Here is a 55,501-nt window from a genome sequence, read left to right as displayed (position 1 = left end):
TTGGTCTCGGCCTCTGGATGGTGACATTAAGCTATTATGACGGTTGGTATCATCAGGCCCCCGAATTGCACAAAAGCATTGGGGTTCTGCTGATGATGGGTCTGGTTTTTCGCGTGATCTGGCGACATATCTCTCCGCCCCCTCCAGCGCCCAAAAGCCATGGCCGCCTTACCCGCATAAGCGCTGTTGGCGCACATATCGCACTCTATGCCCTGCTGTTCGCCATTCTGATCAGCGGCTATCTCATTTCGACCGCAGACGGTAAACCGATCAGCGTGTTTGGGCTTTTTGACGTCCCAGCCACGCTGGCTGACGCCGGTTCACAGGCTGACACCGCAGGTGTGGTTCATCTGTGGCTGGCATGGAGCGTGGTGATCCTGTCTGTCCTGCATGGCCTTGCGGCCCTGAAACATCACTTTATTGATAAAGACGATACGCTGAAGCGCATGCTTGGCCGTTCGTCAGTTGACTCTGGAGCATAAAATGAAAAAACGCCTGTTGGGTATCGCATTAGGTTCGCTGCTATTTACCACCGGTTCGGCCATTGCCGCTGACTATAAAATTGATAAGGAGGGCCAGCATGCCTTTGTCAATTTCCGTATTCAGCATCTGGGTTACAGCTGGTTATATGGCACATTCAATGATTTCGATGGCACATTTACTTTCGACGAGAAAAACCCTGCTGCCGATAAAGTGAACGTCACCATTAATACCAACAGCGTCGACACTAATCACGCCGAGCGTGATAAACATCTGCGCAGCGCTGAATTTCTGAACGTGGGCAAATTCCCGCAAGCTACTTTCGCGTCGACAGAGGTGAAGAAAGACGGTGATAAGCTCGCTATTACCGGTAATCTGACGCTGAACGGCGTAACAAAACCGGTCACACTGGATGCCAAATTAATTGGACAGGGCGACGATCCGTGGGGTGGCAAACGTGCTGGCTTTGAAGCCGCAGGCAAAATTCATCTGAAAGATTTTAATATCACCACGGATTTAGGCCCGGCATCGCAGGATGTTGAGTTGATTATTTCGGTGGAAGGCGTTCAGCAGAAGTCATAAAACAGGCCCGGCAGGCTTTCGCGCCGCCGGGCAGTGTTTTACTCCGGGTCCGGAATACCCAGTTTGGTATTCAGTCGGCCCCGGGATTTATTAAAGATCTTATTCCCGTTCTCGCGTCCGGCACGGCGACGACGTTGCTCTTCTTCAGGCAAGATACTCTCTTCACTGCACAGCTCGCTACAGCAGCCATTAAACTTCTCGGCACATGCAGGGCACTGAATAAACAGCAGATGACATCCGTCGTTTTTGCAGTTGGTATGCGTATCGCACGGCGTACCGCACTGGTGGCAGTGCGCGATCACGTCCTCTGAAATTCGCTCGCCCATACGCTCGTCAAACACAAAGTTCTTACCGATAAAACGCACCGGTAAACCCTGCTCACGGGCGCGACGGGCATACTCAATGATCCCACCCTCAATGTGCCAGACTTTATTAAACCCGTTGTGCTTCATCCAGGCGCTGGCTTTTTCACAGCGGATCCCCCCGGTGCAGTACATAACGATCTTTTTGTCTTTATGCTCCTGCATCATCTCAACGGCTTTTGGCAGTTGCTCGCGGAAGGTGTCGGCAGGAATTTCCATCGCATTCTCGAAGTGCCCCACTTCATATTCGTAGTGGTTACGCATATCAATGAACACCGCATCCGGATCGTCGAGCATCGCGTTCACTTCAGCGGCCTTCAGGTACTCTCCCACATTAGCGGCATTGAAGCTCGGATCGTCAATGCCATCCGCCACAATACGCTCGCGCACCTTCATGCGCAGCACCCAGAATGATTTACCGTCATCATCCAGCGCAATGTTCAGGCGTAAGCCGTTAAGCGCCGGATCAAACCCGTAAAGGAGGTCGCGGAAGGCGCTGACCTTGCTTTCCGGCACGCTGATCTGCGCGTTAATCCCCTCACGCGCCAGATAGACGCGACCAAACACGTTCAGGGCGGTAAAAGCCTGGTAAAGCGCATCGCGGGTCGCCTGGGGATCATCAATGGTGAAATACTTATAGAAAGAGATCGTTGTGCGCGGTTCGGTTTCGGCCAACATACGCGCTTTCAACATCTCATTCGAAACGCGGTTGTGTAACACTGGCATGGTGTACAAGTCCTGCAATCGTTGAGAATTAAAAATCGGTCGGCATGATATAGCAAACAAAGACAATTTACATCCTCACAATTTACGCTACATTTCAGTCAACCTGATTAATCAGACTTAACATTTGCATATTCTTTCATGTTTCGATGACAGACATTTTGGCTATGCCTTAAAAAATGAGACAATATCCTTTCAGGACGTTAGAACACAGGACAGACATGACCCAGTTACCGAAATTTACTGCCGCGCTTTTGCATCCCCGCTATTGGTTAACATGGTCAGGCATTGGCTTGTTGTGGCTAATTGTACAGCTGCCTTATCCCGTCATTTTCCGCATGGGTAAAGGACTGGGCCGCATTGCTCAGCAGTTTATGAAGCGTCGCGCCAGGATCGCGTATCGTAACCTTGAGCTTTGTTTTCCTCAGATGAGTGAATCTGAGCGCCACGACATGGTGGTTAAAAACTTCGAATCTGTCGGCATGGGGCTGATGGAGACCGGTATGGCCTGGTTCTGGTCGGATAAACGCATGGCGCGCTGGACGGAAGTGGCCGGGACCGGCATGGAGCCGGTGCATACTCTTCAGGCCAACCAGACTGGCGTCCTGCTGATTGGCGTTCATTTCCTGACGCTCGAAATTGGCGCGCGCATGTTCGGCATGCAGGCGCCGGGTATAGGCGTTTATCGTCCTAACGATAATCCGGTGATCGATTTGATCCAGACCAACGGACGCATGCGCTCCAATAAAAGCATGATCGATCGCAAAGACCTGAAAGGGATGATCCGCGCCCTGAAATCAGGTGAAGTGGTCTGGTATGCCCCGGATCATGACTATGGCCCGCAATCCAGCGTGTTTGTCCCGTTCTTTGCGGTGGAAGATGCAGCGACGACCACCGGGACCTGGATGCTGGCGCGGATGTCCAAAGCGGCTATCGTGCCGTTTGTGCCGCGCCGTAAACCAGACGGTTCAGGCTATCAGCTCATCATGCTGGAGCCGGAACTCGCGCCACCGCTGATTGATGCAGAAACCACCGCGCGCTGGATGAACGGCGTTGTCGAGAAATGCATTATGCTCGCGCCGGAGCAGTACATGTGGCTGCATCGCCGCTTTAAAACTCGGCCTCAGGGCGTCCCTTCCCGGTATTAACCTGCGTGCGGCCTTCCGGGCCGCATGTTGTTTTAGCTTTAAAAGCTCCCCGTCATTGCGGCAATCATACCCCGGGCGCATAATTAGCAGGCTTATTACCTCACTGTTCACGGTGCCCTGCACCTCATTATGCGGATAGTTATGTCCCCCACAGATGCTCCCATAAACTGGAAACGTAACCTGACGGTTGCGTGGCTGGGTTGTTTTCTTACTGGCGCCGCCTTTAGCCTGGTGATGCCCTTCCTGCCCCTCTACGTTGAACAGCTCGGCGTCACCGGACATAGCGCCCTGAATATGTGGTCCGGCCTGGTGTTCAGCATTACGTTCCTGTTCTCCGCCATTGCGTCGCCTTTCTGGGGTGGGCTGGCGGATCGCAAAGGCCGCAAAATTATGCTGCTGCGCTCCGCGCTCGGCATGGCGATCATTATGCTGCTGATGGGGGTGGCACAGAATGTCTGGCAGTTCCTGATACTACGCGCGCTTCTGGGCCTGCTCGGGGGATTTATCCCTAACGCCAACGCCCTGATCGCCACCCAAATCCCGCGCCAGAAAAGCGGCTGGGCGTTGGGCACGCTATCCACTGGCGGCGTAAGCGGCGCACTGCTGGGCCCACTGGCGGGCGGGCTGCTGGCCGACCACTACGGACTGCGGCCGGTATTCTTCATTACCGCCAGCGTGCTGTTCCTCTGCTTCCTGGTGACGCTTATCTGTATCCGCGAGAATTTCACGCCCGTGGCCAAAAAAGAGATGCTGCACGCCCGGGATGTGCTGGCCTCGCTGAAAAACCCAAAGCTGGTGCTGAGCCTGTTTGTAACCACCATGATTATCCAGGTGGCCACCGGTTCAATCGCGCCTATACTGACGCTCTACGTACGCGACCTGGCGGGAAACGTCAGCAATATCGCCTTTATCAGCGGCCTAATCGCCTCTGTTCCCGGCATGGCGGCGCTACTGAGCGCGCCGAGGCTCGGCAAGCTGGGAGACCGTATCGGCCCGGAAAAGATCCTGATCTGCGCCCTGATCGTCTCCGTCCTGCTGCTGATCCCCATGGCGTTGGTGCAGTCTCCGTGGCAGCTCGGCGTCCTGCGCTTCCTGCTGGGGGCTGCGGATGGTGCGCTACTCCCGGCTGTACAGACGCTGCTGGTCTATAACTCCACCAACCAGATAGCCGGTCGTATTTTCAGTTATAACCAGTCGTTTCGCGATCTGGGTAACGTCACCGGACCGCTGGTCGGCGCGGGGATTTCGGCCAGCTTCGGTTTCCGGGCGGTCTTTATCGTGACGGCAGGCGTCGTGCTGTTCAACGCCGTTTATTCGTGGCTCAGCTTATCCCGGGCGCTACGCCCGGCGCGAATAAGACAACATCGTGACGGCTAATTTTCGCATTCATACTTGCAAAATCACATAATCAGCTATTCTTTCCCTGAATACCTTCACGAAAAACAGGGAGACACCAATGACCATGTACGCCACGCTGGAAGAAGCAATTGATGCCGCTCGCGAAGAGTTCCTCGCCGATAATCCCGGCATTGAGGAAGAAGATGCTGACGTGCAACAACTCAATATCCAAAAATACGTCCTACAGGACGGCGATATTATGTGGCAGGCCGAATTCTTTGCTGATGAAGGTGAAGACGGTGAATGTCTGCCGATACTCAGTGGTGAAGGTGCACAGGCGGTATTCGACGGCGACTATGACGAAATTGAGTTACGTCAGGAGTGGCTGGAAGAAAATACGCTGCACGAATGGGACGAAGGTGAGTTTCAGCTCGAACCGCCGCTGGATACCGAAGAGGGTCAGGCCGCAGCGGACGAATGGGACGAGCGATAAGTCACCGCTACTCGTAGGGGCCGTGGCTGGCATCGATGGGCAGCAGTAGCGTGTCGAAAATCAGCGAAAACGGCAGATCGAGTACGGTGAGATAGCGCCATGCGGAATCACGGACATCCCACTGTACGCCGGGGTAGTACTGATTCCCGTGGCCCTGCCCGGGGATGGTGCGGCTGATGATGCTGCCGCAGCCGCTGAGCAGGCATGCCATCATGACGACAATGATTACTTTCATTTCTGACCTCTAAAAAAATACCGGCGATTAAGCCGGTATTTTATTTGGCGGGTGGCGCTTCGCTTACCCGCCCTACTTAACAACTTACTTCGCCTTCAGGGCCAGCGGATTGAGCTTCACGTCCTTGTAGTAGTTCACCCACGAAGAGTATCTCTCCGGAGAGGACCACACGCGGTAGTGAAGCCGTGCCATCGTCACCGGATCGCTCAACAACACCAGACGACGGTCGCGGTTAAGCTTTTCTGGCGTCTCGTTCAGCGCCTGCTCAACGTGGCGATCGCGGGCGATCTCCAGCACCTGGCTGGCGCGGTGACGCGCCGTCGCCATCGCGGTTGCCAGCGCGTTGAATGACGGGTTAAACACGGCATGCATAAAGCCATCATCCAGCGTGCGTTTGCGGTTCTGCTCCAGATAGGTATCGGTATCCACCAGCACCTGCGGCGGAGAATACTCTTCCGGGATCAGGAACAGCTTCCAGCGTTTGGTACGCAGGCCCACCGTGGAACGGCTGGAGATCACCGACACAAACGGCGACAGGATCAGCGAGAAGACGATTGGCGCCAGCCAGAACAGGAAACGCAGATCCAGCCAGGCCATACCAACGGCCCACACCAGGCCCAGCAGCAGCTGAGAGCCGTGGCGCATAAAGGCTTCACTCCACGGCGTAGAGTCATCGTCACGCTGCGGTGAATTCCACACCACTTCCCATCCCAGAAACGCGCTCACCACAAACACCGTATGGAACAGCATACGCACCGGCGCCAGCAGGACCGAGAACAGCACTTCCAGCAGCAGTGAAAGGGTCACGCGGCAGAAACCACCGTACTCCTTCGAACCTTTGCACCAGATCAGAATGATACTGAGCAGCTTAGGCAGGAACAGCAGCACCATGGTCGACGCGAACAGCGCGATCGCAAGCTCCGGACGCCACTGCGGCCACACCGGGAACAGCTGGCGCGGTTGCAGGAAGTACTGCGGCTCCGTCAGGGCATGCACAACCTGCAACGCGGTTGAGAGCGCCAGGAACATAAACCACAGCGGCGCAGACAGATAGGACATAACGCCCGTCAGGAACACCGCACGGTGAACAGGGTGCATCCCTTTCACCAGGAACAGGCGGAAGTTCATCAGGTTACCGTGACACCAGCGGCGGTCGCGTTTGAGCTCATCCAGCAGGTTCGGCGGCAGCTCTTCATACGAGCCAGGCAGATCGTAGGCAATCCAGACTCCCCACCCTGCACGACGCATCAGCGCGGCTTCCACAAAGTCATGCGACAGAATGGACCCGGCAAACGACCCTTCACCCGGCAGCGGCGCCAGGGCGCAGTGCTCGATGAATGGCTTCACGCGGATAATGGCGTTGTGGCCCCAGTAGTGGGATTCACCCAGCTGCCAGAAGTGCAGACCGGCAGTAAACAGCGGCCCGTAGACGCGGGTCGCAAACTGCTGGCAGCGCGCATACAGCGTGTCCATACCGGACGCTTTTGGCGAGGACTGAATAATTCCCGCGTTCGGGTTGGCTTCCATCAGACGGACCAGCCCGCTCAGGCAGTCGCCGCTCATCACGGAGTCTGCATCCAGTACCACCATGTAGCTGTACTGGTTACCCCAGCGACGACAGAAGTCATCAATGTTTCCGCTCTTACGCTTAACACGACGACGACGACGACGGTAGAAGATCTGCCCTTCGCCCTGCACCTCGGCAATCAGTTCCATCCAGGCTTTTTGCTCCGCCACGCAGATATCCGGATTGTAGCTGTCGCTCAGGATATAGACGTCGAAATGCGCCGCGTTACCGGTCGCCTTCACGGACTCCCAGGTAGCACGCAGCCCGGCGAATACGCGGTCAACGTCTTCGTTACAGATAGGCATGATCAGCGCGGTACGATGCTCAGGATTGAGGGGCTCATCCCCGACCGTCGACGCGGAAATGCTGTATTTGTCACGCCCCATCAGCAGTTGCAGGAAGCCCATCAGCGCCGTCCAGAACCCGGCGGAGACCCAACAGAACAGCACCGCGAACAGCAGAAGAATGCCGCTCTGTAAAATATACGGCAGCAGCTGCATGAAGGAGACCCAGATATCCTGGCCAATCATGTCAGCAGGGTTAATCAACGCCCAGCCCTGGTACGGCAGAATGGTTTTCATGTACCAGGTGGCGACAACCGTCTGCGCCAGCGTCAGCAGCAGCAGAATGTAACGACGAATCGTTCCCACGGTACGCCATTTCTGCTCGGATGCCTGCTGTTCTTTGGTCAGACGTGACAGATAGCGCGGCGTCACGTCACGCCCACGCAGGCGATCCCAGAAGCGGCCCACCGGGTTGGTGCGCCACGGATCGGGGAACATGGAGGAACGCGTGGCCTTCGGCATCGCCTGTAGCTGGTCACGCCCTTCGTCATCCTTGATTAGCTGCCCTTCTGCCAGCGAGTCCGGCCATGCCTGCTCCAGACGTGCCTTCACTGACCCCAGCGGCGTATCATCATCACGGGAAAAGTGACGATGTTCACCATCCAGCGCGGTGTGAACCGCGCGGATGTCGCTCGCAGGGAGTGCCGCTTTTTCAATGTCCGTCAGCGGCATGGCATCAATATATTCAGATGTATTATTCATTGGCAGGTAGCTGATAGCTCCAGGTTTCACTCAGCGGCTTATCGTTACTGACCAGCGCGGCGCGCATTTCAGTGGTCTGTTTCGGATCTTTCACCTTCACGCGCAGGGTCAAACGCCACCCTTTGGTGACCGGGTTGTAACGCACGGCGTTCTCAACGATTTCACCGTTATCGCCAATGCTGGCCTGTGCCGTCACGGCAGTATCCGGGGCCAGTTTTTTCATATCCTGCCCGGTGAAGTCCACGATAAATGCCAGCGTGCCATCCGGCTGACGAATCAGGTTGGACTGCTTCACGTCACCCGTCGAACGACGCGTCTGCATTACATACGCGTTATCCGGTGCGTGCAGTTTGTCTTCGTCACGGCTGAAGGTGATCGCATACTTGAAGTTCATCTCTTTACCGGCTTCCGGCAGCTGATCCGGTGTCCAGTACGCCACAATGTTATCGTTGGTTTCATCGTTAGTTGGAATTTCAACCAGCTCAACCTTGCCTTTACCCCAGTCGCCTTTCGGCGTAACCCAGGCGCTTGGACGCAGATCGTAGCGGTCATCCAGATCTTCAAAGCGGGAGAACTGACGGCCACGTTGCAGCAGACCAAAGCCCTGCGGGTTTTCCATCGCAAAGCTGCTGACGGCGAGGTGTTTCGGGTTGTTCAGCGGACGCCAGATCCACTCGCCGTTACCCGCATGAATGGAGAAGCCATTGGAATCATGCAGTTCAGGACGGAAGTTGGTCGCCGGAGACGGCTGGTTCGGCCCGAACAGGAACATGCTGGTCAGCGGCGCGACGCCCAGTTTGCCCACTTTATCGCGCAGGTAAACTTTAGACTGTACGTCAACCACCGTGTCACGCCCTGGCATGATCACGAAGCGATAAGCGCCTGTCGCACGAGGGGAGTCCAGCAGCGCATAAATTGTCAGACGTTTGTCGGTTGGTTTTGGACGTTCGATCCAGAACTCGCGAAAACGTGGAAATTCTTCACCTGATGGCAGCGCGGTATCAATTGCCAGACCGCGCGCAGAAAGCCCGTACACCTGCCCCGCGCCAATCACGCGGAAGTAGCTGGCGCCAAGCATGCTGACGATTTCGTCGTTTTTATCTTTGCTGTTAATCGGATAAAGCACCTTGAAGCCTGCGAAGCCGAGGTCTTTTACCGTGTCTTTATCGTGTTGCACATCGCCAAAATTGAAATAATCCGGGCTGTACTTGATTTTGCGTACCGCGGTCGCCGTCACTTCGTTGATGGCAACCGGCGTGTCGAAGTACATACCCTGGTGGTAAAATTCAAGCTTGAACGGGGTTTTAATATTGTTCCAGTACGCTTTATCGTGATTGAACTGGATCTGCTGATAGTCCGCGTATTTCATGTCGCGGAAAACGGAGGGCAGGTTACTTTTTGGCGCTTCGTAGCTCTTGCCCGCCATCGATTTAGCCTGTTTTGCGACATCATCGATGTTAAAGGCCAGTGCAGATGAGGTATACAGTGACAACAGCACTGCTACACCCAACCAACGCATTTTCATCATTTGTGGTTTATGTTTCATAATAAGTAAGCACTTCCCCCTTTGTGTGCTTATATCGATCCGATCCATTTTAATGGAAACTCAGGCAATCCGACAACATTATCACTGCTTTGTTCAGCTCGCTGGCTCATGGATTAAGCAAATGAAAGAACCCGCTTTTCACTTTGCGTGCTTATCCTGGAGACAGGGTGTCGGTCTTGGTGTAGGGTTGGCTCCGAATGTAACCATTATGAGCCTTAGGGATAAGGCGAAAAGTCTGAGAATGCGCAAAGTTATATGAGCACAACCCCTGTACAACGTGAATATTTCCTCGACTCGATCCGCGCATGGCTCATGCTATTGGGGATCCCTTTTCATATTTCACTGATCTATTCCAGCCACACCTGGCACGTGAACAGCCAGATGCCCTCCTGGTGGCTGACGCTGTTTAATGATTTTATCCATGCCTTCCGCATGCAGGTGTTTTTTGTCATTTCCGGTTATTTCTCTTACATGCTCTTCTTGCGCTATCCCCTCAAACGATGGTGGAAAGTGCGCGTGGAGCGCGTGGGCATACCGATGTTGACGGCCATTCCGCTGCTGACGCTGCCGCAGTTCATCATGTTGCAGCATGTTAAAGGCAAGGCGGAAAACTGGCCGAATCTCTCCTTCTATGAGAAATACAATACCCTGGTCTGGGAGCTGATTTCCCACCTCTGGTTCCTGCTGGTACTGGTGGTGCTAACCACGGTGAGTTTGTTGATCTTCAGCCAGCTGCGCCAGCGCGCGAGCACCGCATCCTCGACCTTCTTCACCAACATCACCCTGGGCAAGCTGTCTCTGCTGTTTCTTGCGCTGGGGGTCGCGTATGCCGCCGTCAGGCGTACCCTGCTCATTGTCTACCCTCCCATTCTGAGCGATGGGCTGTTTAATTTCGTGGTGATGCAGACCCTGTTCTACATTCCCTTCTTCCTGATTGGGGCGCTGGCATTTATTCATCCCCGGCTTAAAGCGCTGTTTACCACCCCCTCCCCCTGGTATGCGGTGGGTGCTGCGCTGGCCTTTGCCGCCTATCTTCTCAATCAGCGCTATGGCAGCGGGGACGCGTGGATGTATGAGACAGAGAGCGTGATAACGATGCTGATGGGCCTGTGGATGGTTAACGTGGTGTTCGCCCTTGGCCATCGTCTGCTGAATTTTAAATCCAGTCGCGTCACCTATTTCGTTAATGCTTCGCTGTTTATCTACCTGGTTCACCATCCGCTGACGCTGTTTTTCGGGGCGTACATAACGCCGCATATCGCCTCGAATGCGCTGGGCTTCTTCACCGGCCTGGTCTTTGTGGTTGGCATTGCCATCGTGTTGTATGAAATCCATCTGCGGATCCCGCTTTTGCGTTTCCTGTTCTCAGGCAAACCTCAGGTTAAAGCGGGATAACAAAACGGCGCCTCCAGGGCGCCGTTTTTGCACTTCAGACATCAAAATGCCTGGCTGCGCGCGGTCAAAATCCGCTGATACAGGTCGGCGGTGTGCTCATCGAAACAGACAAAAATGACTTTTTCCGGCATGGGTTTGAGGGAAAGGTAGTGATAAACGGTATTCACGGCGATTGTAGCTGCCGCTTCCTTTGGATAACCGTATACCCCGGTGCTAATGGCGGGGAACGCCATGGTCTTGTACCCGTTATCCGCCGCAAGCCGCAGGCAGTTACGATACGCCTGCTCCAGAATCTCAGCCTCATGGCGGTCGCCACCGTGCCAGACGGGTCCAACGGTATGGATCACCGCTTTGGCCGGGAGATCGCCTGCAAGCGTAATAACAGCATGCCCCGGCGGGCACTCTCCCTGCTGCTGACGCACGGTTTTGCATGCTTCAAGGAGTTGAGGGCCTGCGGCCCGGTGAATGGCACCGTCCACCCCGCCCCCACCCATCAGGGAGGAATTGGCTGCGTTGACGATCACGTCAACGTGTACCGTCGTGATATCGCCATGAATAACATCGATTTGCGGTCTCATAAACGCCCTCTGCAACCCGCCTTTTTCATCAGTGTATCGCAGAGGGAGAAGGAGAAAAACTGCCGTGAAAAAATCGTCGGTTAGCGGTAATCCACCTGAACGACCGCAAGCGTTTTCTGTTCATTCAGGTATTTCATGCTGACAGCGGCCAGAGCTGAATGAGGATGATGGCCCCGGAGCGCCTCGTCATAACTGATGGTATGCGTTTTCATACGGTTATTTTCCGGACAGGAGATCGCAAACTGCTGATGCCGGGGCGTGACTTCGCACGGGTCAGCGACCACCGCGCCACGAAAATGAATCACCCCACCATTTTCTATAGTTGCTGAATAAGCCGGAGATAAAAAAGAGGACAGGATCAGTCCCAGACCAGAAATAATACACGCTGCGGATTTGAACATTATTTGTACTCCTCAATGAAATTCGTCCTTGAGGGGTAAAAACGCTCCGTTATGACGTATCAATTTAAGCAACCCGATGACTGGGTTCTTGATATCAGCATAGCTTACCTGTGCAGCGCCGCCACTTTATTAAATCATTGATTTCATGAATTATTAAAGCGTACTTACCGGTGCGTTCCACTGCTGTGATAAATGAAGCGATTTTCCATCGGAAACGGTGACGATTATTTTTACCGCATCCCCTGAACGAATATTTAAACTGATTCGCGTTAAATCAATCGGCTGATTAGCGGGTATAAAAAGAGTATTTTTCTGCCGCGATGTACTTTGTCCCGCTTGCCCCTGTCGGACAGATAACACCTCAACCTGACATTCGCAGGCGTCTGCCAGCGTGACCTGAGGAATAATGGTTGTCATATTTGCCTGCTGTGAGGTGCTGAACGTTATCTGGCTGGCAAGCGCGGCAAGGAGAATGAAGGTGCTCATGAGATCCTCCCGAAAAAAAACAGGGCACATGCCCTGTTTTTTGGTACAGAATTGAATCAGTACTGATGTGCGGTCGCGTTGTTGCCAAAGCCAACCTGGTGCACAGTCACCGTTGAGCCGGACGCTGTCTGGTCTACCGCCGCGCCGTTGCCGCCGCCGAACTGTTTCACGTTGATAACAGAGTCTTTGCTATTCCACTGGTCGATGGTGGCGCTGTTACCAAAGCCTTTTTGCAGCAGATCGATAGAACTGTCATCAGAGCCCTGACCAACATCTGCGCCGTTACCGCCACCGTGCTGGGTAATGGTCAATTCAGAATCTCGGGCGTCCGTCTGCAAAGCAAGCGCGGAGTTACCGCCGCCGTACTGGTAAATGCTCAGGGTTGAGTCAGGGCCGTTATTGCCGCCACCCCAGCCACCTCCGTGGCCGCCGCCAAATTGTGGTACCGCACCTGCGAAAGCACTGCCAGAAACTACGATTGCTGCAATAACTGCCACTTTGAAAAGTTTCATGGTAAACCCCCATCGGATTGATTAAGGCGTCACACATCGCTAGCGTTGAATAACGCGAATAGCCATTTGCGACTGTCTCTGTACTACAACTGCTGTTTTCTGCGTACCATACTGCGTTATATTCGCCCTGTTACCCGAGCCTTTCTGGATAATCATGGCGGTGTTGCCAAAAGCGCCCTGCTTAATACTCGCATCGTTGCCGTTACCGGTCTGATCGATATAAGCAAGGTTATACGTCCCTGACTGATCAACATGCGCGCGGTTATTCCCGCCCTCCTGGGAAATAATGGACAGCAATTTAGAACCGCCCTGGCGTACATCAGCATTATTACCTGAGCCCTGTTGACCAATAATGGCTGCCTGATTGTATGAAGCTTTACTTAATTCATTTATCGCAAAATTATATTCAGAACTGGCTAAATCTGAATCACCTGCGATTACAAACCCAGGCGCACCCAGTAATGTAAACATCATAAACAACATTTTGTTTTTCATGCTGTCACCCTGGACCTGGCTATAAAATAGGTATGTCTTTACCCGTTAACGCGATTCGTTTTGTTAACGCCGCGTTACGGAAAAGAGTATGTCTGCCGAAACATATTTAATATCTCACCCGTGTGCCTTATTTTTATATGCTCATTCACCTCAAAGTCGTAAATCTCGCCTGAAACGACGCGACACACCACTAATGCAGAAATAAATTCTTGTCTGAGCGCCTGGACAACAGCGAGACAGGCTGTCCAACCTGTACCGGCTTCTACAGACAAACACGGCAATGTCTTTTGCCAGGTGCGTGACACGAAGCAAGTTTTCTTAAGAAAAATTTCCAGCTTAGAGAAGTCTTAACTTTTTAGCTGAGTTCATACTTTTTACCGGCTGGCTTACAATAATTAAAAGCTCAATAATTCAATTCTTTATAATATATTGTATGACTTTCAAAATCTATGCACGTTTATACACCTGTACAACTTTCCCCTTATCTTAAAATCTATTCACCCTGCAAAATACACAACTTAATATCGCATTTTACATTCTGTTACATGATTAACACTTGCTTTAAAGTTTGCAATAGCTAGATTGAAAACAGCAGTACGTTATTTGTTTTTAATTTTACCGCCTCCTTTGGAGGAAGGTTTTTTAACTACACACAGCAGTGCCACACCTGTCAGTACTTCTGGTGCCTTTTTCAATAATACGAGGGCAGCTGCCGGGTGTCATAAATAACGTGGGGTTTCATCATGTTTAATGAAGTCCATAGCTTACCCGGTCATACATTATTGTTGATCACAAAACCTTCCCTACAAGCGACAGCGTTATTGCAGCATTTAAAACAATGCCTCTCGCTTAACGGGAAACTGCATAATATTCAACGTTCTTTTGATGATATCGCTCCTGGCAGCATCATTCTTCTCGATATGATGGAAGCGGATAAAAAACTGGTCCATTACTGGCAGGATAATTTAAGCAGGAAAAACAATAATATCCGCGTATTGTTATTAAATACGCCTGATGAGTATCCTTTCCGCGATATTGAGAGCTGGCCGCATATTAACGGCGTGTTTTACGTCACTGAAGAAGAAAACCGTGTCGTGGAGGGTTTGCAGGGCATATTGCGGGGGGAGTGTTATTTCTCGCAAAAACTGGCCAGCTACCTCATTACCCACTCCGGAAATTATCGCTATAACAGTTCAGAATCTGCACTTCTGACGCACCGTGAGAAAGAGATCCTGAACAAACTGCGTATTGGTGCTTCAAATATTGAAATCGCCCGTTCGTTATTTATCAGCGAAAATACGGTTAAGACGCATCTTTATAATCTTTTCAAAAAGATAGCTGTTAAAAATCGCACGCAGGCGGTGTCGTGGGCAAACGATAACCTCAGGCGTTAATAGCATGAAACGCACCCTAAGTTGGATTGCCGCAGCAGGCATTATGCTTGCTGCCGGAAACCTTCAGGCTGTTGAGGTGGAAGTTCCCGGACTGTTGACCGACCACACCGTCACCTCTGTCGGACACGATTTTTATCGTGCCTTCAGCGATAAGTGGGAAAGCGATTATCCGGGTAACTTAACCATCAACGAACGGCCCAGTGCGCGGTGGGGAAGCTGGATCACAATAACCGCTAATCAGGACGTTATTTACCAGACTTTTTTATTCCCAACGAAAAGAGACTTCGATCAGAACGTCGCTTTCGCGCTGGCACAAACAGAAGAAGCTATTAACCGCCTACAGTTAGACAAAGCCCTTTTGAGCACAGGCGATTTAGCAAAAGATGAGTTCTAGCAACGACACCTATTTCGGAGGCTGTAATGCGTCTCGCACACACAGTGATTTCGTTAATGCTCATTGCGCCGTTGAGCTGGGCCGGAAATATGACATTCCAGTTCCGCAACCCTAATTTTGGCGGCAACCCGAATAACGGAGCCTTTATGCTTAACCAGGCTCAGGCTCAAAACTCCTATAAAGACCCCAGCTATGACGATGATTTCGGTATCGAGACCCCGTCGGCCCTGGATAATTTCACTCAGGCCATCCAGTCGCAAATATTAGGTGGCTTATTAACCAACATTAATACCGGAAAACCCGGACGGATGGTCACTAACGACTTTATCGTCGATATTGCCAATAAAGACGGGCAGCTTCAGTTAAATGTGACAGACCGAAAAACCGGTAAAACGTCGACAATCCAGGTTTCCGGTTTGCAGACCAGTTCAACTGATTTCTAAACAACCCCGAAATAAGGACAATTATTATGCAGCGCTTTTTTATTTTAGTTGCAGTGTGCTTATTAAGCGGTTGTTTAACTGCCCCGCCAAAAGAAGCCGCTAAACCCACCCTGATGCCTCGTGCCCAGAGCTACCGGGATCTGACACATCTGCCGGTCCCTACCGGGAAGATATTCGTCTCGGTCTATAACATTCAGGATGAGACGGGCCAGTTCAAACCGTATCCGGCCAGTAACTTCTCGACGGCCGTACCGCAGAGCGCCACCGCGATGCTGGTCACCGCCCTGAAAGATTCTCGCTGGTTTATCCCGCTGGAACGTCAGGGGCTGCAAAACCTGCTTAACGAACGAAAAATCATTCGTGCCGCGCAGGAGAATGGTACCGTTGGCGTCAATAACCGCATGCCGCTACAGTCTCTCACCGCAGCCAATATCATGGTGGAAGGCTCGATTATCGGCTACGAAAGTAACGTGAAATCGGGCGGCGCGGGTGCGCGTTACTTTGGCATCGGGGCCGACACGCAGTATCAGCTGGATCAGATTGCCGTCAACCTGCGCGTGGTTAACGTGAGCACGGGTGAGATATTATCCTCCGTGACCACCAGCAAAACGATTCTCTCTTATGAAGTGCAGGCCGGGGTGTTCCGCTTTATCGATTACCAGCGTCTGCTGGAAGGTGAAATTGGCTATACCTCTAACGAGCCGGTCATGCTGTGTCTGATGTCGGCCATCGAAACCGGCGTGATTTTCCTGATTAATGACGGTATCGATCGCGGCTTGTGGGATCTTCAGAATAAAAGTGATGTGAGTAATGCGGTGCTGGTGAAATACCGTGAGATGTCGGTGCCGCCAGAGTCATAATCGGCGGCGCATAAAAAAGGCGAGATTTCCGTCTCGCCTTTTTTTTATTTGCTTACCGCAGGAACGCTCTGGCTCTTCTCGCGCCGGGCCGCAAGCCAGAGACCGCTGTTCTTCATGGCGTAGCCAAACAGTAATCCCAGCATGAGCGAAGGGACCACCAGCTTCCAGTCCCCCTGCCCTGCAAAGGTCGCGCAGGCACCCATGAACGTGCCGGGCACAAAGGACAACAGCAGATGTTTTGCCTGAACGCACATCAGGAAGGCCACAATGCCGGTGATGGCGTATCCCAGGATTTCCACATGCGGCGCCAGCGCGCTGCCTTTCATAATGACCAGCGCCCAAATCACACCGCTCATCAGAGTACAGCCGGAGATGAAGAGCCCTTTGAGACCACCCTGCGGGCAGGCGAAATAGGCCGTGCAGCCAAGAAAACCAGCCCAGCTCAACAAGCCGAGAGAAACAGCCACCCAACCCCAGAGGCCGGAGAGGATGCCAGTCGTGATTGCAATACAAAGTAGTATGTTCATGGTGCGCATCTTAGCAGATGCGCACCATAGAAATGAGATCAGAAGCACATTACGTGCAAGTTGAAATGTATCGTTGCAGGATTTTTGTGATTCAAATCACTCTTCGTTCTCTTCTTCCAGCTCGTCCCACATGGCAGCGATGGCGTCACGCGTCAGCGGAGCCAGCGCTCTCCAGAACGGCGAGGTGGCATGGGCTTCAACTTTACCCAGGAAGGTGCCAACCCACGGAAGCAAATACGTTTCGAACAGGGTTTCAATCGCCTCGTTCTCATCATCACCTGCATTATCTTCAATCCAGGAGGCCGCCAGCAGCAGGGTACCGATATGATCGGCAGGCATATCCGTCAGCGGCATGCCGCGTTCTGACAGAAACGCCCGAACTTCCGCTTCGGTCGTACCTTCCTGCCAGGCAGAACGATACGGCGACACGCGACACTCTTCTCCCACAAACAGCGCGTTGTAATCCGTTGAAATCTGCTGCATATCGCAGCTTTTTTGCAAGCGTTCCAGCAACTCATCCTGTTCCAGCGGCCAGCTCTGCGCCAGTTTACCTTCACGAATCAGGGTAAACAGCGGAACCAGCAGCGGATCCTGCGGCTGGCGGTAATATAAGGTGCCCAGCACGCGGCAAAGGATGGAAAACTCATTCATGTTTTTATTCCGTTATTAATTAAAGATCGGCAAATTCATCAATCGGCGCCATGCCGCGCGACTCAAGGAAGTCGAGCATACGACGCGGCGTGACGTTCAGGATCTGTTCTTCCGGGAAATTCACGTCCCGCAATATTTTCAGGCACTCGCTGAAATCACCCAGCGTGAAGGCCGTGTGTGAATCAGAGCCCAGCGCCACCATGCCGCCCGCGTCACGCACGGCCGCCGCCACTTCGCGGCAGTTGGCTTCACTGCCCTTACGCGAGTGAACAAAGGAGGAGTTGTTAATCTCCAGCGCCACGCGGTGCTTCGCTGCCGCCTGCGCCACGGCCTGAATATCAATCGGGTATTTCGGATTTCCCGGGTGGCTGATAATGTGCACGTTGCCGCTGGCAATAGTGGCAATCATCGCTGCGGTGTTGGTCTCTTTATCCTGGGGCGCAAAGACCGGCTCGTGGAAGCCGGCGAGGATCAGATCTAACGAGGTCAGCATCGGGCCGGTGCAGTCAATCTCACCGTCAGTATTTTTGATGTTCGCTTCGATGCCGCGCAGTATCCCGATACCGTCCACCAGGCGTGGCCAGATACGCATATTCACAAAATGCCAGTAGTGCGGCGCATCCGCCATATCCGGACCGTGATCGGTTATCGCAAACAGTTTAATGCCTTTCAGCTTCGCCTGAGCGATATAATCATGGAGGTTACTGTAAGCGTGGGTACTGGCGACGGTGTGCATATGCAGGTCAACGGGATACATCTTTCTCTCCTCTGCGGTTTTTCCCAAGGATAGCAGTTATCAGCGGCGAATATTAGCAAAAACCCGGCGAACGCCGGGTTTCTCTCAGTAGCCTCGCTGTCTGTCGACCTGTCCGGTCACCGCGTTGCCCTTCTCTATTTCGCTGATGGTATGCGAGATGTACGCCACGGCCTCCGCCGGTCGCGTCACGGCCGCAATATGAGGCGTCATCGCCACGCGCGGATGTGCCCAGAGCGGGCTGTCTTTTGGCAGCGGTTCGCGGCTATACACATCCAGCATTGCGCCTTTCAGTTTACCGCTATCCAGCGCTTTCAGCAGATCGTCTTCGACAACGTGTACCCCGCGCGCCAGGTTCATTAAGTAGCTGTCTTCTGCCAACTGGTTGAGGAGCGTGCCATTGATAATGCCGACCGTTTCCGCCGTATTCGGCAGCAGGTTAATAAGGACGCGAGTCCCTTTCAGGAACGCCGGGAGTTCGTCCGTTCCGGCAAAGCTCTCGACGCCTGGATAATCCTTACGGCTCCGGCTCCAGCAGCGCAGTGGGAAGCCCCACGGCGCGAGCGCTTCGGCGACTTTCGAACCCAGTACACCCGCGCCGAGGATGCCGATGGTGAAATCTTCATACTGATAATCCGGAAGCGGTTCCCAGTGGGATTGCTGTTTAAACGCCTGATAATCGTCGAAACGGCGGAACCAGTGCAGCACCTGGCTCACGGCATATTCCTGCATCTGCTGCCCCATACCGGTATCTTCCAGACGAAACAGGGGAATATCCTCCGGCAGCATTTCAGGGTGTGCCTTCAGCTTACTGAGAATGGAATCCACACCCGCACCAAGAGCAAACACCGCCTTCAAACGGCGTCCCTGAAGCATTTCGACCGGGGGATGCCAGACCAGCGCGTAGTCAGCATGTTCATTATCGCCCTGTTTCCATTCGCGAACGCGTGCGCCAGGCAGTGCCGCCGTGAGCGCGTTAATCCAGTAAGCCGTATCAAAAGTGGGGTGATAGAAGATAATATCCATAGTCATTGCCTTTTATTGCGCTGTTTTATTTTCATTTTCAACTGGCTTGCCAGCATAACAAATTTATCGCTAAACCGCGTTGCTGATAAAAGAGGCGTATTTCGCACATTTCGGAATCAGGTTGCCTGAAGTTTGTCTAAACACGCTAAATTACTGAAAAAGTGGGTTGACGGCAGTACGGCTTTTCCTTACATTAGCGCCCGTCCCGACAACAACGGGATGACAATATGGTGAGGTGTCCGAGTGGCTGAAGGAGCACGCCTGGAAAGTGTGTATACGGCAACGTATCGGGGGTTCGAATCCCCCCCTCACCGCCATATTTGAAGAAGAGCTCGCATGAAAATGCGGGCTTTTTTTTCGCATGTTGCACGCCTTTGGGGGGATGAGAACCCCCGACCGGGGTTCGACAACTGGCGCAGCCAGTTGGACAGACTGAGAGCGTAGCGAACAGGCTGCCCGAAGGGCGAGCGAAGCGAGTCAATCCCCCCCTCACCGCCATATTCAAGACAAGAGCTCGTACGTAAGTACGGGCTTTTTTCTTTTATATTCTCCGTAAGGAGATTCGCTCCCTGCGTTCTTTATGTCGGGTGGCGCTACGCTTACCCGACCTACAAAAAGCTAGTCTTCAACCATCTTTGCATACTCTTCGGTGAGAAAATCCACCAGCGTCCTGACCGATGGCAGCAGGCCGCGCCGGGATGGATACACCGCGTGGATCACTTCCCGTCTGGGTTCCCAGGCATTCAGCACCCGAACAAGTTCACCTGAAGCCAGCTGATCCTTCACCATCAAAATGGGCAGCTGTACCACGCCCACGCCCGCCATCGCCGCCTCCCGCAGCGCCAGCATGTCGGTAGTCACCAGGCGCGGCGTGAAGTGAATTTCTGCCTTTGCGCCCTCCGGCCCGCTCAATTCCCACTTATGCAGGTGCTTGCCCGCCCCCATACTTAACCCCGGCCACTCGCTGAGTTCAGAGGGCATCGCCGGGTTGCCCATCCGTTCAATCAGTGCCGGCCCGGCAACCAGACAGTGCCCCCTGTCCGCCAGCACCCTTAATACCAGATCGCTGTCATCAAACGGGCGCGGACGAACGCGGATCGCCACATCCACCCCCTCCGCCACCAGATCGACCCGGCGGTTGGTGGCTTCGAGCTGGAGGTTGATCCCTGGATAGCGCGCCATAAACCGCGCCAGCATGGGCCCCACGTGAACGTGCAGCAAGGTGACAGGACAGGTGAGCCTGACCATACCGCGCGGCTCAGCCTGTAAAGCAGCCACCGCCTCCTCCGCAGCTTCAGCTTCCACCAGCATGGCTTTACAGTGCTGATAGAACGTCTGCCCCACCTCCGTCACTGCAAACTGCCGCGTGGTACGTTGGATCAACCGAACGCCCAGGCGTTCTTCCAGCTGCGCAATCCTACGGCTCAGTTTCGACTTAGGCTGATCGAGCGCCCGACCCGCCGCCGCAAAGCCGCCATGCTCCACCACCTTTACAAACCATACGAAATCATTGAGATCCTGCATACGCCTCCATTGTTCCATTTAAGGAACAGTGAATGTCATTTTTGCTATCTACCGGGATATTAACCCTGAATATAAGCTAATTTCATCAACAGGACATCAGGAGTTAATCATGAAAAACGTAACAGGCGTGTATACCGCACCTCGTCCGCACTGGGTCGGTGACGGTTTTCCGGTTCGTTCGATGTTTTCTTACCAGACGCACGGCGAGCCCCTGAGCCCGTTCCTGCTGCTGGACTACGCCGGACCGCATACCTTCCCGGCGGACGGCGCGAAACGCGGCGTGGGCGAGCACCCTCATCGCGGTTTTGAAACGGTGACCATCGTCTACTCAGGCGAAGTGGAGCACCGTGATTCCACCGGCAGAGGCGGCGTTATTGGCCCAGGCGACGTGCAGTGGATGACGGCAGGCGCAGGCATTTTGCACGAGGAGTTCCACTCCAGCGCGTTTTCGCAGAAAGGCGGTGAACTGAAAATGATGCAGCTGTGGGTCAACCTGCCCGCCAAAGACAAAATGGCGACGCCTGGCTACCAGAGCATCACTCAGGCGGATATCCCGGTGGTCACCCTGCCGGATAACAGCGGAACATTGCGCGTGATTGCTGGCCGTTTTGGAGAGGTAACCGGCCCGGCGCATACCTTCTCACCGCTGAACGTGTGGGATCTCGCGCTGCGCCAGGGTAGCCATCTGACGCTCAATCAGCCCGAAGGCTGGAGCACGGCGCTGGTTGTCGTTGAAGGCAGCGTGACGGTGAACGGCACCACGCCTGCCGGTGAGGCGCAACTGGTCGTGCTGAGTCAGAGCGGTGACAAACTGCATCTCGAAGCCAGCAGCGATGCCAAAGTGCTGCTGATGGCCGGGGAGCCGCTAAATGAACCCATCGTGGGCTATGGCCCGTTTGTGATGAACAGTAAAACCGAAATTGCCGAGGCTATTCGCGATTTCAACTCCGGCCGCTTTGGCCAAATCTAAACGTAATAAGGAGCGCATTATGTCTACCCCTGCAAACTTCAACGGTGCACGTCCCGTTATTGACGTAAACGATGCCGTTATGCTGCTTATCGATCACCAGAGCGGGCTGTTCCAGACCGTAGGAGACATGCCAATGCCTGAGCTGCGCGCCCGTGCAGCAGCGCTGGCAAAAATCGCCTCGCTGGCGAAGATCCCGGTGATCACCACGGCGTCGGTTCCACAGGGACCGAACGGCCCGCTTATCCCGGAGATCCACGCCAACGCGCCGCACGCACAGTATGTGGCACGCAAGGGTGAGATCAACGCCTGGGATAACCCGGAGTTCGTGGCGGCGGTGAAAGCCACCGGGCGCAAAACGCTGATTATCGCGGGGACGATCACCAGCGTCTGCATGGCCTTCCCGTCCATCAGCGCGGTGGCGGACGGATATAAAGTGTTTGCGGTGATTGATGCCTCCGGCACCTACAGCAAAATGGCGCAGGAGATCACCCTGGCGCGCGTGGTGCAGGCAGGCGTGGTGCCGATGGACACGGCTGCTGTTGCTTCCGAAATTCAGCGCACGTGGAACCGTGAAGATGCGGGTGAATGGGCTGAGGTGTACACACACATCTTCCCGGCCTACCAGCTGCTGATCGAAAGCTACAGCAAAGCGCAGGACGTGGTGAAAAATAGCGAAGTGCTCGATTCGCAGCGTTAATCCTGCGCGCTGCGACATAAGCTGATTAAGGCTTAACCGAACAAGCACGAATGCTGAAAATCTGCTTGACCGTTTTAGCGCAACTCCCTATAGTAGCGCCCCGTTGCCCCCCAAGCGGTCAGGCAGCAAAACAATATGGTGAGGTGTCCGAGTGGCTGAAGGAGCACGCCTGGAAAGTGTGTATACGGCAACGTATCGGGGGTTCGAATCCCCCCCTCACCGCCATATTTAAGATGAGAGCTCGTACGAAAGTACGGGCTTTTTTCTTTTATATTCTCCGAAAAGGGGGGGATGAGAACCCCCGACTGGGGTTCGACAACTGGCGGCAGCCAGTTGGACAGACTGAGAGCATAGCGAACAGGCTGCCCGCAGGGCAAGCGAAGCGAGTCAATCCCCCCGGTGCGACACGAGCTGCCTCACCTACAAAAAAAAGCCCGTACAAAAGCACGGGCCTGTCTCAACCATTCCTCAGCTATTCAGCTTTCCAGCCGGTTGCTTTCCCTCGGGAGCAAGTCTCTGGCCAATATTCAAACCCGCTTCATCCTTACGCTCCTCCAGCCAGTAATCCGCATTTTTAATCCCCAGCCGAACCGGGTCAAAGTGTGGATCCAACCCCTGTGCATTCTGGATTTCATAATCCTTCAGGCTGGCAAACGCTTTTTTATGCAACAGAACGATGGCAATAATGTTGAGCCATGCCATCAGCCCTACGCCGATATCCCCTAATCCCCAGGCCAGATCCGCGGTGCGTACCGTGCCATATACCGTCGAAGCCATCAGACACAGCTTGAGCAGGAACGTCAGCCACGGGCGATGAATCTTACGGTTGATGTAGGCGATATTCGTTTCAGCGATGTAGTAGTAAGCAATGATCGTGGTGAAGGCAAAGAAGAACAGCGCGATGGCAACAAAATAATTACCGAAGCCCGGCATCATACTTTCCATTGCCGTCTGGACATATCCCGGTCCTGCGGCCACGCCTGCTATTCCGGTATAGAGCGCTGCGCCGTCGACGCCCTGCACGTTATACAGCCCGGTGATCAACAGCATAAACCCGGTCGCGGAGCAGACAAACAGCGTGTCGATGTACACGGAGAACGCCTGAACCAGCCCCTGTTTCACCGGATGGCTTACGGCCGCCGCCGAGGAGGCATGTGGCCCGGTACCCTGCGCCGCCTCGTTGGAATAGACGCCACGCTTCACGCCCCACATGATGGCCTGGCCCAGAATAGCGCCAAACCCAGCTTCAAGGCCAAAAGCACTTTTCCAGATCAGCAATATAACTGAAGGAAGCTGATCAATATTGATAGCGATAATCACGCACGCCACAATAATATAGCCGAGCGCCATAAACGGAACCACCATGCTGCTAAAGCTGGCAATCCTTTTTACGCCACCAAAAATAATAAAACTCAACAGCACAGCAAGTAACGCCGCCGTGACATTTGGGCTCAGACCAAAAGCAATATCCAGGCTCGCACCAATAGAGTTTGCCTGCACACCTGGCAGTAATAATCCGCAGGAGAAAATCGTTACGATGGCAAATAACCATGCGTACCACTTCACGCCTAACCCTTTCTCAATATAAAAGGCAGGACCACCACGATATTCGCCGTTAATTTTCTCTTTATAAACCTGACCTAACGTGGATTCGACAAAAGCAGAGCTTGCCCCCAAAAATGCCACGATCCACATCCAGAAAAGCGCACCGGGTCCACCAAAGGTAATGGCGGTCGCTACACCGGCAATATTCCCTGTCCCCACGCGGCCCGCCAGCGTCATCGTCAGCGCCTGAAACGACGACACGCCTGCCTCGGTAGGACGCCCCTGAAACATCAGGGTAATCATAAGTTTTATATGCCGTAATTGCAGAAAGCGACTACGCAGCGAGAAATAGAGGCCGACACCCAGACATAAAAATATTAACGCCGGGCTCCAGATAACACCATTAATTGCACTAACCAGTTCGTTCATGTATGACCCTTAGCGTGATGTTCCAGAGGAAACGATCCCCTGGCGAGTTTCTTTTTAGAATTTTGTCTGAACAAGTACGAAACATAGATAATTACCCAAAAGACACCAACTTAATTTTTACTGCTTAGTCATGTTCTGTGACAACATTCACGTTTAATTTTAAACCAATAATTAGCATGATCATTATATTTATAGATATTTTGTGGGTATTATAAATACATATCACATTTCCGTGACCTGTATAAAAAGCGTTCGCAGTAAATTAACAGTAATATTATTATTACCGCAAAACGGGGCGTAAATCCCGTTGAATGCTATAGGAAATAAATATGATTTAAAAAAGCCACGCGTGCAGAGGGAATAAAGGAAGCTTCCCGGCATAACGCCGGGAAGAAATGACTTAAAATGTGAAATGATCTTAGTCGGAGTACACTTCCAGCGTTCGTTGGCACAGCGCTGAGCGGACGCAGTCCTCTTTTGTGAAGCGGACCACCCCTATCATCTCATCTTCCTCAAAACGTGACATGGCATCGCTCAGGCCGGACTTCACGCCCGACGGCAGGTCACACTGGGTAATATCGCCGTTGACGATAACCGTCACGTTCTCCCCGAGGCGCGTTAAAAACATCTTCATTTGCGCAGCGGTCACATTCTGAGCCTCGTCAAGAATAACGACCGCATTTTCAAATGTACGTCCGCGCATATAGGCGAACGGCGCGATTTCCACCTTGCCAATCTCTGGTCGCAGGCAGTACTGCATAAAGGAAGCGCCCAACCGCTTCACCAGCACGTCATAGACGGGCCTGAAGTACGGGGCAAACTTCTCGGAAATATCGCCGGGCAGGAAGCCCAGATCTTCATCCGCTTGCAGTACCGGACGGGTAACGATGATCCTTTCCACGTCCTTATGAATCAGCGCCTCCGCCGCTTTGGCGGCGCTGATCCAGGTTTTCCCGCATCCGGCTTCCCCGGTTGCAAAGATGAGCTGTTTACTCTCGATAGCATTCAGGTAGTGCGCCTGAGCTTCATTCCGCGCCACAATTGGCGATGCATCGCGGCTGTCCCGCGCCATGCCAATGGATTCTACGCCGCTCATCTGCACAAGCGAGGTGACCGATTCTTCTTCACGCTGCTTATGGCTACGTGAATCCCGTCTCAGCACACGTTTTGCTTCACGACGAGCTTTGATCACTGCTTTCTGTCTTCCCATGGATAGCACCTTGAGTTGTTGGTATTCATCACACGCGCCAGCATCGGCACGATTATGCGCACGAACATCAGAGGGTTGGCTTCCTTGTAAGCCATTGCTTGCATTACCGGATGACGATATACAACGGCTACGCGCACCGTTATGCACGTCGGTAGAAAAAGGTTCTTGAGGTGAAGGAGAGAATTTGGTGGTGAAGAAATCGCTGCCGGAGTCTGAGCCTCCGCGCCGGGTACTGCGGTTGATGTGTTTACCTTGTCCAGTACAGGACGCAACCATTCGCGATCTCCATAGTGAGTTAGCATCACTGCCGGGAACTACCGCTGTCTTCTCTTAAGTACATCAGGAATTATCATAAATGCAACATTTATTTTACCTGAATGCAACTTTTAGGACTGCCCCTACATGGAAAATCAGTCTTATATAGAAATATTACAGAAATATAACAATAAGATAGTCCTTCGAAAAAATAATGTCCCCGCGAACTGTCGCAGGGACGATTATCAGGCTTCTATCAGACCCTGAGCGAGCCAGGCGTTCGCCTCACGCGCGCCGGGCAGGGCAAAGAAATAGCCGCCGCCGATGGGCTTAATATATTCCTCCAGCGCTTCGCCGTTGAGCCGCTTCTGCACGGTGAGGAATCCCTTCTCCAGATCGTGCTGATAGCAGACAAACAGCAGTCCCATATCAAGCTGACCGGAGTTGGTCACCCCCAGCGAGTAGCTGTAGCCCCTGCGCATCATCAGGCTGGATTGCGTCTCTTTGGTGCGAGGATTGGCGAGGCGAATATGGCTGTCCAGCGCGATGACATCCCCGTTCGGATCGCGGGCGTAGTCGGGTTCATCGTGCTCGTGCTTCATGCCGAGCGGTGCGCCGGTTTGCTTATCGCGACCGAAGATAGTTTGCTGCTCTTTCAGCGGCGTGCGGTCCCAGAACTCCACGTGGAACTGAATGATACGCACCGCCTGATAGGTGCCTCCGACCGCCCAGGCCGGTTCGCCCTGATCCGCCGTCACCCATACCACGTTCTTCATCAACGCGGTATTGCTGCTGTCCGGGTTGGCGGTGCCGTCTTTGAAGCCCAGCAGGTTGACCGGCGTCTCTTTCCCTTTACTGCGCGCGGCGTGGTCAGAGATAAAACCTTCCCGCTTCCAGCGCACGCTCAGCAGATCCGGGGTGTGCTTGATAATATCGCGCAGGGCATGGATCACCGTATCCTGGGTATTAGCGCAGATCTGCAACAGCAGATCGCCGTGGCACAGCGCCGCGTCAAGAGAATCATTCGGGAATCGCGTCATTTTTTGCAGCGCTTTCGGCTTCTGCTTCGCCAGTCCGTAGCGATCATCAAACAGCGATTCCCCCACCGACACGGTGATGGTCAGATTATCGGGAGCGATAAACGCGCCGAGGATGCCGGAATCCATCGGCGGCAGGCGCGGATTCGGTGTTTCCGGTGCGGGACCGCCGGCGGTGAGGAAGGCAATACGCGTGGTCAACAGCCTGAACAGACGCTCAAGGTCGGCTTTATCACTCGCCAGCGAATCGAAAGCCACCAGCATCATCGAGGCCTGCTGCGGCGTCAGGATCCCCGCCTGGTGCTCACCATAAAACGGCTGCGTTTCCATACGCGCATCCGGGGAGAGCGTGCCGGGGGCGCTTTGCGGTTTTGCCGCATGCGCCACCGGACAGCCGCCCGCCAGGGCAAACGCGCCGCCCAGCGCCCCTACCCCTTTTAACAACCGACGTCGGGAAGGTTCCGCCACGTCGTACTCGTCATGCTTGTTCATCGCTTAATCCAGACCCAGTACGCCACGCAGCAGGGAGAGATCTTCCGCCAGGGTGGTTATCGGGCCTTTCAGCGCGTTACGGTCAGCATCGGTCAGCTTGTCGTAGGTTTCGAACCCGTCTTTGGTGCGGTATTTCGCCAGGATAGCGTCAACTTTCTTAAAGTTGGCATCCACTTTCGCCAGCAGCTCGCCGTTCTCTTTTTGCAGCTGAGGCCGCAGCAGATCGACAATTTTCTGTGCGCCGTCGACGTTCGCCTGGAAGTCCCACAGGTCGGTGTGGCTGTAACGATCTTCTTCACCGCTGATTTTGCTGGCGGCCACTTCTTCAATCAGGCCCGCTGCGCCACCCACCACTTTCGACGGTGGGAATGCCAGCTCGCTGATGCGTTTTTGCAGCTCCAGCACGTCGCTGTTGAGCTGCTCGGCGTATTTCTCCATCCCACTGGTGGAGTTATCGCCAAACAGGGCTTTTTCCAGACGGTGGAAGCCGGTGAATTTCGGATCGGCGGCCTTCTGCTCGTAGTCGTCTTCACGGGCGTCAATGCTGCCATCGAGGTCAGAGAACAGTTCGGCAATCGGCTCAATGCGCTCGTAGTGCTGACGGGTAGGCGCATACAGGGATTTCGCTTTTTCGATGTCGCCCGCTTTCACCGCGTCGGTAAAGGCTTTGGTGCCTGCCACCAGGTCCGCTGTCTCTTTGGTGACGTAGGCTTTATAGGCGGTAATGGCGTCGCCGAGGCTCAGCAGCGCCGTGCCTTTGGCCGCGTCCGCCGTCGCTGCGCCTTTGACGATCAGCTTACCTTTCGGGTTAGTCAGCAGGCCGCAGGTCATGTCATATTCCCCGGGCTGAAGATTTGCGGTCATCTTCTGGCTGAAGCCCGGCGCGATATTCTCGCGCTCTTCCACCACCATCACGCCTTTCAGGATTTCCCACTCCAGCGCCTTCTGGCTGTGGTTCTGAATAATAAACTGCGTTTTACCGCTGTTAACCGTGATGGTCATCGGCTCGCACTGTTTATCGTTGACGGTGACTTTTACCTGCGGAATATCTGCCGCCTGAGCGGTGAAGGCAGACACGAACAGCGCGGCAATGCCTGCGCATAACGCACTACGACGGAACTGAATGGCCATGACTCTTCCCTTTAAAAGTATGTTGTAACTAAAACAGCACTTACGGCGCTACGCGCGACGTCTGCGAGCCGGTACGCGGCGGCATAGCGAACAGGATCAGCGCCGGAACCAGATAGATAAAGTACATCGCCACTTCGCTGACGCTCGGCGTTTCCTGGTAGCCGAAGATCCCTTCGAGCAGGGTACCGGTCAGTGAATGGGTCGACAGGACGTTGCTGAGATCGAACGCCACGTCCTGGAAGTGGTTCCACAGACCCGCTTCGTGGAAGGCGCGGATCGCCCCTGCCGCCAGCCCTGCGGCCACCAGCAGAATAAACAGGCTGGTCCACTTGAAGAACACGCCCAGGTTAAGACGAATGCCGCCCCAGTAGAGCAGGAAGCCAAGCACAACCGCCGTGGCCAGCCCGAGCACCGCGCCCAGCGGCGGCCAGATGCCCACGTCCTGCTGAAAAGCCGCGAGCAGGAAGAACACAGACTCCAGGCCTTCACGCGCCACGGCGAAAAAGACCATCATGATCAGCGCCCAGCCGTGGTGGTTGCCTTTTTGCAGGGCGTTATCCACCGCCTGCTCAAGCTGTACCTTCACGTTACGGGAGACCTTGCGCATCCAGAACACCATCCAGGTGAGGATCACCACCGCAATCACGGCGACGATCCCTTCAAACAGCTCCTGCTCTTTCTGCGGGAACTCCCCGGTGGTTTCGTTGATGAGGATACCGAGGCCCAGGCAGAGCGCCGCAGCAAGGAAAACCCCAACCCACATGACGCCAATCCAGCGTCCGCGCTGGGTACGCTTCAGATAACTGGCGATAAGGCTAACAATCAGGGCCGCTTCAAGGCCTTCACGTAACATAATGAGAAAAGGAACAAACATGCCGACACCTTAAATGTTTATCGCGGTCAACTGATGCAAAGAAAAGTAAATTCTTGTGATAGTGATTATCATTACGGCAACAAGAAAAACAAGCGAAATGTGTTGCGTTTTGATGACCAGATGTAAACGCATTGCGGAGTAATAATCGCCTGAGTAACCATTACGTTTATAAGGTATAACGAAAATGCCCATTTACGGTTAACCGGGGCTGTGGCTAAATGTCCGCCTCGAAAACCAACTGAAAATAAGCCATGTTTAAAATTGTCCATTTCCTGCTGGCGCTGGTGATTATTCTTGCGCTCGCCTGGCTGGTGAGTTTCGACCGCCGAAAAATTCGTATTCGTTTCGTTTTACAGCTGATCGTGATCGAAATCGCGCTGGCGTTCTTTTTCCTCCACGCAGAAAGCGGCCTGTTTATTATTAAATACGTTTCCGGTTTCTTTGAGTCGCTGCTTAAATTCGCTGCCGAAGGGACGAATTTTGTCTTTGGCGGGATGGGTGAAAAAGGGCTGGCGTTCATTTTCCTTGGCGTGCTCTGCCCCATTATTTTTATCTCGGCGCTGATTGGTATTCTTCAGCACTGGCGTATTCTGCCGATCTTTATTCGGGTGATCGGGACGCTGCTGTCAAAACTGAACGGCATGGGCAAGCTGGAATCCTTTAACGCGGTGAGTTCGCTGATCCTCGGTCAGTCGGAAAACTTCATTGCCTACAAAGGCGTGCTGGGCGATCTCTCCTCGCGTCGTCTGTTTACGATGGCTGCCACGGCCATGTCGACGGTTTCGCTGTCGATTGTCGGGGCCTATATGACTATGCTCGACGCCAGGTTTGTCGTCGCGGCGCTGATCCTGAACATGTTCAGCACCTTTATTATTCTTTCGGTCATTAACCCGGCCCGCCCGGAAGCGGAGCCGGATATCAGGCTGGAAAAACTGCACGAATCCCAGAGCTTCTTTGAAATGCTGGGCGAGTATATTCTGGCCGGTTTTAAGGTGGCGATGATTATTCTGGCGATGCTGATTGGCTTTATCGCCCTTATTAGCGCCATTAACGCCCTCTTCTCCGGCATATTTGGCATGAGCTTCCAGCAGATTCTGGGTTATGTGTTTTATCCGCTGGCGTGGCTTATTGGTATTCCGCTGAGCGATGCCTTAAGCGCGGGGAGCATTATGGCAACTAAACTGGTGGCGAATGAATTTGTGGCGATGATCGAGCTGCAAAAAATAGCCCATCAAATGTCACCGCGCGGGCTGGGGATTTTGTCCGTGTTCCTGGTGTCGTTCGCTAACTTCGCTTCCATTGGCATTGTGGCGGGGGCAATAAAAGGTCTGAATGAGCAACAGGGTAACGTGGTGTCGCGGTTTGGTTTACGCCTTGTATACGGGGCAACGCTGGTAAGCCTGCTGTCGGCGAGCTTTGCGGGGTTGGTGCTGTAAGTTTTGTGCCCGGCGGCGCTTCGCTTGCACGGGCCTACGATACAACAACGGCGGGTTATCCCGCCGTTTTCATTAAAACTGCACGCACACCGGCTGGTCGACCCGCATCACCGACTCCTGCGCGAAGCGTGACTTATAGATCCCGCGCAACGCTTCGATATTCTTCTCACTCTGCGCGTCTTTAGCGTGGATCAGCATCAATGCCTTGCTCGGCTCGCGCGCCACTTTTCCATCATTCCCCAGCCACTGACCGCGCGCATCAAATACCGTTAAACCATCGCGAAAGCGTGGCGTCACGTCCTGGTCGACAAACTGCTGCCATTCGTTGCCTGTGATTTGCGCCCCGGCAGGACGGTTTAAGCCGAAATAGAGCGTGGTCTGCTGCATCTGATTTTCTGCTTTGCAGGTTTCTACCGGCGCGTGCTGCGTGGGCGCGTTACAACCCGCCAGCAGCATTAATGCCGCCGCCATCAACCCTGTTTTAATCATCATTTATTATTACTCACACTGGTGAACGGTCTGTTCCCTCTCCCCACCGGGGAGAGGGTTAGGGTGAGGGTGAGGGGAAAATTACTCAGCCTGGAGCTTAGACGGCGGCGCTGAGTGATAGTGCGCGTCCGCCTCCGCAAAGCGTTTCTGCATAGACGCAGACGGCGCTTTACCCAGCAGGCTAAACACCACGATACCGAGGCTGCCGAAGATGAAGCCCGGAATGATTTCGTACAGGCCCAGCCACGCGAACTGTTTCCAGACGATAACGGTTACCGCACCGATAATCATCCCCGCCAGCGCGCCGTTGCGGGTCATGCGTGACCACAGTACAGAGAACAGCACCACCGGACCAAATGCCGCACCGAAGCCCGCCCAGGCGTAGCTCACCAGCCCCAGGACGCGGTTTTCCGGATTTGCCGCCAGCGCAATCGCCACCAGCGCAACCACCAGCACCATAAAGCGCCCTACCCACACCAGCTCTTTCTGGCTCGCGCCCTTACGCAGGAACGCTTTGTAGAGGTCTTCGGTGATGGCGCTGGAGCACACCAGCAGCTGACAGCTCAGGGTGGACATCACCGCCGCCAGGATCGCGGAGAGCAGAATACCGGCAATCCACGGGTTGAACAGGATCTGCGCCAGCTCGATGAATACGCGCTCGGCGTTCTGGTTCACCGCGCCCGCCTGCGCCGGGTTGTTGTTGAAGTACGCGATACCGAAGAAGCCGACCGCACACGCCCCCGCCAGACACAGGATCATCCACGTCATGCTGATGCGACGCGCGTGAACGATGGTGTGGTGAGAATCCGCCGCCATGAAGCGCGCCAGAATGTGCGGCTGGCCGAAGTAGCCCAGGCCCCAGCCCATCAGAGAGACAATGGCGACGAAGTTCAGCCCTTTCAGCATATCGACGTTTTCGATGCTCTTCTGCTTGATCACTTCCAGCGATTCGCCAAAGCCGCCGACGGTGAAAATGACAATCACCGGAGTCAGGATCAGGGCGAAGATCATCAGGCTCGCCTGCACGGTATCGGTCCAGCTTACCGCCAGGAATCCGCCCACGAAGGTATAGAGGATGGTTGCTGCGGCGCCGGCCCACAGGGCGGTTTCATAGCTCATGCCGAAGGTGCTTTCGAACAGGCGCGCGCCCGCCACGATGCCGGAGGCACAGTAGATGGTGAAGAACAGCAGGATCACCACCGCGGAGATAATGCGCAGGATACGGCTGTTATCTTCAAAGCGTCCGGTGAAGTAGTCCGGCAGCGTCAGGGCGTTGTTGTTGGCTTCGGTGTGCACGCGCAGACGGCCTGCCACCAGCTTCCAGTTGATCCACGCGCCGACGGTCAGGCCGATGGCGATCCAGCTTTCGGAGATACCGGAGATGAAAATCGCGCCCGGCAGCCCCATCAGCAGCCAGCCGCTCATGTCGGAAGCGCCCGCAGAGAGTGCGGTGACCATCGGGCCTAAGCTGCGCCCGCCGAGGATGTAGTCGTCAAAGTTTTTAGTGGAACGCCATGCCAAAAACCCTATCAGGATCATGCCAAAAATATAAACGAGAAATGTCACCAGCATCGGTGTGCTAATAGCCATTCAAATTCTCCAAAATGTCGAGCGACAACCGTCCGGGTTGCCTTGTTATGTCATCACCGGAACGTAGTGATGTGTGTATGTGTTTCCGTTGGGCGCGCTATCCTGCCGTATACGCATCCCACTGACAAACGATTTAACACTGCATTTACATGAATTTCATCCCTGGTTTTATACGTCTTTCCTATAGGTTGCACTCGCTCACGCTTTTACGGGTTGCACCTTTAAAAAGTGTTAAGCACCGCATAAAAACTGGGCTCAGAAACCGCCGCACGTTCTTTTTCACAGCTAACTAATCGTTAACAATCCATTCATTTTCCAGCTTGCAGACCAGGTCACATTTAACACGGTTGCACAAAGTTGCAACATGGTGGATATTTCACGCTATCAACAGAACGCTATTACAGAACAACAGGAGTTTTGGCATGGGGATGACCACCATGGGGGTTAAGCTGGATGACGCTACCCGCGAACGGATTAAAACCGCTGCGACCCGCATCGACCGCACACCGCACTGGTTAATCAAGCAGGCGATTTTTAACTATCTGGAAAGACTGGAGAGTGAAGAAGGTCTGCCGGAGCTGCCTGCCCTGCTGGCGGGTGCAGCGAACGAAAGCGAAGAGGCCGCGACGGCTGTTGAAGAGAACCACCAGCCGTTCCTGGAATTTGCCGAGCAGATCCTGCCGCAGTCCGTCAGCCGCGCCGCCATTACCGGCGCCTACCGCCGTGCCGAAACCGACGCCGTGCCGATGCTGCTGGAGCAGGCGCGCCTGCCGGAAGCCGTTGCCGCTCAGGCGCACAGCCTCGCGTATCAGCTCGCCGACAAGCTGCGTAACCAGAAAACCGCCAGCGGACGCGCCGGTATGGTGCAGGGTCTGTTGCAGGAGTTCTCCCTCTCCTCGCAGGAAGGCGTGGCGCTGATGTGTCTGGCGGAAGCGCTGCTGCGTATTCCGGATAAAGCCACCCGCGATGCCCTGATCCGCGACAAAATCAGCAACGGCAACTGGCACTCCCACATTGGCCGCAGTCCGTCCCTGTTCGTTAACGCCGCCACCTGGGGCCTGCTGTTTACCGGCAAGCTGGTCTCCACCCATAACGAAGCCAACCTGTCGCGCTCTCTGAACCGCATCATCGGCAAGAGCGGCGAGCCGCTGATCCGCAAGGGCGTGGACATGGCGATGCGCCTGATGGGCGAGCAGTTCGTCACCGGGGAAACCATTGCCGAAGCGCTGGCGAACGCCCGCAAGCTGGAAGACAAAGGCTTCCGCTACTCCTACGACATGCTGGGTGAAGCGGCGCTGACCGCCGCCGACGCGCAGGCCTACATGGTCTCCTACCAGCAGGCGATCCACGCCATCGGTAAAGCGTCCAACGGTCGCGGTATTTATGAAGGGCCGGGCATCTCTATCAAGCTTTCCGCCCTGCACCCGCGCTACAGCCGTGCGCAGTACGACCGGGTGATGGAAGAACTCTACCCGCGCCTGAAGTCCCTGACCCTGCTGGCGCGCCAGTATGACATCGGCATCAACATCGACGCCGAAGAGGCGGACCGTCTGGAGATCTCCCTCGACCTGCTGGAAAAACTGTGCTTCGAGCCGGAGCTGGCGGGCTGGAACGGGATTGGTTTCGTTATCCAGGCCTACCAGAAACGCTGTCCGTTCGTCATTGACTACCTGATTGACCTGGCCAGCCGCAGCCGTCGCCGCCTGATGATCCGTCTGGTGAAGGGCGCCTACTGGGACAGCGAAATCAAACGCGCCCAGATGGAAGGTCTGGAAGGTTATCCGGTCTATACCCGCAAGGTCTATACCGACGTCTCTTACCTCGCCTGCGCGAAAAAACTGCTCGGCGTGCCGAACCTGATTTATCCTCAGTTCGCCACCCACAACGCCCATACCCTGGCGGCGATCTACAGCCTGGCCGGGCAGAACTACTATCCGGGCCAGTACGAGTTCCAGTGCCTGCACGGCATGGGTGAACCGCTGTACGAGCAAGTGACCGGTAAAGTGGCCGACGGCAAGCTGAACCGTCCGTGCCGAATCTATGCCCCGGTAGGTACCCACGAGACCCTGCTGGCCTACCTGGTGCGTCGTCTGCTGGAGAACGGGGCGAACACCTCCTTCGTTAACCGCATCGCCGATACCACCCTGCCGCTGGACGAACTGGTGGCCGATCCGGTACAGGCCGTTGAGAAGATGGCGGCGCAGGAAGGCCAGATTGGTCTGCCGCATCCGAAAATTGCCCTGCCGCGCGAGCTGTACGGCGCGGGCCGCGTCAACTCGGCGGGTCTGGATCTGGCGAACGAACACCGTCTGGCGTCGCTCTCTTCCGCCCTGCTTAACAGCGCATTGCAGAAGTGGCAGGCCAGGCCGATCCTTGAGCAGTCCGTTGAGGACGGTGAAATGCAGCCGGTGATCAACCCGGCAGAGCCGAAGGATATCGTCGGCTACGTGCGCGAAGCCACGGAAACGGAAGTGGAGCAGGCCCTGGAGAGCGCGGTGAACAACGCGCCAATCTGGTTTGCCACCCCGCCGCAGGAGCGTGCCGCCATTCTGGAACGCGCGGCGGTGCTGATGGAAGATCAGATGCAGCAGCTTATCGGCATTCTGGTGCGTGAAGCGGGTAAAACCTTCAGCAACGCCATCGCCGAAGTGCGCGAGGCGGTCGACTTCCTGCACTACTACGCCGGTCAGGTGCGCGATGATTTCGACAACGAAACCCACCGTCCGCTCGGCCCGGTGGTGTGTATCAGCCCGTGGAACTTCCCGCTGGCGATCTTCACCGGCCAGATTGCCGCGGCGCTGGCCGCAGGCAACAGCGTTCTGGCGAAACCGGCAGAGCAGACCCCGCTGATTGCCGCCCAGGGCATTAGCATTCTGCTGGAAGCGGGCGTACCGGCGGGCGTGGTGCAGCTGCTGCCAGGGCGCGGTGAAACGGTCGGGGCCAAACTGACCTCCGATAACCGCGTACGCGGCGTGATGTTTACCGGTTCTACCGAAGTGGCCTCCCTGCTACAACGCAACATCGCCACCCGTCTGGATGCGCAGGGCCGTCCTACCCCGCTGATCGCTGAAACCGGCGGCATGAACGCCATGATCGTGGACTCCTCCGCGCTCACCGAGCAGGTCGTCGTTGACGTGCTGGCCTCTGCTTTCGACAGCGCGGGCCAACGCTGTTCCGCCCTGCGCGTACTGTGCTTACAGGATGACGTGGCTGACCACACGCTGAAGATGCTGCGCGGTGCGATGGCGGAATGCCGCATGGGCAACCCGGGCCGTCTCACCACCGACATCGGGCCGGTGATCGACGCGGAAGCCAAAGCCAACATCGAAAACCACATTCAGACCATGCGTGCCAAAGGCCGTCCGGTGTTCCAGGCGGTGCGCGAGAACAGCGAAGATGCCCGCGAGTGGCAGACCGGCACCTTCGTGCCGCCAACGTTGATTGAGCTGGCAAGCTTCGACGAGCTGAAAAAAGAGGTCTTCGGTCCGGTACTGCACGTGGTGCGCTACAACCGTAACAACCTCAACGAGCTGATAGATCAGATCAACGCCTCGGGTTACGGCCTGACGCTTGGCGTGCATACCCGTATCGACGAAACTATTGCCCAGGTGACCGGCAATGCTAAAGTCGGCAACCTGTACGTCAACCGCAATATGGTTGGCGCGGTCGTGGGCGTGCAGCCATTCGGCGGTGAAGGTCTCTCCGGCACCGGCCCGAAAGCGGGCGGTCCGCTCTATCTGTACCGTCTGCTGGCAAACCGTCCGGAAAATGCGCTGGGCGTGACGCTGGCGCGTCAGGACGCGGAATATCCGGTGGATGCGCAGGTGAAAGCCGTGCTGACCCAACCGCTGGACGCGCTGATTAAGTGGGCTGAAAATCGTCCCGAGCTGCATGCGATTGCACAGCAGTACGGCGAGCTGGCGCAGGCGGGAACACAGCGTCTGCTGCCGGGTCCTACCGGTGAGCGCAACACCTGGACGCTGATGCCGCGCGAGCGTGTGCTGTGCGTGGCGGATAACGAGCAGGACGCGCTGGTGCAGCTGGCAGCCGCAACGGCAACGGGCTGTGAGGTGCTGTGGCCGGAAGATGCCCTGCATCGCGACCTCGCCAAACAGCTGCCAAAAGCGGTCTCGGCCCGCATTCGCTTTGCGAAAGCCGATGCCCTGCTGACCCAGCCGTTTGACGCGGTGATCTACCACGGTGATTCCGACCAGCTACGCGAACTGTGCGAGCAGGTGGCGGCCCGCAGCGGCGCGATTGTCTCGGTGCAGGGCTTCGCCCGCGGGGAGACCAACCTGCTGCTGGAGCGCCTGTACGTTGAGCGCTCGCTCAGCGTCAACACCGCGGCGGCGGGAGGTAACGCCAGCCTGATGACAATCGGTTAATCGTGTAAACTCTCCCCGGTGACGCTACGCTTACCGGGGCTACAAAATAGCCCAGGCCGGATAAGCACAGCGTATCCGGCTTTTTTACATGGAGGGGATGATGAAAAGAGTATTTCTCGCAGGTGCAGCCCTGCTCATGAGCGCCAGCGCGCTGGCCGACGAGTGCGATAACGCGACCACCCAGCTTGAACTGAACACCTGTAGCGCGCAGCAGTACCAGGCCGCCGATAAAAAGCTCAACGAGACGTATCAGGCCGCCATCAAACGTGCGGCAGCGCCTCAGCGCGATCTCCTGAAAAAGGCGCAGCAGGCGTGGATTAGCCTGCGCGACGCGGACTGTGCGTTTATCGGTTCGGGTACGGAAGGCGGGAGCGTTCAGCCAATGATTGTTAACCAGTGTCTGGCGGAGAAAACCGCGGAGCGCGAAGCGTTTCTGGCCACGCTGATGCAGTGTGAAGAGGGCGACTTAAGCTGTCCTCTTCCGCCGGGAAACTAGCGCACGCGGATCCCTTCGATAATCATCCGCTGTACGTTTTCCAGGGTGCTCTGGAAAAACGCCTCGTCCTGGAGCGTTTTACCGGTCACCGCCTCGACCTGGGCCGCGAAGTCAGCGTAGTGCTGGGTTGAGGCCCAAATCATGAAGATCAGATGATGCGGATCGACGGGCGCCAGTTTTCCGCTGGCGACCCATCCGGCAATAATGGCCGATTTATCGTCCACCAGCTGCTTTAAATCGCCGGTCAGCTCCGCCTGCAACAGCGGCGCGCCCTGCAACATCTCCAGGCAGAACAGCCTTGATGCCTGCGGGTAATCACGCGATACCTCCAGCTTCAGGCGTATGTACTCCTCTATCGCCACCAGCGGGGCCAGCTCTTCGCGAAACGCCTTGAGAGGTGCCAGCCAGATATCGAGGATCTGCTGCATCACCGCGATATAGAGCGCCTCTTTTGACGGGTAGTAGTAGAGCAGATTGGTTTTGGACACCCCGGCCTGCTCCGCCACCTGCTCAAGGCGCGTACCGTGAATACCAAACTGCGAAAATGTCTCCAGCGCAGCGCTGAGGATCGCCTGTTTCTTGGCGCTCACCGCCTGCGAACGTTTACCGGGTGTTTTCACTGCGCCTTGTGTCATTTTCGCTCTCCATTTTCTGTCCTGCGCTCAGCATAGCAAAACCCCCGTCTCGCCACGACCTTCTGCACCCTCAGCGCGCATGAGTGCCTGTTTTCTGTGCAATGATTTTGACCATCCAGTCCACATTTTCGCTGTTAATTTTAACAACCATCATTTAACACATTAATAACAAAGTGATTTTCAAAACTGGCACTGCCTTTGCAAAAACATCGTGACACCTGCGACGTAATGAAGAGAGGTTCGTGATGAAAATTGGCGTATTTGTACCGATCGGCAACAACGGCTGGCTTATCTCGACCACTGCCCCGCAATACATGCCGACCTTTGAGCTGAATAAAGCCATCGTGCAGAAAGCGGAGCACTACCACTTCGACTTTGCGCTCTCGATGATCAAGCTGCGCGGTTTCGGCGGTAAGACCGAATTCTGGGACCACAACCTGGAGTCTTTCACCCTGATGGCGGGCCTGGCGGCGGTAACCTCGCGCATCCAGATTTACGCCACCGCCGCCACCCTTACCCTTCCCCCGGCAATCGTGGCGCGGATGGCCTCCACCATCGACTCCATCTCCGGCGGGCGCTTTGGCGTTAACCTGGTCACCGGCTGGCAAAAGCCGGAGTACGAGCAGATGGGGATCTGGCCGGGGGACGATTACTTCTCCCGTCGCTACGACTACCTGACTGAATATGTGCAGGTGCTGCGCGATCTGTGGGGCACCGGCAAAAGCGATTTCAAAGGCGACTTCTTCACCATGAACGACTGCCGCGTCAGCCCGCAGCCGTCGGTGCCGATGAAGGTGATATGCGCCGGACAGAGCGACGCGGGAATGGAATTCTCGGCGAAATACGCCGACTTCAACTTCTGCTTCGGCAAAGGCGTTAACACCCCGGCCGGCTTCGCGCCCACCGCGGCACGCATGAAAGCGGCCGCCGACAAAACCGGGCGCGACGTGGGCTCCTACGTGCTGTTTATGGTGATTGCCGACGAAACCGACGACGCCGCGCGCGCCAAATGGGAACGATACAAGGACGGCGCGGATGACGAAGCGCTGAGCTGGCTTACCGAGCAGAGCCAGAAGGATACCCGCTCCGGCGCGGACACCAACGTTCGCCAGATGGCCGACCCGACGTCTGCCGTCAATATCAACATGGGCACCCTGGTTGGCTCGTATGCCAGCGTCGCCAGAATGCTCGACGAAGTGGCTGCCGTGCCCGGCGCCGAAGGCGTGCTGCTGACCTTCGATGATTTTCTCACCGGCGTGGAAACTTTCGGCGAGCGCATTCAGCCGCTGATGCAGTGCCGCGCCCACATCCCTGCCGTGACGAAGGAGGTGGCGTAATGACGACCCTCAACGCTCGCCCGGAAGCCATTACCTTTGACGCGCAGCGCAGCGCGCTGATCGTGGTGGATATGCAAAACGCCTATGCCAGTAAAGGCGGGTATCTGGATCTGGCCGGGTTTGACGTCTCCACCACGCAGCCGGTGATTGAGAACATCAAAACCGCCGTGAGCGCCGCGCGTGCTGCGGGCATGCTGATCGTCTGGTTCCAGAACGGCTGGGACGAGCAGTACGTCGAGGCTGGCGGTCCCGGCTCACCCAACTTTCACAATTCCAACGCCCTGAAAACCATGCGCCAACGGCCCGAACTCCAGGGCACGCTGCTGGCGAAAGGCGGCTGGGATTATCAGCTGGTGGATGAGCTGGTACCGGAACCCGGCGATATCGTGCTGCCGAAACCGCGCTACAGCGGCTTTTTCAATACCCCGCTCGACAGCCTGCTGCGCAGCCGGGGCATTCGTCATCTGGTCTTTACGGGCATTGCCACCAACGTGTGCGTGGAGTCGACCCTGCGCGACGGCTTTTTCCTCGAGTATTTTGGGGTGGTGCTGGAGGATGCCACCCATCAGGCCGGGCCGGATTTTGCCCAGAAAGCCGCCCTGTTCAATATCGAAACCTTTTTTGGCTGGGTCAGTAACGTCAATGATTTCTGCGACGCGCTGGATCCCCCGCTCGCTCGCATCGCCTGAGGAGAACCGCTATGCCGAAATCCGTGATTATTCCGCCGGGCACCAGCACCCCGATTGCCCCGTTTGTCCCCGGCACCCTCGCTGACGGCGTGGTGTATGTCTCGGGCACGCTGCCGTTTGATAAAGATAACAACGTGGTGTTTATCGATGACCCAAAGGCGCAAACCCGCCACGTGCTGGAGACGATCAAAACCGTGATCGAAACGGCGGGTGGGACGATGGAGGACGTGACCTTCAACAGCATCTTTATCACCGACTGGAAAAACTACGCCGCGATTAACGAAATCTACGCGGAGTTTTACCCCGGCGATAAACCGGCGCGGTTTTGCATCCAGTGCGGGCTGGTAAAGCCCGAAGCGCTGGTTGAAATTGCCACCGTTGCGCACATTGCAAAGTGAGGCGGCCATGAAACTGTCCATTTCCCCGCCCCCCTTTGCGGGTGCGCCCGTGGTGGTGCTGATTGCCGGGCTCGGCGGCAGCGGCAACTACTGGCTGCCTCAGCTCGCCGTGCTGGGGCAGGAGTATCAGGTGGTGTGCTACGACCAGCGGGGCACGGGGAATAACCCGGATACCCTGCCGGAAGACTACACCCTCGCACACATGGCCGACGAGCTCGCGCTGGCGTTAGCCGGGGCCGGGATCGCCCGTTACTGCGTGGTCGGTCACGCGCTGGGGGCGCTGGTCGGCCTGCGGCTGGCTATCGATAAGCCCGACGCCCTCACCGCGCTGGTCCGCGTCAACGGCTGGCTGACCCTCAATGCCCATACCCGCCGCTGTTTTGACGTTCGCGAACGCCTGCTGCATGCGGGCGGCGCGCAGGCGTGGGTAGAGGCGCAGCCGTTGTTCCTCTACCCGGCAGACTGGATGGCCGCCCGCGCCCCGCGGCTGGAGGCCGAGGACGCGCTGGCGCTGGCCCACTTTCAGGGCAAAGCCAATCTGCTGCGCAGGCTACATGCCCTGAAGCAGGCCGATTTTAGCCGCCACGCGGCACGCGTTCGCTGCCCCGTGCAGATTATCTGTTCCACCGACGATCTGCTGGTGCCGTCCGTCTGCTCCGCTGAACTGCACGCCGCCCTCCCGCACGCCCGCAAAACGGTCATGCGCCAGGGCGGGCATGCCTGCAACGTTACCGCGCCGGACACCTTTAACACTCTGCTGCTGAACGGGCTTGCGAGCCTGCTGCACAGCCCAGAACCCGCTTTGTAAGGAGCTTGAATGAGCGAAGCCATCACGCCCGCCGCGCTGGAAACGCTGTTTACCGGCGCACGTACCCATAACGGCTGGCTGGATATACCGGTCAGTGACGAGACGCTGCGCGAGATTTATGACCTGATGAAATGGGGGCCGACGTCCGCCAACTGCTCACCGGCGCGCATTGTGTTTGTGCGAAGCCCGGAAGGAAAAGAGAAGCTCCGCCCGGCGCTTTCCAGCGGCAACCTGGAGAAAACGCTCACGGCCCCGGTCACGGCGATTGTCGCCTGGGACAGCGAGTTTTATGAGCGCCTGCCTGAACTGTTCCCGCACGGCGATGCCAGAAGCTGGTTTACCGCAAGCCCCGCGCTGGCGGAAGAGACCGCCTTTCGCAACAGCTCAATGCAGGCCGCGTACCTGATTTTCGCCTGCCGCGCGCTCGGGCTGGACACCGGGCCGATGTCGGGTTTTGACCGGGAAAAAGTGGACGCGGCCTTTTTCACGGGCACGCTACTCAAAAGCAATCTGCTGATTAACATCGGCTATGGCGATGCGACCAAACTGTACGGACGCCTGCCGCGTCTGGCCTTTGACGATGCCTGCGGGCTGGCGTAAGGAGCGAACGTGATGACACCGGATAAACAAACCTTTCGCGACGCTATGGCCTGCGTCGGCGCAGCGGTCAATATCATTACCACCGACGGCCCGGCAGGCCTGGCGGGCTTCACCGCCAGCGCGGTATGCAGCGTCACGGATTCCCCGCCTACCCTGCTGGTGTGCCTGAACCGCGGCGCGTCGGTCTGGCCGATTTTCAGCGAGAACCGCACCCTGTGCGTTAACACGCTGAGTGCCGGACAGGAGCCTTTATCCAACCTGTTTGGCGGGAAAACGCCGATGGCGGACCGCTTTGCCGCTGCCCGCTGGCAGACAGGCGACACGGGCTGCCCACGTCTGGAAAATGCGCTGGCCTCGTTCGACTGCCGCATCAGCCAGGTGGTGAGCGTTGGCACTCACGACATTCTGTTTTGCGACATCGTATCCATCGTACGCCACCCGGCGCCGCAAGGGCTGGTGTGGTTCGACCGCGGCTATCACGCACTTATGCGACCCGCCTGTTAATCCGCATTCAGGAGACAGATTATGTTCGGACTTCCCCACTGGCAGTTGAAATCGACCTCCACAGAAGAAGGCGTGGTCGCGCCGGATGAAAGGCTCCCGCTCGGGCAGACAATGGTGATGGGCGTGCAGCATGCGGTCGCGATGTTTGGTGCGACGGTGCTGATGCCCATGCTGATGGGGCTGGATCCTAACCTCGCCATTTTGATGTCGGGTATGGGTACCCTGCTGTTCTTTTTTGTCACCGGCGGGCGTGTGCCCAGCTATCTGGGCTCCAGCGCCGCCTTCGTGGGGGTGGTCATTGCAGCGACCGGGTTTAACGGTCAGGGTATTAACCCCAACCTGAGCGTGGCCCTCGGCGGCATTATCGCCTGTGGGCTGGTCTACACCCTGACCGGTCTGGTGGTGATGAAAGTCGGCACGCGCTGGATCGAGCGGATGATGCCCCCCGTCGTCACCGGGGCGGTGGTGATGGCGATAGGCCTGAACCTCGCGCCGATTGCGGTGAAGAGCGTATCCGGCTCACCATTTGAAAGCTGGATGGCGGTGATAACGGTGCTGTGCATCGGCGTGGTGGCGGTCTTTACGCGCGGCATGATCCAGCGTCTGCTGATCCTGGTCGGGCTGATTGCGGCCTGTCTGGTCTACGCGCTGCTGGCGAACGTGTTCGGTCTCGGCAAACCGGTTGATTTCACACTGATTCACCAGGCCGCCTGGTTCGGCCTGCCGCAGATGACCTCACCCACCTTTAACGCTCAGGCGATGATGCTCATCGCGCCTGTCGCGGTGATTCTGGTGGCTGAAAACCTGGGCCACCTGAAAGCCGTAGCGGGAATGACCGGGCGCAATATGGATCCGTATATGGGGCGGGCGTTTGTGGGAGACGGTCTGGCGACCATGCTCTCCGGCTCGGTCGGCGGCAGCGGCGTGACCACCTACGCGGAAAACATCGGCGTGATGGCAGTGACCAAAGTCTATTCGACGCTGGTCTTCGTGGCGGCGGCGGTGATGGCGATGCTGCTCGGCTTTTCCCCGAAATTCGGCGCATTGATCCACACCATCCCGGCACCCGTGATTGGCGGCGCCTCGATTGTGGTATTTGGTCTGATTGCCGTCGCGGGGGCACGCATCTGGGTGCAGAACCATGTTGATCTGAGCCAGAACGGTAACCTGATCATGGTGGCGGTAACGCTGGTGCTGGGGGCGGGTGATTTCGCCCTGACGCTGGGCGGGTTTACGGTGGGCGGGATTGGCACGGCGACCTTCGGCGCGATCCTGCTCAACGCCCTGCTGAGCCACCGGGTGGCTGCCGCGCCGCAGGGCGCCGTGGCGACTCAGGATCCATGAAATCTACACGTCGGGTGACGGCGACGCCTTACCCGACCTGCATGTTCCTGAAGAGCGATCATGCCTGCTCAAACAGTCGTTCGATAGATTGCGTGGGGAAGAACAGCGAACTGCTGTTTTCACCTGCCAGCGGGATAAACCCCAGCTTCAGATAAAATCGTTTGGCCCGTTCGTTAAGCGCATCCACAAAAATTCCGTGGACGCCAACAGCCTGCGACGCCAGATAAACCACGCGCATAGCGTGTGTGACAAGCGTTGTTCCCCACTCGTTTCCCTGTAGTTCTTTATGGACAGCCAGACGCCCCAGCGTCACGCTGGGGACGTTGCTGTATGGGATGCGGCGCTGCTGAGTCTTTGAAGGAAGCATCGCTTTTTCAAAGCAACTTCCCGAAAGTGTGTAATAGCCCAGGACACGCGGATGGTCGCGTTCTTTAAGCAGGTAGCCGCGTAAATTACGCCCGCCGTGCTGACGTACCAGGTGCTCGGTAAGGAAGGCATTTAGCGAGGGTTCACCACAATCGAAATCGCCGAAATCGTAATCGGTTCCCTCTGATAACATTTCGATCGTGAGATTTGCCACGACGCTTCACTCCATGTTTCGAAGACGTTTCGCCGCTCGCTTCAGGCGTTCATTTGGCTCTGGTGGATTGTCGATGGCATCCATAACGGCATTCCATGAGGCTTCGTTTAATACGAGACGCCGATGCTGTTCGATGACTTCGGCAGCACGCTCTGACGCACTGTTCACCATAAACTGGGTGATCGTTTGGTTGGTCATCGCTGCCGCTTCTTCAATCATTGTTTTGTCTTCGTCCGACAGGCGAAGATCGATACGCTGTTTTTTGAGTGCTGGCATGGTTTCATTTATCGTGTACGGTTTTCATCCGTACACATCGTAGTTAAACCTGCCCTTTATTTCAATCAAAAGCTTATTCGGCCGTTAAATCGTTCACCGCATTCCGACGCTTTCTGAGTTTTAACTCACTCACCAGCACGCCGAGAACAATAAACGCCGCGCCCACCAGCGCCAGCAGGGGCAGACGCTCCCCGGCGAGTCGCCCGAAAATACCCGCCCACACCGGTTCACCGGTATAAATGACCGTCGCCCGTGTCGGGGATACGCTGCGCTGCGCCCAGTTCATGGTGACCTGGATAATGGCGCTGAAAATGCCCAGCCCCAGCGCCACGACGATAAGCCCGGTAGACATCGGCGGGACGGACTCCCCTGCCGGCGCCATCGTCGCGAACGCCACCAGCGACGCGGTGGCAAGCTGCACCACCGTCACCCGCTTGACGTCCACTTTTCCTGCCCAGGCGCTAATCAGGATAATTTCTGCCGCAATGGCGACGGCCCCCACCAGAGTGATGATCTCCCCCGGCCCCAGCGCCAGCAGATTATTTTCCGGCCCGGCTAATAAAATAAGTCCGATGAACGCCAGCACGATGCCAATGCACGACATCAGGCCCGGCATTCTGCCGAGGCACAGCCACTGCAACAGTGGCACCAGCGGTACGTACATGGCGGTGATGAAGGCGGATTTACTGCTGGAGATAGACTGGAGCCCCCACGTTTGCAGGCTGTAGCCCATGGCAATCGCCACGCCAATGGCGACACCCGCTTTAAGCTCTCTCAGGGTCAACCCGCGCAGGGTCTTCAGCGAAATAAGCGCCACGGCAATCGCCGCGGTTGCAAAGCGCAGCCCTACAAAGAAAAACGGATCGCTCATCGTGACCGCGTACTGAACGGCAAGAAAGGTTCCGCCCCAGAACATGGTGATCAAAATCAGGATCGCTTCCTGAGGCTTAATGGAGAAGGTAAAACGGGAAACGGACATGGGACACCAGCACGAAGAATCAATCCTGTAGTGTGCGATGCCTTTGATGACAGTTCAATGCAGCAGACATAAAAAAACCGCCGGGAAACCCGGCGGCAGGGAGTTAACCCGGCGTACTACTTGTTGCTGCCGTGGCTATTTTTACCCCCTTTTTTACCAGCCTCTGATGCGCGCTGAGGGTCGTTTTTAAAGTTGCCCCCGCTAGACTGGCCACCTTTACGACCTGCTTCTGATGCTCTTTCACGGTCTTCAGCGAAATTACCTGAACCACCACGATGGTTTGCCATCTCTAACCTCCAGAGTGTGAAACATTAGACATCATATTGCATTCAGTAAAAGAGGATTCTTTCACCTCGCGGCTCAAGGACAGTGCCTTTATCTGTGCCGCGTGAAACTAAGCTTAGTGTAATGCGGCTATCCGGCAAGCGAGAGGTAATATTCTGCAACATGATCTCAGCCTTTCGTATGAAATATCGGGGAAGTCATTCATAAGCCTTTCTTATATTTTGAAAAATCCGCGCCGTGAAAGTTGTTTCATTTTGCTACAAGGCGCGTAACCAAAAGATATTGTTATATATCAAAGAAATGCCGTTCATTTTTGCAGTCTGGCTGTGATGTCATATCTTTAAAGGAACGCAGCGATCCGCTGTAAGAAAAACCAACGAGGAGTGATGCAAAATGGCAAAAGTTCTGGTGCTCTATTATTCCATGTATGGACACATTGAAACCATGGCTCACGCAGTAGCAGAAGGCGCAAACAAAGTAGACGGCGTTGAGGTCGTGGTTAAACGCGTACCGGAAACCATGCAGGCGGAAGCCTTCGCCAAAGCCGGGGGGAAAACACAAAACGCCCCGGTCGCTACCCCACAGGAGCTCGCGGACTATGATGCCATTATCTTCGGCACCCCGACCCGCTTCGGCAATATGTCCGGCCAGATGCGCACCTTCCTCGACCAGACGGGCGGGCTCTGGGCCTCCGGCGCGTTATACGGCAAGCTGGCCAGCGTGTTCAGCTCTACCGGCACGGGCGGCGGCCAGGAGCAGACGATCACCTCCACCTGGACTACCCTTGCCCATCATGGGATGGTGATTGTGCCGATTGGCTACGGCGCGCAGGAACTGTTCGATGTTTCCCAGGTTCGTGGCGGGACACCGTATGGCGCGACAACCATTGCCGGTGGGGATGGTTCTCGTCAGCCAAGCAATGAAGAACTTTCAATCGCCCGCTATCAGGGTGAATACGTCGCGGGTCTTGCCAAAAAACTGAACGGCTAACCCAACAGGAGGACAAGTATGCCAACTCAAGAATCCAAAGCTCACCACGTGGGTGAATGGGCAAGTTTACGCAATACCTCTCCGGAGATTGCCGAAGCCATCTTTGAAGTCGCCAATTATGACGAAAAGCTGGCTGAGCAGATTTGGGAAGAAGGCAACGATGAAGTGCTGGTTCGCGCCTTCGAAAAAACCGACAAAGACTCGCTGTTCTGGGGCGAGCAAACCATCGAACGTAAAAACGTCTGAACGTTCCCCCCGCCCGCGCGGGGGTCTCCTATACACTCATCCTCCAGCGCTATTGCCGGAGGATTTTTGCATCTTCCCCCGTTTGGTTCTTTCTGTTTGGTATTTGCTTAATTCTGATGTTTTGCTGCATATGGGCGGCTAAAGAGATGAAAATTATACTGCTCATCATTGAGTCACCAACTTCGGCAACAGCTACACATGCGGACAGGCATCACCCGCAGTTCTTTGACGCCAGTACGTCGTCCTGAAGTACCGTATCGGTCTTGCGAAGCAAGGTCGGGTAATCAGCGGCATCTACCGCTTTGCGATCCCTGAGCAGCCAGACCTCACTATCAATTGCGGCCTGCGAACAGGTTTAACACTAAATAGAGGCCAATAACATATTCTTTGTAGAAAAGCAACAATTAATACTGCGATAAAAAAGCACTGAAAACTCGCTTCATCATAAAACAACCATCATTTTTGGGTTTTTACTATTCAATAAAAAAATGAGTAAAAAACACTCCACCATTTTTTCTTTTTGACGGGGATTGTGTAACCTTCGGTAAAATCATTTACCCCGTTAAGATATAATGACTTATCTTCTCCATCAGTATCATCAGGGAAAAGTATATCATTTCCAAAAATAGTATATTGGTCTGTAAACCAAAATGGTGAACTTTGGCCTAAATAATTATTATCCGCATCATACAGTACCAAAAAAACATCACCTTCGAAAGCCCATTGAAAAAAAGATACTGGGGTAGTGGGCAGGACATAATAAGCCACAATTTTGTATTTTCCATCTTCACTAATTTTTTCGTGTGTTTTGTTGAAATCTCCAGTGAAGGCTGTTGGTGATAAAATCATCCACAATATAAAAAATGGTGTGAATAATAGACATAATTTCAACCTTTTCATTTTATTCATAGAATCACCAAACGGTCTTTATCTAATGGTGGCAGCCAAAGCAAATCAGAAAAAACTATATAGTCTCCACCAGTGTTATGTTTTTTTTGCCATTTCCTGAAGTCGGAATTAAACACTGGCACAAAGCCGGGAAATATTTCAACTAAAAGTCCAAATGCACATGATCCGTAGGATGACATATACGAAAGTGTTTCCACTTTATTTAGAATTCGTTCTTTCCCCCAAATGCCTAATGACTCTGGTATATCGATACCAAATTTATGATTATCCAGAAAGTCGTATGTATCTTTAATATAAAACCCTAAAGACTCAATAGTCAGAGTAAGTATATCATTAAGTAGATTGACTGTCCCACGGACGCATACTTTTAAATTACAATTACCAATTGCGCCATACCAATCATTTATCGTATCGAATTCATCGCCAATTATAAGAAAATTAGCCTGAGCTGTCGCATCTAATTCTTTCACATCATCTGAAAACCCAAACTTAATAGTTTCCCCTTCAGAGATATCTAACTTGGATATATGATTTTTTAATATCTTTCGGCTATTTATGGTGTGCCACGTTGACCTAAGCTCATTAATACCATTTTTAACCTGGGGATACTGATTCGCCCATGCCATTTTAACAATGTTATCATTCACCTTAGATGGAGGGATGCTTCTTGCATCGCAGTTTAAAAGTTCCGTTTTTGATTCTTTATTAAATGAGTAAGCTGGGAAAATACTGAACCAATGCTCCATTAATTTGGGTGCCATTTCCCAGCCCATCTTTCTCATTGCATTGGGAATCATATCAATGTGAAAGAAATCAACACTGACCTTCTTTTCCTGCTGCTCCTGCTCTTTTGTGGTTGTTGTTGATGAAACTGCCATTACCTTGTCCCCGCTCTGATCTGGAAAACATAGACCAGGTTTACGTTTTCTTCTGTATCTGAATTTACTACATGCGTCAGGGCTGAATCCGTTCTTCCTGCCACTGTACCGGTAGATGTCTGTAATTGATATGCAAACTCAATATTTTCAGATCCTGTTAAGAAATCCAGGACCCTGAAATACGCTGTATTTGGACCACATGATAAATTTGGTAATGGAGCGGGCATTTCAGTCGGCCCCTGTTCTAGGGTAATGCTTCCCGCCGCCATCGTCCTTTTCACCTTTCGCAGGTACATTGCTGTCGTGCCGTATTCAACCTTCCCCGCCTCAAGTTTCAGGTAACTGCCGCCACCAATCAGCGTGATACCTTTTTTCCCGGCCAGAGAGATGTCACCCGCCGAGCTCATCGTCAGCTTCTTCTCCGCAAACAGCCGCAGGCTGGCATTCTGTGCCTGGACACCTACCGGCCCTTCCCCTGACTTGACGCTCAATTGACCTGTCCGGGCAAACAGCCCCAGCTTCTCCCCGGTAAGCAGCGTCAGATTGCCCATTGTTCCGGCGCTGATATCGCCCCCGGCGTTAACGGCAACGTTTTTTGTGGCTGTCATTTGCAGATGCTCCCCGCTGGTCAGCGCCATCCCTTCCGGAGCGGACATCAGCAGCACCTCATTGAGAGGCTTCAGCCGCTGCTCAAACATCTGTATCTGGCTGTCGACATCCGCCTTCAGCGCCTGCGCCTGTTCTGCCGCCATTTCCAGCTGTTGCAGTTGCTGGTTAAGCCGGCCGATTTCCTTCAGTGCGGCATCCATGTCCAGCGCATCACCCTGCGCTTTCGCCTGCGCATCTGCACTGACAAACAACCCCTTCCCTGCTCTCAGGGTTCCCCGTTCGTCGGTGCGTAGCTCCGTTCCCTGACCGCGGGCTTTTCCCTGAGCGTCAACCAGGTGACCAGTATTAAGCTGCGTTTTGCCATATTCCGTCGCGAGCTTGATATGCTCCTCACCGCGCTTATCCTCTATCCGCAGCTTGTTATTGGCGGGCGTGCGTAGCACGTTGCGGGTGTGGTTGTCGCGGGTCACGGGGTCGGGGTGTTCCGAGTCGTGCAGCGCATACGCGATGTACGGCAGGTCGATGTCGCCGTTGCTGTGCGCAATCGCCACTTCGGTCCCGTCGGTCAGTGGCGTATGCCAGCCGTACGTTTCTCCGGCATACGGCTTCGCCATCCGCAGCCACAGGTATGCGAATCCCTGTTCAGCATCGTCCCGGTCAAAGTCCAGCCTGACGCGGTAGCGGCCCTGGTCGTCCAGGTGGGCGTAGATATCGTTCTTTTCCCGGCTCTCAATCCGCGCCGGAAGCGTGCCGTGAATTTCCGGGCGCGAAACTTCCGTCGGGCGGAAACAGTACCGTTCGGTGTAGGGCATGCCCCATACCGACACATGCAGGCGGGAATCCCGCGCTCCCCGGAAGGTCACCAGCGTGAGGATGACCCCCTCTTTCAGGGCCGTAATGACATCGCCCTGCGGCTCCAGCACCTGACCGGGTGCGAGGTGTGAGGCGTTGCTGAACAGGTGAATGCGGGCTGATTTATTGAGTTCCCGCTCGTGATGAAGCCGGGCATAAAATGCGCCGGATTCGGTTTCCGGCTCCGGGTCGCTGTCGTCGCCTGCTTCCCGGTACGGCGCTTTGTAGCGGTAGTGCTCACCCGTCGTCACCGCATTACTGCGTACGCTGACCGTCGCATCCATCGGCGTGGTGGCTGTCCGGTAGTTGTAATCCCGCGTGGCGACGGTGCCGGTGACTACCCTGTGCCAGGTCCGCACATCCCAGACCGATTCTGCCGCACCGTCGAACAGACCCGATGGCTCACGGTAAGGCAGGCGCACATCAAACCGGTAGTTCAGCTGGCTGTCGGCAAAAATGTACGTATCCAGACCGCGCACATCATCCATCTCCGTTCGCCAGTAAATTCCCACCTCGGACAGAATGCGCTGGATAAACTGTAAATCCGTCTCCCGCCACTGGGTTATCAGCTCACGCGCCGGATAGCTGCGCTCCAGACGAAACTCAAAGTCCGGCCCTTCCAGCCCGTGCTGACGCAGAACCAGCTCCACCACCTCCGGCACGGACTGGTTCTGGAAAATGCGACACTGGCGGGTAAGGCTGAGCAGCGCCAGACGGGAGCTCAGCTCCACCCGGTAATGCGACTGGTCGGCGGTGGTGGAAAGCCACTCCAGGCGGGTCACCATACCGTGAACACTTTTGCCGCTCCGCATCCGGAAGGTGGCATATTTCATCAGCACCTGTTCCGGGGGAATGTTCGCCTGCACGGAGGTGAACTCAATGTCCCAGCGGAAGGGCTCGCTCAGAGCTTCCCTGCCGCGAAAACGCAGGACATCCGGCTTCACTGTACTGTCATTAATGTCCAGAAAGTATCGGGTCTGTCCGTCAAAAAGCGCTGACCAGTTATCCATACCAGAAACCACGCTAATAGAATGGGTAAAGTAAAAAGTTTACATAATTCAAATTTGTTGTAAATATCTGATCTTTGAGAGGGAAATAACAGTATTGGATATAAATGGAGGAGATAAATAATTAGACCTGCTAAGGATACAAATTATTTATATAATTACTCACGTTTTGCTGGCCGAGTACAGTTTCACCGCTCAGGTCGTCGACACGGAAACGATCTGAAAAGAAGCCTGGCTCAAACATCAGGGACATTGTTTATAAGAGACAGGCTTGTGCAGCGGGAGCTCTCTTCTATTTCGCCGCGTTGTTCATCACCGCATTGAATTTATCGACAGGACAGAAGCCGTTGCCATCCACCGGACAGCCCTTCAGCTCCAGCGTCACGCGCTGCGCAGGGGATTGCAGCGACAGTACGCTGGCGTTACGCAACTGCTCTGAACTCTGGTAGACATACTCAATTTTCATCAGCTCCTGATTAGTGTTTTTGTCATGCCAGCGCTGGAAGACAATTTTACCGCCAATCGGGGTTCTTTCCTGCTGGTCGTGCAGCTGATAAGGCCTGAAGTCCAGCGCGGTCAGCAGCGAGGCGATGTTAGAGTCGTGCCCCACCAGCAGGGTGATTTTTGGCGCTTTTGCCTGGTCGGTCACCAGCGCTTTATCAATGTACTTCACCAGCGGTTTAGCCACGTTCTGCGCCACCTCCGTCGACGTAAACAGCGAGTCCTGATAGCCGTTTTTCAGCTTCGACAGCACGCGCCACTGCTGATCGGTTTTGATTTCCCCCCAGGCCACCTGGTCTGTCGGGAAGCCTTCGTAATACTGTAGCGTGAACGCATCCACCAGCGAGTTACCCACCTTCAGCGGCCCGGAGACGCCCGGTTCTTTTTCATAATCGGCGCTGAACGTATCTTTCGCCTCCGTCAGGGAGCAGACTTTTTTCTCCTTGCAGGACGGCGAGTCGCTGTAGTTTGTCAGCTGTTCCAGCAGTTTGTAGCTTTCATCCAGCTGCATTTTCTGCCGTTCCGTCTCCATCGCTTTCAGCGCTTTCTCGCGAAACTCAGGGGAGTTATCGGTAATGACCGGATTGAAGGTGGGGTCCATGGTGCCCATTTTTTCCTGGTGATGCACAGGAACATCGCACCCGGGGAACGCGCCGGTGATAAAGAACTGCGCGGTCGCCACGGTGCGCTGGAGGCTGTTGGCGTAGGCATAGACGGTATCCGCTGGCGGGCATTCACCCGTCTTCACCATCCCCTGCTCTGCCAGCCACTCGCGCATATAGTGACCCATATACACTTCCAGTACGCCACCTTTGGTGGTGAGCTGTCCACCCGGGACGTCCCACTCCGGCCACTGCTTCGGCGTGGACTGCTCCAGCACGCTGCCGTTATTGGCAAGCGGCGCGCGCAGGTTGTGGCGGCTCATGATGAGCACCTGTTCCAGCTGATAGCCGTCCGGCGTGTCCTGCGCCTGTGCGCCAAAGGTCACGGAAAGGGTACCTGCCACGGCAACTGCGAGTAGTGCTTTTCTCATCCCTAATTCCTCACACGTTTTTAATGTCGCCCTGAGTGTGACAGATCCGTGACAGGTTTTTCGGGAAGCATTTCTCAAACTGATGATTAACGTGCTTACGGCGTGTGCCGATGAGTTTTATAAAAAAACCATACCCCACCGGAGAATTCGCTGTGAAACGTACCCGCCTTGAAGAGAGCACCTGCCCCGTAGCCCGTTCGCTGGATATTATCGGCGACTGGTGGTCGCTGCTGATTGTTCGCGACGCGCGCTACGGGGTCGCAGTCGATATTCTGGTGGCCTATCTCACCGATGAAGCGGGGATCCGCGCTACGTAAAACAGTAGCCTAACGCTGAAGCTGGTCGCCGTATTCGCTCATCCAGGCGGCCAGCGGCGAGAGTGCGTCCTGAAGGGTTAGCCCCAGCTCGGTGATCTGATACTCCACGCGCGGCGGGATCTCCGGGTAGACCGTTCGCGTCACCAGCCCGCGCTGCTCAAACAGGCGCAGCTGCTTCGTCAGCTCTTTCTGGGTGATGGGGGCAGCGGCCCGCAGCAGATCGCCAAAGCGAACGGGCGTATTGAACACAATCAGGCGATAGAGAATGGGGATCGCCCACTTACCGGAAATCAGGTTCACAAACTGCGTCATCGGGCAGGTATACGCCTCAGATTTTTTTTCGCAGCACGCTTCCAGCATCTCTGCCATTTCACACCTCTTGCCTCGTTAGTATCCATTTGGTACCTGGTTTCCTTTCGATACTAACGTTTCTATAGTGCTTTCTCCAGAGACATTTCAGGAGAAGAACATGGGTCGTTTAACCGATAAGTATACGTTGATTACCGGCGGCACCAGCGGTATCGGTCTCGCCACCGCGCAGGCGTTTATCGCTGAAGGGGCGCGCGTCGCCGTGACCGGACGCAACCCGGATACCCTCGCCGAAGCAGAGCGCATTCTGGGCGATAAGGCCTGGGTGATCCCAACCGACGCAGGCGATATTTCGTCGCAAAAAGCGCTGGCGGAGACCCTCACCGCCCGCTGGCCACGCCTGGATGCGGTCTTTCTCAACGCCGGTGACGTAACGCACGCGCCGCTGGAAGTCTGGCAGGAAGAGGCCTGGGACCGTCTGATGAACATCAACCTGAAGGGACCGTTCTTTTTAATTCAGGCGCTGCTGCCGCTGCTGAATAACCCATCCTCGGTGATCCTCTGCGGCTCCGTGAGCGCGCGCATCGGCCTGCCCACCAGCAGCGCGTATGCCGCGAGCAAGGCCGCCCTGCTGTCGCTGGCGCGTACACTGTCGGCGGAGCTGCTGCCGCGCGGGATCCGCGTCAACGGTCTGAGTCCCGGTCCGGTGGAAACCCCGGCGTTTACGAAAACGGGCTTAAGCGACGAGGCGCTTAACGCGATGATGGCAGAGGTCATTAAGCTGGTGCCGCTGGGCAGAATGGGCTCGACGACCGAGCTGGCAAAAGCCGCACTCTATCTGGCCTCCGACGAGTCGAGCTACACGGTGGGAACGGAACTGCTGGTGGACGGCGGAATGGGGAGCCTGTAATTCAAAAGGCGCTGATGCCGGTGACCGCGCCGACATACAGCGCCGCCCACGCACTGGCGGAAAGCAGGCTGACGGCGTAGACCTTGACGGCGTTCAGCCTGAGCATCCCGGCCGCCAGCGGGACGATGTAACGCAACACCGCTAGGAAGCGCGACGTAAAAAGCACGATGACCCCGTTCTTTTGCAGCTGATGCTGGACCCGCAGGAACTTATTGGCATGCTTTGAGGTGAAGCGCGTGACCATCCTGGTATGCCCCATCAGTTGGCCGATATGGTAATTCAGCACCGAACCCGCCGTTGCCCCCATCACCACGGCGAGCCACGTCAGCGCAGGATGCATGCTCCCCTGGCTGACGGTAATGCCCGCCAGCAGCATCACCGACGCAGGCGGCAGCACGGAGGAGATCAGCACCGTCGATTTGCTCAGCGCCATCACGAATAACAGCACAAACAGATGTGCCGGATATAGCGCAAAATGATTCAGCAGGTTATCAAACCATGTCATTTTC

At 55.3% G+C, this 55,501-nt stretch carries 57 protein-coding genes, 2 tRNA genes, 1 other RNA gene and 2 pseudogenes (1 of these 62 running past the window's edge); 29 read left to right on the top strand and 33 right to left on the bottom strand.

Going from position 1 to position 55,501, the window contains the following annotated elements:
• Positions 1–482, top strand: partial view of a cytochrome b gene (locus ACOTWU_RS02690; protein ID WP_017384743.1) — the 3' portion only. Its footprint begins 85 nt before the window's first position; the window shows 482 of its 567 coding nt (coding positions 86–567); the start codon falls outside the window, past its left edge; it ends in the stop codon at positions 480–482.
• 1 nt (position 483) lies between these two features.
• On the top strand, positions 484–1,062 hold the full coding sequence (locus ACOTWU_RS02685) for a YceI family protein (protein ID WP_017384744.1): 579 nt from the start codon (positions 484–486) through the stop codon (positions 1,060–1,062).
• 38 nt (positions 1,063–1,100) lie between these two features.
• Here the strand turns inward: ACOTWU_RS02685 and ACOTWU_RS02680 are convergent, their stop codons facing one another.
• The gene (locus ACOTWU_RS02680; RefSeq protein WP_015570841.1) at positions 1,101–2,150 is read right to left on the bottom strand and encodes a rhodanese-related sulfurtransferase; all 1,050 of its coding nucleotides are present in this window, start codon (positions 2,148–2,150) and stop codon (positions 1,101–1,103) included.
• 218 nt (positions 2,151–2,368) lie between these two features.
• On the opposite strand from ACOTWU_RS02680, the gene ACOTWU_RS02675 reads away from it, so the two are divergent.
• The 3 genes from ACOTWU_RS02675 (at position 2,369) to ACOTWU_RS02665 (ending at position 5,126) form a co-directional block, all read left to right on the top strand.
• Positions 2,369–3,295: a Kdo(2)-lipid IV(A) acyltransferase gene (locus ACOTWU_RS02675; RefSeq protein WP_003858019.1), complete on the top strand. Its 927-nt coding sequence runs from the start codon at positions 2,369–2,371 to the stop codon at positions 3,293–3,295.
• A 141-nt stretch (positions 3,296–3,436) separates the two neighbouring features.
• Entirely contained in the window at positions 3,437–4,672 is a 1,236-nt protein-coding gene (gene mdtG, locus ACOTWU_RS02670) for a multidrug efflux MFS transporter MdtG (RefSeq protein ID WP_126498938.1), read from the top strand.
• Between the two features lie 79 nt (positions 4,673–4,751).
• Entirely contained in the window at positions 4,752–5,126 is a 375-nt protein-coding gene (locus ACOTWU_RS02665; RefSeq protein ID WP_003858026.1) for a MysB family protein, read from the top strand.
• A 7-nt stretch (positions 5,127–5,133) separates the two neighbouring features.
• Here the strand turns inward: ACOTWU_RS02665 and ACOTWU_RS02660 are convergent, their stop codons facing one another.
• The 3 genes from ACOTWU_RS02660 to mdoG all read right to left on the bottom strand — a co-directional run bounded on the left by ACOTWU_RS02660 (position 5,134) and on the right by mdoG (position 9,520).
• Positions 5,134–5,361: a YceK/YidQ family lipoprotein gene (locus ACOTWU_RS02660; protein ID WP_003858030.1), complete on the bottom strand. Its 228-nt coding sequence runs from the start codon at positions 5,359–5,361 to the stop codon at positions 5,134–5,136.
• An 84-nt stretch (positions 5,362–5,445) separates the two neighbouring features.
• Complete coding sequence (mdoH, locus tag ACOTWU_RS02655) at positions 5,446–7,974, bottom strand: glucans biosynthesis glucosyltransferase MdoH (protein ID WP_003858032.1); 2,529 nt, start codon at positions 7,972–7,974, stop codon at positions 5,446–5,448.
• Positions 7,967–9,520, bottom strand: a complete 1,554-nt coding sequence (gene mdoG / locus ACOTWU_RS02650) for a glucan biosynthesis protein G (RefSeq protein WP_220719719.1) — start codon at positions 9,518–9,520, stop codon at positions 7,967–7,969. Before mdoG ends, mdoH begins: the two co-directional genes overlap by 8 nt.
• Positions 9,521–9,775: 255 nt before the next feature.
• Here mdoG and mdoC point away from each other — a divergent pair, with 255 nt between their 5' ends.
• Positions 9,776–10,915 (top strand): glucans biosynthesis protein MdoC, encoded by a 1,140-nt coding sequence (gene mdoC / locus ACOTWU_RS02645; protein ID WP_126498939.1) that lies wholly within the window; start codon positions 9,776–9,778, stop codon positions 10,913–10,915.
• A gap of 41 nt (positions 10,916–10,956) precedes the next feature.
• Here mdoC and ymdB read toward each other — a convergent pair whose 3' ends face one another.
• The 5 genes from ymdB to csgB all read right to left on the bottom strand — a co-directional run bounded on the left by ymdB (position 10,957) and on the right by csgB (position 13,387).
• Entirely contained in the window at positions 10,957–11,493 is a 537-nt protein-coding gene (ymdB, locus tag ACOTWU_RS02640) for an O-acetyl-ADP-ribose deacetylase (RefSeq protein ID WP_015570849.1), read from the bottom strand.
• Positions 11,494–11,573: 80 nt separating this feature from the next.
• Positions 11,574–11,894: a type 1 fimbrial protein gene (locus ACOTWU_RS02635; protein ID WP_017384751.1), complete on the bottom strand. Its 321-nt coding sequence runs from the start codon at positions 11,892–11,894 to the stop codon at positions 11,574–11,576.
• 153 nt (positions 11,895–12,047) lie between these two features.
• The gene (gene csgC / locus ACOTWU_RS02630; RefSeq protein ID WP_017384752.1) at positions 12,048–12,380 is read right to left on the bottom strand and encodes a curli assembly chaperone CsgC; all 333 of its coding nucleotides are present in this window, start codon (positions 12,378–12,380) and stop codon (positions 12,048–12,050) included.
• A gap of 56 nt (positions 12,381–12,436) precedes the next feature.
• Positions 12,437–12,892, bottom strand: coding sequence for a curli major subunit CsgA (gene csgA / locus ACOTWU_RS02625; protein WP_003858043.1), 456 nt, complete (start codon positions 12,890–12,892; stop codon positions 12,437–12,439).
• A 39-nt stretch (positions 12,893–12,931) separates the two neighbouring features.
• Positions 12,932–13,387, bottom strand: a complete 456-nt coding sequence (gene csgB / locus ACOTWU_RS02620; protein WP_017384753.1) for a curli minor subunit CsgB — start codon at positions 13,385–13,387, stop codon at positions 12,932–12,934.
• A gap of 743 nt (positions 13,388–14,130) precedes the next feature.
• On the opposite strand from csgB, the gene csgD reads away from it, so the two are divergent.
• The 4 genes from csgD to csgG are packed head-to-tail and all read left to right on the top strand — an operon-like array spanning position 14,131 to position 16,478.
• A complete protein-coding gene (gene csgD / locus ACOTWU_RS02615) occupies positions 14,131–14,781 on the top strand; it encodes a biofilm master transcriptional regulator CsgD (RefSeq protein ID WP_017384754.1) in 651 nt (216 codons plus the stop codon).
• Positions 14,782–14,785: 4 nt separating this feature from the next.
• Positions 14,786–15,175: a curli production assembly/transport protein CsgE gene (gene csgE / locus ACOTWU_RS02610; RefSeq protein WP_003858052.1), complete on the top strand. Its 390-nt coding sequence runs from the start codon at positions 14,786–14,788 to the stop codon at positions 15,173–15,175.
• Positions 15,176–15,201: 26 nt separating this feature from the next.
• Positions 15,202–15,618, top strand: coding sequence for a curli production assembly/transport protein CsgF (gene csgF / locus ACOTWU_RS02605; RefSeq protein ID WP_003858054.1), 417 nt, complete (start codon positions 15,202–15,204; stop codon positions 15,616–15,618).
• Between the two features lie 26 nt (positions 15,619–15,644).
• Positions 15,645–16,478, top strand: coding sequence for a curli production assembly/transport protein CsgG (csgG, locus tag ACOTWU_RS02600; protein WP_003858055.1), 834 nt, complete (start codon positions 15,645–15,647; stop codon positions 16,476–16,478).
• A gap of 44 nt (positions 16,479–16,522) precedes the next feature.
• On the opposite strand, the gene ACOTWU_RS02595 is transcribed toward csgG, so the two are convergent.
• From ACOTWU_RS02595 to ghrA, 4 genes are all read right to left on the bottom strand, one after another.
• Complete coding sequence (locus ACOTWU_RS02595; protein ID WP_072159654.1) at positions 16,523–17,005, bottom strand: DUF1097 domain-containing protein; 483 nt, start codon at positions 17,003–17,005, stop codon at positions 16,523–16,525.
• 96 nt (positions 17,006–17,101) lie between these two features.
• Entirely contained in the window at positions 17,102–17,656 is a 555-nt protein-coding gene (locus ACOTWU_RS02590) for a TorD/DmsD family molecular chaperone (protein ID WP_126498940.1), read from the bottom strand.
• A gap of 19 nt (positions 17,657–17,675) precedes the next feature.
• Positions 17,676–18,413, bottom strand: coding sequence for a phosphatase (locus ACOTWU_RS02585; protein ID WP_003858061.1), 738 nt, complete (start codon positions 18,411–18,413; stop codon positions 17,676–17,678).
• 84 nt (positions 18,414–18,497) lie between these two features.
• A complete protein-coding gene (gene ghrA, locus ACOTWU_RS02580) occupies positions 18,498–19,436 on the bottom strand; it encodes a glyoxylate/hydroxypyruvate reductase GhrA (protein ID WP_048247560.1) in 939 nt (312 codons plus the stop codon).
• 229 nt (positions 19,437–19,665) lie between these two features.
• On the opposite strand from ghrA, the gene ACOTWU_RS02575 reads away from it, so the two are divergent.
• Together ACOTWU_RS02575 and ACOTWU_RS02570 are read left to right on the top strand one after the other, a co-directional pair.
• Positions 19,666–19,753, top strand: a tRNA-Ser gene (locus ACOTWU_RS02575).
• A 44-nt stretch (positions 19,754–19,797) separates the two neighbouring features.
• Positions 19,798–19,934, top strand: a non-coding RNA gene (locus tag ACOTWU_RS02570) — RtT sRNA.
• Positions 19,935–20,054: 120 nt separating this feature from the next.
• On the opposite strand, the gene ACOTWU_RS02565 is transcribed toward ACOTWU_RS02570, so the two are convergent.
• Positions 20,055–20,960 carry a LysR family transcriptional regulator gene (locus ACOTWU_RS02565; protein ID WP_015570854.1) on the bottom strand — a complete coding sequence of 302 codons (906 nt, stop codon included), beginning with the start codon at positions 20,958–20,960 and terminating at the stop codon, positions 20,055–20,057.
• Positions 20,961–21,069: 109 nt separating this feature from the next.
• Here ACOTWU_RS02565 and ACOTWU_RS02560 point away from each other — a divergent pair, with 109 nt between their 5' ends.
• The 3 genes from ACOTWU_RS02560 to ACOTWU_RS02550 all read left to right on the top strand — a co-directional run bounded on the left by ACOTWU_RS02560 (position 21,070) and on the right by ACOTWU_RS02550 (position 22,852).
• The gene (locus tag ACOTWU_RS02560; RefSeq protein WP_040117482.1) at positions 21,070–21,930 is read left to right on the top strand and encodes a pirin family protein; all 861 of its coding nucleotides are present in this window, start codon (positions 21,070–21,072) and stop codon (positions 21,928–21,930) included.
• Positions 21,931–21,949: 19 nt separating this feature from the next.
• Positions 21,950–22,627, top strand: coding sequence for an isochorismatase family protein (locus tag ACOTWU_RS02555; protein ID WP_003858068.1), 678 nt, complete (start codon positions 21,950–21,952; stop codon positions 22,625–22,627).
• 137 nt (positions 22,628–22,764) lie between these two features.
• Positions 22,765–22,852, top strand: a tRNA-Ser gene (locus ACOTWU_RS02550).
• Positions 22,853–23,095: 243 nt separating this feature from the next.
• Here the strand turns inward: ACOTWU_RS02550 and ACOTWU_RS02545 are convergent.
• The 5 genes from ACOTWU_RS02545 to efeU form a co-directional block, all read right to left on the bottom strand.
• Positions 23,096–24,601: an alanine/glycine:cation symporter family protein gene (locus ACOTWU_RS02545; protein WP_017384761.1), complete on the bottom strand. Its 1,506-nt coding sequence runs from the start codon at positions 24,599–24,601 to the stop codon at positions 23,096–23,098.
• Positions 24,602–25,019: 418 nt separating this feature from the next.
• Positions 25,020–25,811, bottom strand: coding sequence for a phosphate starvation-inducible protein PhoH (gene phoH / locus ACOTWU_RS02540; RefSeq protein WP_017384762.1), 792 nt, complete (start codon positions 25,809–25,811; stop codon positions 25,020–25,022).
• A gap of 500 nt (positions 25,812–26,311) precedes the next feature.
• Positions 26,312–27,595: an iron uptake transporter deferrochelatase/peroxidase subunit gene (efeB, locus tag ACOTWU_RS02535; RefSeq protein ID WP_126498941.1), complete on the bottom strand. Its 1,284-nt coding sequence runs from the start codon at positions 27,593–27,595 to the stop codon at positions 26,312–26,314.
• Between the two features lie 3 nt (positions 27,596–27,598).
• On the bottom strand, positions 27,599–28,726 hold the full coding sequence (gene efeO / locus ACOTWU_RS02530) for an iron uptake system protein EfeO (protein WP_023303411.1): 1,128 nt from the start codon (positions 28,724–28,726) through the stop codon (positions 27,599–27,601).
• Positions 28,727–28,766: 40 nt separating this feature from the next.
• Positions 28,767–29,600 carry an iron uptake transporter permease EfeU gene (gene efeU, locus ACOTWU_RS02525; protein WP_023303410.1) on the bottom strand — a complete coding sequence of 278 codons (834 nt, stop codon included), beginning with the start codon at positions 29,598–29,600 and terminating at the stop codon, positions 28,767–28,769.
• Between the two features lie 251 nt (positions 29,601–29,851).
• Between efeU and ACOTWU_RS02520 the strand changes: the two genes are divergently transcribed.
• Positions 29,852–31,036 (top strand): NupC/NupG family nucleoside CNT transporter, encoded by a 1,185-nt coding sequence (locus ACOTWU_RS02520; RefSeq protein ID WP_017384766.1) that lies wholly within the window; start codon positions 29,852–29,854, stop codon positions 31,034–31,036.
• 72 nt (positions 31,037–31,108) lie between these two features.
• Here ACOTWU_RS02520 and ACOTWU_RS02515 read toward each other — a convergent pair whose 3' ends face one another.
• Positions 31,109–31,528 carry a DUF3574 domain-containing protein gene (locus ACOTWU_RS02515; protein WP_040117480.1) on the bottom strand — a complete coding sequence of 140 codons (420 nt, stop codon included), beginning with the start codon at positions 31,526–31,528 and terminating at the stop codon, positions 31,109–31,111.
• Positions 31,529–31,606: 78 nt separating this feature from the next.
• Positions 31,607–33,115 carry a sodium/proline symporter PutP gene (gene putP / locus ACOTWU_RS02510; RefSeq protein WP_017384768.1) on the bottom strand — a complete coding sequence of 503 codons (1,509 nt, stop codon included), beginning with the start codon at positions 33,113–33,115 and terminating at the stop codon, positions 31,607–31,609.
• A gap of 422 nt (positions 33,116–33,537) precedes the next feature.
• Here putP and putA point away from each other — a divergent pair, with 422 nt between their 5' ends.
• Positions 33,538–37,500 (top strand): trifunctional transcriptional regulator/proline dehydrogenase/L-glutamate gamma-semialdehyde dehydrogenase, encoded by a 3,963-nt coding sequence (gene putA, locus ACOTWU_RS02505; protein WP_023303409.1) that lies wholly within the window; start codon positions 33,538–33,540, stop codon positions 37,498–37,500.
• Positions 37,501–37,600: 100 nt separating this feature from the next.
• Positions 37,601–37,996 carry a lysozyme inhibitor LprI family protein gene (locus tag ACOTWU_RS02500; protein WP_017384770.1) on the top strand — a complete coding sequence of 132 codons (396 nt, stop codon included), beginning with the start codon at positions 37,601–37,603 and terminating at the stop codon, positions 37,994–37,996.
• Here ACOTWU_RS02500 and rutR read toward each other — a convergent pair.
• Positions 37,993–38,631: an HTH-type transcriptional regulator RutR gene (gene rutR, locus ACOTWU_RS02495; RefSeq protein WP_003858090.1), complete on the bottom strand. Its 639-nt coding sequence runs from the start codon at positions 38,629–38,631 to the stop codon at positions 37,993–37,995. The two genes, ACOTWU_RS02500 and rutR, sit on opposite strands and share 4 nt — an antisense overlap.
• A 245-nt stretch (positions 38,632–38,876) precedes the next feature.
• Here rutR and rutA point away from each other — a divergent pair, with 245 nt between their 5' ends.
• The 7 genes from rutA to rutG are packed head-to-tail and all read left to right on the top strand — an operon-like array spanning position 38,877 to position 44,311.
• A complete protein-coding gene (rutA, locus tag ACOTWU_RS02490) occupies positions 38,877–39,968 on the top strand; it encodes a pyrimidine utilization protein A (protein WP_126498943.1) in 1,092 nt (363 codons plus the stop codon).
• Positions 39,968–40,657, top strand: a complete 690-nt coding sequence (gene rutB / locus ACOTWU_RS02485) for a pyrimidine utilization protein B (protein ID WP_126498944.1) — start codon at positions 39,968–39,970, stop codon at positions 40,655–40,657. The genes rutA and rutB overlap by 1 nt, the downstream gene beginning before the upstream one ends.
• Positions 40,658–40,668: 11 nt before the next feature.
• Entirely contained in the window at positions 40,669–41,055 is a 387-nt protein-coding gene (gene rutC / locus ACOTWU_RS02480) for a pyrimidine utilization protein C (protein ID WP_126498945.1), read from the top strand.
• Between the two features lie 7 nt (positions 41,056–41,062).
• On the top strand, positions 41,063–41,863 hold the full coding sequence (gene rutD, locus ACOTWU_RS02475; protein ID WP_252049311.1) for a pyrimidine utilization protein D: 801 nt from the start codon (positions 41,063–41,065) through the stop codon (positions 41,861–41,863).
• Positions 41,864–41,872: 9 nt separating this feature from the next.
• On the top strand, positions 41,873–42,463 hold the full coding sequence (locus ACOTWU_RS02470) for a malonic semialdehyde reductase (RefSeq protein WP_047052687.1): 591 nt from the start codon (positions 41,873–41,875) through the stop codon (positions 42,461–42,463).
• Between the two features lie 12 nt (positions 42,464–42,475).
• Positions 42,476–42,967 carry an NADH-dependent FMN reductase RutF gene (rutF, locus tag ACOTWU_RS02465; protein WP_015570873.1) on the top strand — a complete coding sequence of 164 codons (492 nt, stop codon included), beginning with the start codon at positions 42,476–42,478 and terminating at the stop codon, positions 42,965–42,967.
• Positions 42,968–42,988: 21 nt separating this feature from the next.
• Positions 42,989–44,311, top strand: a complete 1,323-nt coding sequence (rutG, locus tag ACOTWU_RS02460) for a pyrimidine utilization transport protein G (RefSeq protein WP_126498946.1) — start codon at positions 42,989–42,991, stop codon at positions 44,309–44,311.
• A 58-nt stretch (positions 44,312–44,369) separates the two neighbouring features.
• On the opposite strand, the gene ACOTWU_RS02455 is transcribed toward rutG, so the two are convergent.
• The 4 genes from ACOTWU_RS02455 to ACOTWU_RS02440 all read right to left on the bottom strand — a co-directional run bounded on the left by ACOTWU_RS02455 (position 44,370) and on the right by ACOTWU_RS02440 (position 46,433).
• Complete coding sequence (locus ACOTWU_RS02455; RefSeq protein ID WP_126498947.1) at positions 44,370–44,891, bottom strand: GNAT family N-acetyltransferase; 522 nt, start codon at positions 44,889–44,891, stop codon at positions 44,370–44,372.
• Positions 44,892–44,897: 6 nt separating this feature from the next.
• On the bottom strand, positions 44,898–45,167 hold the full coding sequence (locus ACOTWU_RS02450; RefSeq protein WP_001303459.1) for a DUF1778 domain-containing protein: 270 nt from the start codon (positions 45,165–45,167) through the stop codon (positions 44,898–44,900).
• Positions 45,168–45,240: 73 nt separating this feature from the next.
• Positions 45,241–46,146, bottom strand: a complete 906-nt coding sequence (locus ACOTWU_RS02445; RefSeq protein WP_126498948.1) for a DMT family transporter — start codon at positions 46,144–46,146, stop codon at positions 45,241–45,243.
• Positions 46,147–46,262: 116 nt separating this feature from the next.
• Positions 46,263–46,433, bottom strand: coding sequence for a general stress protein (locus ACOTWU_RS02440; protein WP_001273664.1), 171 nt, complete (start codon positions 46,431–46,433; stop codon positions 46,263–46,265).
• A gap of 391 nt (positions 46,434–46,824) precedes the next feature.
• Between ACOTWU_RS02440 and wrbA the strand changes: the two genes are divergently transcribed.
• Together wrbA and ACOTWU_RS02430 are read left to right on the top strand one after the other, a co-directional pair.
• Entirely contained in the window at positions 46,825–47,421 is a 597-nt protein-coding gene (wrbA, locus tag ACOTWU_RS02435; RefSeq protein WP_003858109.1) for an NAD(P)H:quinone oxidoreductase, read from the top strand.
• A gap of 18 nt (positions 47,422–47,439) precedes the next feature.
• Positions 47,440–47,667: a YccJ family protein gene (locus tag ACOTWU_RS02430; protein WP_006809324.1), complete on the top strand. Its 228-nt coding sequence runs from the start codon at positions 47,440–47,442 to the stop codon at positions 47,665–47,667.
• A gap of 223 nt (positions 47,668–47,890) precedes the next feature.
• On the opposite strand, the pseudogene ACOTWU_RS02425 reads toward ACOTWU_RS02430, so the two are convergent.
• The 5 genes and pseudogenes from ACOTWU_RS02425 to agp form a co-directional block, all read right to left on the bottom strand.
• Positions 47,891–47,992 (bottom strand): annotated as a pseudogene (locus ACOTWU_RS02425) (type VI secretion system lipoprotein TssJ); the annotation flags it as partial.
• A 152-nt stretch (positions 47,993–48,144) separates the two neighbouring features.
• A complete protein-coding gene (locus ACOTWU_RS02420) occupies positions 48,145–48,576 on the bottom strand; it encodes a DUF6201 family protein (protein ID WP_050597034.1) in 432 nt (143 codons plus the stop codon).
• On the bottom strand, positions 48,573–49,454 hold the full coding sequence (locus tag ACOTWU_RS02415) for a DUF6402 family protein (protein WP_252049312.1): 882 nt from the start codon (positions 49,452–49,454) through the stop codon (positions 48,573–48,575). Before ACOTWU_RS02415 ends, ACOTWU_RS02420 begins: the two co-directional genes overlap by 4 nt.
• Positions 49,454–51,925, bottom strand: a complete 2,472-nt coding sequence (locus ACOTWU_RS02410) for a type VI secretion system Vgr family protein (protein ID WP_080375758.1) — start codon at positions 51,923–51,925, stop codon at positions 49,454–49,456. Before ACOTWU_RS02410 ends, ACOTWU_RS02415 begins: the two co-directional genes overlap by 1 nt.
• A 289-nt stretch (positions 51,926–52,214) precedes the next feature.
• Complete coding sequence (agp, locus tag ACOTWU_RS02405; protein WP_017693667.1) at positions 52,215–53,456, bottom strand: bifunctional glucose-1-phosphatase/inositol phosphatase; 1,242 nt, start codon at positions 53,454–53,456, stop codon at positions 52,215–52,217.
• A gap of 152 nt (positions 53,457–53,608) precedes the next feature.
• Here agp and ACOTWU_RS02400 point away from each other — a divergent pair.
• Positions 53,609–53,716: pseudogene (locus ACOTWU_RS02400) on the top strand (winged helix-turn-helix transcriptional regulator); the annotation flags it as partial.
• A gap of 66 nt (positions 53,717–53,782) precedes the next feature.
• On the opposite strand, the gene ACOTWU_RS02395 reads toward ACOTWU_RS02400, so the two are convergent.
• Positions 53,783–54,142, bottom strand: coding sequence for a winged helix-turn-helix transcriptional regulator (locus ACOTWU_RS02395; protein WP_040117469.1), 360 nt, complete (start codon positions 54,140–54,142; stop codon positions 53,783–53,785).
• Between the two features lie 100 nt (positions 54,143–54,242).
• On the opposite strand from ACOTWU_RS02395, the gene ACOTWU_RS02390 reads away from it, so the two are divergent.
• On the top strand, positions 54,243–54,992 hold the full coding sequence (locus ACOTWU_RS02390; protein WP_015570880.1) for an SDR family oxidoreductase: 750 nt from the start codon (positions 54,243–54,245) through the stop codon (positions 54,990–54,992).
• Between the two features lies 1 nt (position 54,993).
• Here ACOTWU_RS02390 and ACOTWU_RS02385 read toward each other — a convergent pair whose 3' ends face one another.
• Positions 54,994–55,497 carry a DedA family protein gene (locus ACOTWU_RS02385; RefSeq protein ID WP_040117468.1) on the bottom strand — a complete coding sequence of 168 codons (504 nt, stop codon included), beginning with the start codon at positions 55,495–55,497 and terminating at the stop codon, positions 54,994–54,996.
• Positions 55,498–55,501 lie beyond the last annotated feature (4 nt).

This window comes from Enterobacter cloacae complex sp. GYL001, from assembly GCF_049237125.1.
Classification (GTDB): Bacteria; Pseudomonadota; Gammaproteobacteria; order Enterobacterales; family Enterobacteriaceae; genus Enterobacter; species Enterobacter hormaechei_C.
Note: the sequence above shows the minus strand (reverse complement) of the source record. Positions and strands in the feature narration are given on the sequence as shown.

Coding starts and splice junctions, on each gene's coding strand:
- ACOTWU_RS02685 (WP_017384744.1), top strand. CDS start 484: ATGAAAAAACGCCTGTTGGGTATCGCATTAGGTTCGCTGCTATTTACC.
- ACOTWU_RS02680 (WP_015570841.1), bottom strand. CDS start 2,150: ATGCCAGTGTTACACAACCGCGTTTCGAATGAGATGTTGAAAGCGCGT.
- ACOTWU_RS02675 (WP_003858019.1), top strand. CDS start 2,369: ATGACCCAGTTACCGAAATTTACTGCCGCGCTTTTGCATCCCCGCTAT.
- mdtG (WP_126498938.1), top strand. CDS start 3,437: ATGTCCCCCACAGATGCTCCCATAAACTGGAAACGTAACCTGACGGTT.
- ACOTWU_RS02665 (WP_003858026.1), top strand. CDS start 4,752: ATGACCATGTACGCCACGCTGGAAGAAGCAATTGATGCCGCTCGCGAA.
- ACOTWU_RS02660 (WP_003858030.1), bottom strand. CDS start 5,361: ATGAAAGTAATCATTGTCGTCATGATGGCATGCCTGCTCAGCGGCTGC.
- mdoH (WP_003858032.1), bottom strand. CDS start 7,974: ATGAATAATACATCTGAATATATTGATGCCATGCCGCTGACGGACATT.
- mdoG (WP_220719719.1), bottom strand. CDS start 9,520: ATGAAACATAAACCACAAATGATGAAAATGCGTTGGTTGGGTGTAGCA.
- mdoC (WP_126498939.1), top strand. CDS start 9,776: ATGAGCACAACCCCTGTACAACGTGAATATTTCCTCGACTCGATCCGC.
- ymdB (WP_015570849.1), bottom strand. CDS start 11,493: ATGAGACCGCAAATCGATGTTATTCATGGCGATATCACGACGGTACAC.
- ACOTWU_RS02635 (WP_017384751.1), bottom strand. CDS start 11,894: ATGTTCAAATCCGCAGCGTGTATTATTTCTGGTCTGGGACTGATCCTG.
- csgC (WP_017384752.1), bottom strand. CDS start 12,380: ATGAGCACCTTCATTCTCCTTGCCGCGCTTGCCAGCCAGATAACGTTC.
- csgA (WP_003858043.1), bottom strand. CDS start 12,892: ATGAAACTTTTCAAAGTGGCAGTTATTGCAGCAATCGTAGTTTCTGGC.
- csgB (WP_017384753.1), bottom strand. CDS start 13,387: ATGAAAAACAAAATGTTGTTTATGATGTTTACATTACTGGGTGCGCCT.
- csgD (WP_017384754.1), top strand. CDS start 14,131: ATGTTTAATGAAGTCCATAGCTTACCCGGTCATACATTATTGTTGATC.
- csgE (WP_003858052.1), top strand. CDS start 14,786: ATGAAACGCACCCTAAGTTGGATTGCCGCAGCAGGCATTATGCTTGCT.
- csgF (WP_003858054.1), top strand. CDS start 15,202: ATGCGTCTCGCACACACAGTGATTTCGTTAATGCTCATTGCGCCGTTG.
- csgG (WP_003858055.1), top strand. CDS start 15,645: ATGCAGCGCTTTTTTATTTTAGTTGCAGTGTGCTTATTAAGCGGTTGT.
- ACOTWU_RS02595 (WP_072159654.1), bottom strand. CDS start 17,005: ATGAACATACTACTTTGTATTGCAATCACGACTGGCATCCTCTCCGGC.
- ACOTWU_RS02590 (WP_126498940.1), bottom strand. CDS start 17,656: ATGAATGAGTTTTCCATCCTTTGCCGCGTGCTGGGCACCTTATATTAC.
- ACOTWU_RS02585 (WP_003858061.1), bottom strand. CDS start 18,413: ATGTATCCCGTTGACCTGCATATGCACACCGTCGCCAGTACCCACGCT.
- ghrA (WP_048247560.1), bottom strand. CDS start 19,436: ATGGATATTATCTTCTATCACCCCACTTTTGATACGGCTTACTGGATT.
- ACOTWU_RS02565 (WP_015570854.1), bottom strand. CDS start 20,960: ATGCAGGATCTCAATGATTTCGTATGGTTTGTAAAGGTGGTGGAGCAT.
- ACOTWU_RS02560 (WP_040117482.1), top strand. CDS start 21,070: ATGAAAAACGTAACAGGCGTGTATACCGCACCTCGTCCGCACTGGGTC.
- ACOTWU_RS02555 (WP_003858068.1), top strand. CDS start 21,950: ATGTCTACCCCTGCAAACTTCAACGGTGCACGTCCCGTTATTGACGTA.
- ACOTWU_RS02545 (WP_017384761.1), bottom strand. CDS start 24,601: ATGAACGAACTGGTTAGTGCAATTAATGGTGTTATCTGGAGCCCGGCG.
- phoH (WP_017384762.1), bottom strand. CDS start 25,811: ATGGGAAGACAGAAAGCAGTGATCAAAGCTCGTCGTGAAGCAAAACGT.
- efeB (WP_126498941.1), bottom strand. CDS start 27,595: ATGAACAAGCATGACGAGTACGACGTGGCGGAACCTTCCCGACGTCGG.
- efeO (WP_023303411.1), bottom strand. CDS start 28,726: ATGGCCATTCAGTTCCGTCGTAGTGCGTTATGCGCAGGCATTGCCGCG.
- efeU (WP_023303410.1), bottom strand. CDS start 29,600: ATGTTTGTTCCTTTTCTCATTATGTTACGTGAAGGCCTTGAAGCGGCC.
- ACOTWU_RS02520 (WP_017384766.1), top strand. CDS start 29,852: ATGTTTAAAATTGTCCATTTCCTGCTGGCGCTGGTGATTATTCTTGCG.
- ACOTWU_RS02515 (WP_040117480.1), bottom strand. CDS start 31,528: ATGATGATTAAAACAGGGTTGATGGCGGCGGCATTAATGCTGCTGGCG.
- putP (WP_017384768.1), bottom strand. CDS start 33,115: ATGGCTATTAGCACACCGATGCTGGTGACATTTCTCGTTTATATTTTT.
- putA (WP_023303409.1), top strand. CDS start 33,538: ATGGGGATGACCACCATGGGGGTTAAGCTGGATGACGCTACCCGCGAA.
- ACOTWU_RS02500 (WP_017384770.1), top strand. CDS start 37,601: ATGAAAAGAGTATTTCTCGCAGGTGCAGCCCTGCTCATGAGCGCCAGC.
- rutR (WP_003858090.1), bottom strand. CDS start 38,631: ATGACACAAGGCGCAGTGAAAACACCCGGTAAACGTTCGCAGGCGGTG.
- rutA (WP_126498943.1), top strand. CDS start 38,877: ATGAAAATTGGCGTATTTGTACCGATCGGCAACAACGGCTGGCTTATC.
- rutB (WP_126498944.1), top strand. CDS start 39,968: ATGACGACCCTCAACGCTCGCCCGGAAGCCATTACCTTTGACGCGCAG.
- rutC (WP_126498945.1), top strand. CDS start 40,669: ATGCCGAAATCCGTGATTATTCCGCCGGGCACCAGCACCCCGATTGCC.
- rutD (WP_252049311.1), top strand. CDS start 41,063: ATGAAACTGTCCATTTCCCCGCCCCCCTTTGCGGGTGCGCCCGTGGTG.
- ACOTWU_RS02470 (WP_047052687.1), top strand. CDS start 41,873: ATGAGCGAAGCCATCACGCCCGCCGCGCTGGAAACGCTGTTTACCGGC.
- rutF (WP_015570873.1), top strand. CDS start 42,476: ATGACACCGGATAAACAAACCTTTCGCGACGCTATGGCCTGCGTCGGC.
- rutG (WP_126498946.1), top strand. CDS start 42,989: ATGTTCGGACTTCCCCACTGGCAGTTGAAATCGACCTCCACAGAAGAA.
- ACOTWU_RS02450 (WP_001303459.1), bottom strand. CDS start 45,167: ATGCCAGCACTCAAAAAACAGCGTATCGATCTTCGCCTGTCGGACGAA.
- ACOTWU_RS02445 (WP_126498948.1), bottom strand. CDS start 46,146: ATGTCCGTTTCCCGTTTTACCTTCTCCATTAAGCCTCAGGAAGCGATC.
- ACOTWU_RS02440 (WP_001273664.1), bottom strand. CDS start 46,433: ATGGCAAACCATCGTGGTGGTTCAGGTAATTTCGCTGAAGACCGTGAA.
- wrbA (WP_003858109.1), top strand. CDS start 46,825: ATGGCAAAAGTTCTGGTGCTCTATTATTCCATGTATGGACACATTGAA.
- ACOTWU_RS02430 (WP_006809324.1), top strand. CDS start 47,440: ATGCCAACTCAAGAATCCAAAGCTCACCACGTGGGTGAATGGGCAAGT.
- ACOTWU_RS02420 (WP_050597034.1), bottom strand. CDS start 48,576: ATGAATAAAATGAAAAGGTTGAAATTATGTCTATTATTCACACCATTT.
- ACOTWU_RS02415 (WP_252049312.1), bottom strand. CDS start 49,454: ATGGCAGTTTCATCAACAACAACCACAAAAGAGCAGGAGCAGCAGGAA.
- ACOTWU_RS02410 (WP_080375758.1), bottom strand. CDS start 51,925: ATGGATAACTGGTCAGCGCTTTTTGACGGACAGACCCGATACTTTCTG.
- agp (WP_017693667.1), bottom strand. CDS start 53,456: ATGAGAAAAGCACTACTCGCAGTTGCCGTGGCAGGTACCCTTTCCGTG.
- ACOTWU_RS02395 (WP_040117469.1), bottom strand. CDS start 54,142: ATGGCAGAGATGCTGGAAGCGTGCTGCGAAAAAAAATCTGAGGCGTAT.
- ACOTWU_RS02390 (WP_015570880.1), top strand. CDS start 54,243: ATGGGTCGTTTAACCGATAAGTATACGTTGATTACCGGCGGCACCAGC.
- ACOTWU_RS02385 (WP_040117468.1), bottom strand. CDS start 55,497: ATGACATGGTTTGATAACCTGCTGAATCATTTTGCGCTATATCCGGCA.